We start from the raw sequence: 55,005 nt of genomic DNA on the forward strand, positions 1-55,005 counted from the left end.
TCCCCCCTCCACCAGCTTCGCYGGTCCCCCTCCCCCGCCCCGCGGGGGAGGAACAGGAGCTGCCAAGTGATCGGAGAGGGCGCGCATATCGAATTCATCGCCTGGGCCTATGTCGGGGTGGCAGTGCTGACAGTGGCGCTGGTCGCCTATGTGGTCTGGGACTCGGTCAGGGTCGATGCCCGGCTCAAGGCGCTCGACAAGGCGGGCATCCGCCGCCGTTCGGACGAGAGCAAGCGTTGAAGCGTATTCTCCTCGCGGTCTTGCCGCTGCTGCTGCTGGTGGGATTGGTTGCGGTGTTCGCGCTGAACATGGATCGCGACCCCAGCCTGGTGCGCTCGGTGCTGATCAACAAGCCAGCGCCGTCCTTTGCCTTGCCGGCGGTGGCCGGCACCGGGGTCGAGGGGTTCGATACCGCCTCGCTCGAGGGCGAGGTGACAGTGGTCAACGTGTTCGCCAGCTGGTGTATTCCGTGCCGCGAGGAACATCCGCTGCTCGAGCGGCTCAAGGCCGAGACCGGAGTGCGCATCTTCGGCATCAACCAGAAGGATGCGCCGGAAAACGCGGTGGCGTTCCTCACCGAACTGGGCAACCCGTACCAGCGGATCGGCGGTGACGCCGACAACCGGGTGTCGATCGACTGGGGCGTCTATGGCGTGCCGGAGACCTTCGTCGTCAACGCGGCGGGCGTGATCACCTTCAAGCACGTCGGGCCGATCTCGCCGGATTCGCTGGAAAAGGAAGTGATCCCGGCGATCGAGAAGGCCAAAGCGGGCTGAACCAACGGCTAAGGTCGGGAACTTCCGCCGACCAACGCACATTCTTCCTCAAGCGGCGCAGGAGCATTTCGACGTTCTGGTGAACGACGAAATGCTCCACGTCTTTGATTCATCGCGCTTTCGAACCGGAAAAGTCTGCAACTTTTCCTGAAAGCGCTCAACTGAGGAGAGACACCATGCAAACCAGTTCCAGCCTGCGTTTCGTCGAGCAGGGCATGCGCGTGTTCGACCGCGAGCACCATGAGATCGGCAAGGTCGATTGGGTGCAGTTCGGTGACGATGATCCCGATACCCCGGAAGTCGAGGCGAGCGGGCCCTCCGGCCGGCGGACCGACGATACGCTGTTCGACGTGATCGCTCGGGCCTTCACCGACGACAATGTGCCCGAGGAGGTCCGCGACCGCCTGGTGCACCAGGGCTTCGTCAGGATCGATGCCGACGGGCTGTTCGCCGCGGATCGCTACGTCATGCCGGAGCAGATCGACTCGGTATCAGGCGAAGGCATGACGCTGAATGTCACCAAGGACCAGCTGATCAAGCATTAGCAGCGTCAACAAGGCGGGGCCGGAGCTTGCCGACCCCCACCCCTGTCCCCTCCCCGCAAGGGGGAGGGAGACCCTCACACCAGCATCTCAGTCTGCGTCTCCCTCCCCCTTGCGGGGAGGGATGGGGGGCCACAGCCACCGGCGTCTGAGAAATCAAGGCAGCGGGTCCATCGGGGGGATGACCTCGATGGGCTGCTTGGGGTCGGCGGCATACTTGGTGAGGAGCGGCAGCTGCATCATCGAAAAGACGATGGTGATCGGCATCACTGCCCAGAGCTTGAAGCCGGCATAGAACTTGTCGGCTGCATCGGGGTCGGTGAAGAACAGGCTCGAGCCGCGCCAGGCGAACTCGTTGAGCGCAGCGAGGAGGAAGAAGAACAGCCCCCAGCGCATGGTCATCACCTGCCAGCCCTTGGGTTGCAGGTGGTAGACCTCGCCGAACACGTATTTCAGCAGCGACTGGCCGAACACCAGCCCGCCGAGCAGGGTGGCGCCGAACAGCGAGTTGACGATGGTCGGCTTGATCTTGATGAACATCGAATCCTGCAGCAGCAGGGTCAGCGTGCCGAAGATCAGGACGACGATCAGCGTCACCAGCGGCATCACCGCGACGCGCTTGAACACCAGCCAGGAAATCCCCAGCGAGATCACCATGGCGACCATGAACGGCGCGGTGGCGAAGATGATCGGGCTGGCAAACATCGAGCGCAGCGCCGGGCTGGCATCGAGCCAGCTCTCACCGAACGTGGTGCAGATAAAGAAGATCAGCAGCGGGCCGATCTCCAGCCCGATGCGGATCAGCTGCGGACGCAGCTCCGCCCAGTTCACTTCGGCGTCTTTGGTCTCTTCGGTCATTCTGCGGTCCTTGCGATCGCGGCGGCGAAGTCGCGCGCTGCGAACGCCTCTAAATTATCGACGCCTTCACCGACACCGATGAAGTGCACGGGCAGGGCGAACTTGCGAGCAATGGCGACGAGGATGCCGCCGCGCGCCGTGCCATCGAGCTTGGTCATCACCAGGCCGGTGACGCCGGCACGTTTGCCGAAGATTTCGACCTGATTAAGGGCGTTCTGGCCGGTAGTAGCGTCGAGGGTGAGAAGCGTCGCATGCGGCGCCGACGGTTCGACCTTCTTGATGACGCGGATGATCTTTTCGAGCTCGCTCATCAGCTCGTCGCGGTTCTGCAGCCGGCCGGCGGTATCGATGATCAGGATGTCGGCGCCCTCGGCCTTGGCGCGCTCCACTGCCTCGTAGGCGAGGCCGGAGGCGTCGGAGCCGGCGGGCTTGGTGACGACCGGAGCGCCGGTGCGCTCGCCCCAGACCTGCAGCTGCTCGATGGCCGCGGCGCGGAAGGTATCGCCGGCGGCGAGCATCACCCTCTTGCCTTGCGCGCCATAGAGGCTCGCGAGCTTGCCGATGGTGGTGGTCTTGCCGGTGCCGTTCACTCCGACCATCAGGATGACGTAGGGTTTGGTGCCGGCATCGATGAGCAGCGGCTGGGCCACCGGCTCCAGCACCTTGACGATCTCAGTCGCCAGCACGTCGCGCACTTCGTCCGAACTGATGTCGCGATCGAAGCGGTCGCGGCGCAGCGCCTCGGTGACGTCGGTCGCCATGTCGACGCCGAAATCGGACTGGATCAGGATGTCCTCGAGGTCATCGAGCATCGCCTGATCGAGCTTCTTCTTGGTGAAGACCGCGGCGATCGAACCGGTGAGCTGATCGGAGGAACGCTTCAGCCCGGAGGCGAGGCGCTGCAGCCAATTCTGCTTTTTCGGCGGTTCGGCGGGAGCGGCGGGGACCGGGACCGGCAGAACCGGCGCCGGTTCGGGCGCCTGCTGCTCCTCGACCTCTTCGATATAAGCGGGGGTGGCCTCAGGTGGGCCGGCCGGCGGCTCGGAGCCGGTATCGGTCGGTGGACCTTCAATGGTCTGGCCGGCTTCGTGCAGCGCCTCCTCGAGGGCGATCTCCTGATCGGGCGGCAGGACGAGCGGCGCGGCCTCGACGATGTCATCGAGGATGATGTCGGCGACGAGTTCGTCTTCGACGGACGGCTCGGGCTCAGCCGGCGGCTCGGGCGGGGCCGGCGGCGCCTCGGGCGTGACCAGCTCGCCGGCCTCGTGCATCGCCTCCTCGAGAGCGATCTCCTGGTCGGGTGGCAGGACCAGCGGCGCGGCCTCGACGATGTCGTCGAGGATGATGTCGGCGACCAGCTCGTCCTCGACGGTGGGCTCGGGCTCGGCAGGCGGCTCCGGCGGCGCCGGCGGCGCGTCCGGCGTGATCAGCAGGCCGGCCTCGTGCATCGCCTCTTCGAGAGCGATCTCCTGATCGGGCGGCAGCACCAGCGGAGCGGCTTCGACCACTTCGTCGAGGACGATGTCGGCTTCAAGTTCCTCGGCGACGCTCGGCTCCGGCGCCGGCACTGGGGCCGGTTTGTCGCCGCCGCCGAACAGGCGCTGGAAGAAGCCTTTTTTCTTTTGTTCGGCCATCAGGCTGCGGACCTCAGTGCTTCGCCGACGAGGTTGCCATTGGCGAAATGGGTAATACGGGCGGGTACGATTTCTCCCGGCAGATGACCCGGCAATGAACAGGTGACGAACTGCTCCTGCCGGCCGATGCCGTCCTTTTCGATCAGCACGTTCTCGACCATGCCGATGCGGGACAGAGCCAGCTTCTCGTACTGGGTTTCACCGACGGCGCGGAGCTGCGCGGCGCGCGCCCTGGCGGTCCGTCCATCGACCTGCGGCATGCGCGCCGCAGGGGTGCCGGGACGCGGGCTATAGGGGAAGACGTGCAGGTAAGTGAGTTCGGCCTCGGTGACGAAGCTCAGCGAGTTCTCGAACATCTCGTCGGTCTCGGTGGGGAAGCCGGCGATGATGTCGGCGCCGAAGACGATATCGGGGCGGAGCGAGCGGAGCTTTGCCACCACCTCGAGCGCCTCGCTGCGCGAGTGGCGGCGCTTCATGCGCTTCAGAATCATGTCGTCGCCGGACTGCAGGCTGAGATGCAGATGCGGCATCAGCCGGCGGTCGGACGCTATGGCGTCATAGAAGGCCGGGTCGGCCTCGATCGAATCGATCGACGAAATGCGCAGCCGCGGCAGGTCGGGGACGTGGCGGAGGATCTGCTGGGTGAGCTTGCCCAGCGTCGGGGTGCCCGGCAGGTCGGGGCCGTAAGAGGTGATATCGACGCCGGTGAGCACGACCTCGCGATAACCGTTGCCGACCAGCTTCTTGATCTGCTCGACCACCAGACCCATCGGCACCGAGCGCGACGGCCCGCGGCCAAACGGGATGATGCAGAAGGTGCAGCGATGGTCGCAGCCGTTCTGCACCTGGACGAAGGCGCGGGCCCGGCCATCCATGCCCTCGATCAGGTGCGCGGCGGTTTCGCGCACGCTCATGATGTCGTTGACCTGCACCTTGTCGTTGAGCGGCACGCCGAATGCTATGGGAGCATAGCTTTCCGCCTTCAGCTTGTCGGCATTGCCGATGACCAGGTCGACCTCGGCCATATCGCCAAAGCTGCGAGCCTCGGTCTGCGCGGCGCAGCCGGTGACGATGATGCGGCGCTCGGGATTGTCGCGCTTGGCCTTGCGGATGGCTTGCTTGGCCTGCCTGACCGCTTCGGAGGTGACGGCGCAGGTGTTGATGATGATGGTGTTGTCGAGCCCGGCCTTTTCCGCCTCGGCCTTCATGACTTCGCCTTCATAGGCGTTGAGGCGGCAGCCGAAGGTCAGGGTTTCGATGGACATCAGGCCGAGACCTGACCGGTCGAAATCTGGCTGGAGTCCTGATCGCGCCGCCAGCTGCCGGTGAACGGCTCGAAGCTGCCGGAGAACTCGAACTCAGCCGGGCCGGTGAGCAGCACGTGGTCGTCGGCGCGCCATTCGATGACGAGATCGCCGCCGGGCAGGGTCACCGTGGCCTTGCGGCCGGTGCGATGGGTACGGGCGCCGTTGACCAGCGCGGCGCAGGCGGCGGTGCCGCAGGCGCGGGTCAGGCCGGCGCCGCGCTCCCAGGTCCTGAGGATAATGTGATCGGGCGCCACGACCTGGGCGATTGAGATATTGGCGCGCTCGGGGAAGATCGGATGGTTCTCGAGCAGCGGGCCGAAGCGATCGAGCGCGTAATTGCCGACATCGTCCTCGACCCAGAAGGTGGCGTGCGGGTTGCCCATCGAGGCAACCGACGGGGTGTGGAGGATCGGCGCATCGATCGGCCCGATCTGCAGCTCGATGCCGGTGGTGTCGTAGAATTCCTCGGCCAGCGGGATCTCTTCCCAGCCGAAGCGGGGCTTGCCCATATCGACGGTGATTGAGCCATCCGGATGCTCGTCGCCGGTGAGGATGCCGGCGAGGGTCTCGAAGACGAAGTGCTTTTCTCCCGTCTCGGCGCTCAGCGCCTGGACGACGCAGCGCATGCCGTTGCCGCAGGCCTGGGCCAGCGAGCCATCGGAGTTGATGATCTCGATATAGTGGGCGGTGCCGGGGGTGCGTGGATCATGGATGGCCATGATCTGATCGTACTTGGTAGCCGGGTCGGCATTGAGGGCGACGGCAGCCGCCGGGGTGATCCGATCGGCACGGCCGCGCATGTCGGCGACGATGATCTCGTTGCCGAGCCCGTTCATCTTGAGGAATGGGGCGGTGGACATGGGCCTGACCTGCTGGGTCTCAGTTGAGGCTGTATATGGCGGAACTGACACGAAATTGCCAGTGGCGGGGGTGAGTCCCGGATATATGGTGCAAGCAGCCCCACCCCACCCAGTTCCGCTAGGCCCTCGCGATTGCGAGCGCCAAGCTGCACTACCCTCCCCATCAGAGGGGAGGGAGGGGGCCGGTTCACTAAACCATCCACCGCGTCTCCCTCCCCTCGATGGGGAGGGATCAAGGGTGGGGTGGGGCCACGTGCGCCGGTGGTTGCGTCAGGCGCCTACCCGTGCCGCCAGATGCGCCAGCAGCGGTTTCAGTTCCGGGGGCGGGGCGCGTTCGATGCGGCGGTATTCGCGGCCATCGACGGTGCGTTCGAGCATTTTCGCATCGACCATGGCGCGGCGGATCAGGGCGTGGTCGCCGAAATCGTGCCAGTGGCGGATCAGTTCGCTGATCTCGCGCTCGGAAAACACCGTCTCGGGCGGGATACGCGACCAGAACACCCATTGGCTGAGGGTCTGGAGGTTGAGCCGCGCCGGCCAGCTCATCAATACGCCCTCGGCATCGAAATAGCGCGCCGCCTTTTCGACCTGGCTGAGGTCGGCCGGCGGGGTGGGCTCGGCGGCAGCGGCGAGGCGGCCGGCGGTGCCGGCATCGGCGCGCAGGTGCTGGTAGTTGGCGAACCCCGCCGCCTTGGCGATGAGGTTCAGGAGTTCGACATGGCTCGGTACGCCCTCGTGCTGGGTCAGCGCGTGGCGGAGCGTCTTGGCGAAGGGGGAGAGGTCATCCACCCGCAGGGGGACAGCAGTTCTGGTCATCACAACTCATCCTCGTCGTGCCGAACTCCCCGGAGGAAGGTTCGCGGTCGCCGGCTTGCGAGGCGGCACGGGGATAAGTGCTGATCTCGGCTATGAGGCAGGTTTAGCTCCCCGGATGGGGCGGCGACGCCTGGGTGAACTGCGGACCCGGCCAAGATGTAGCGCTGCTGGGGAAAGCCGGCAACGGCCATGTTCAGGTCACCTTCGGGCGGGCTAGTTCTGGGCGGGTACGAAGGGGGAGTCGCTTGGCGGAAATCGCGAGACGTCATCGCTGGGCGGTGGAACTGCTGGCCCCGAAGGCCGGCGAAGCCGTGCTGGAGATCGGCTGCGGGCACGGCATCGCCACCGGGCTGGTGCTGGCGGCGGGCGCCGATGTCGTGGCCGTCGACCGGTCGGGCAAGATGGTGGCGGCCTGCATCAAGCGGAACGAGGGGGTTGGGCGGCTGACCGCGTTCGAGAGCGATTTCGAGACGCTCGATCTTGGCGCGCTGGATGCGGCCTTCGCAGTGAACGTCGATTTTCCGCGCCATGCGGATCGCGGCTGGGCCAGGAAGCTCCGCGATGTGATCAAGCCGGGTGGGCGGGTAGTGCTGGTGCTGGAAGCGCCGGCGATCCGCACGGCCGATCGCTTTGCCATGGCGGCCGCTGCGGCTCTCGCGGGCGTCGGCTTCCGCGTCGACACCGAATTGGGACAGGGCATGGTGGCGGTGCGCGCCGAGCGCGTTCCTTGACTCGGCCGCATTTCCCCTCTATCGACCGCGCCAATTCATCAGGTTCAAACGCCTGACTGCCGACCGGGACCCGCAAAGGTATAAAGAGATCCCGGAGGCTAACACCCGACAGCGCGATGCGCCCTCGGGTGGGTTTGGCGTTTGCGCGGATGCTGCCATCTTCGGATGGCATGAACGGCCAAGACTACCTATCTCCGGGTCCGGGGCAGGGATGCTGCGGAACCAAAGGAACCAAAATGTTCGAAAGCCTTAGCGACCGGCTTGGGAAAATCTTCGAGGGCCTTCGGGGCCGCGGCGCACTCAACGAGAGCGACGTGGATGCGGCGCTGCGCGAAGTGCGCCGGGCGCTGCTCGAGGCCGACGTTTCGCTCGAGGTGGTGAAGGCCTTTGTCGAGCAGGTGCGCGAGCGCGCCGTCGGCGCCGAGGTCACCCGCTCGGTGACGCCGGGCCAGCAGGTGGTCAAGATCGTCCACGACGAACTGGTCAAGGTGCTCGGCGAAACGCAGGTGCCGATCGACTTCTCGACCACGCCGCCGATGACCATGCTGATGGTGGGCCTGCAGGGCGCCGGCAAGACTACGCTCTCGGCCAAGCTCGCTAAGCGCATGAAGGAGCGGCAGGGCAAGAAGGTCCTGATGGCCTCGCTCGACGATCGCCGTCCGGCGGCGAAAGAGCAGCTGCGCGTGCTCGGCGAGCAGATCGGCGTCGATACCCTGCCGATCCAGCTGAACGAAAAGCCGGTCGATATCGCCAGGCGCGCGCAGCGCGAGGGCAAGCTCGGCGGCTATGACGTGCTGATCCTCGATACGGCGGGTCGCACCCATATCGACGAAGAGCTGATGGAAGAGACGGCAGCGGTGAAGGCCGCGACCGATCCGCATGAAATCCTGCTCGTCGCCGATGCGCTGACCGGCCAGGACGCGGTGAACCTGGCACGCTCGTTCGATGCGCGCGTCGACATCACCGGCATCGTGCTCACCCGTGTCGACGGCGATGGCCGTGGCGGCGCGGCGCTGTCGATGCGGGCCGCCACCGGCAAGCCGATCAAGCTGATCGGTACCGGCGAAAAGCTGGATGCGCTCGAGGATTTCCATCCCTCGCGCATCGCCGACCGCATCCTCGGCATGGGCGACATCGTCAGCCTGGTCGAGAAGGCGGCGCAGAACGTCACGGCCGAAGATGCGGCCAAGATGGCCAAGAAGCTCAAGAAGGGCGTCTTCGACCTCGAGGACCTGCGCAATCAGCTGCTGCAGATGAAGAAGATGGGCGGCATGGGCTCGCTCATGAACATGATGCCCGGCATGAACCAGATGAAGAAGGCGATGGCAGGCGCCAATATCGACGAGAAGGTGTTCGACCGGCAGATCGCCGTCATCAATTCGATGACCAAGGCGGAGCGGGCGAACCCGGAACTGTTGAACGCCAAGCGGCGCATCCGCATCGCCAATGGCTCGGGCACCAAGGTCGAAGACGTCAACAAGCTGATGAAGCAGCACCGCCAGATGGCGGACATGATGAAGAAGGTGTCGAAGGGCGGCATGGGCTCGCTCGCCGGCATGTTCGGCGGCAAGATGGGCGGCATGATGCCGGGGCTCGGCAACATGCCCGACCCCTCGACCATGGACCCCAAGGAACTCGAGCAGCTGGCGCGGCGCATGGGGATCGACCCCGCATCGATGCCGCAGCAGGCCGAGGCGCCGAAACAGCTCACTCAGAACAAGCTGCCGACCGATGTCGGCCAGCTGCTCAAATCCGGCTCGGGACTTCCCGGGCTTGGCGGCGCGGCGCGCTTCCCTGGCCTTCCCGGCCTCGGCGGCGGCTTCGTGCCGAAAAAGAAATAACCCCACCGGAAGCGTGATCAGCAAAAGTTGCAGACTTTTGCGGTTCGAGAGCGCGACCAAACGAAACGACTGATCATACGAAGGACTGAAGAATGTCGCTGAAACTCCGCCTTGCCCGCGCCGGCACCAAGAAGCGCCCCTATTACCACGTCGTCGTCGCCGACGCCCGTTCGCCGCGTGACGGCCGCTTCATCGAGAAGATCGGCAACTACGATCCCAAGCTCGCCGACAAGGACAAGCGCGTCACCCTGGTGACTGAGCGCGTGCAGCATTGGCTGAGCGTCGGCGCCCAGCCGACCGACCGCGTGGCGCGGTTCTTCGACGCCGCGGGCCTGTTGAAGCGCGAAGCGCGCAACAACCCCGAGAAGGCCGTGCCAGGTAAGAAGGCGACCGAGCGCGCCGAAGCCAAGGCCAAGGCTGTCGCCGACAAGGCCGCTGCCGACGCCGCGCCGGCGCCGGCCGCCGCCGAAGCAGCCGCGTCCGAGTAAGCCGTGGCGCAAGCGGGCGACAACAAGCTCCTCATGGGCCGCATCGGCGCGGCCCATGGGATCAAGGGCGAAGTGCGCATCCAGTCCTTTACTGAGGACCCGCTGGCGCTGGCGTCCTATGGCCCGCTCTCGACCAATAAGCCGGGCCTCACCATCAAGATCCTCGCGGCTCGCACCACGACCAATGTGCTCGTGGCGCGGCTCGAGGGGGTCAACGACCGAAATGCGGCGGAAAAGCTGAACGGGGTCGAACTCTACGTCGACCGCGCACTGCTGCCCGACACCGACGACGACGATTTCTACCATGCCGACCTGATCGGGCTGAAAGCCCGGCTGGCCGACGGCTCGGAGATCGGCGAGGTGATGGCGGTGCCGAATTTCGGCGCCGGTGACCTGCTCGAAATCCGCGACCCCCGCTCGGGCGATACCTATCTCTATCCGTTCTCGAAGGCCGTGGTGCCGGAGGTGCGGGTCGCCGATGGGTACCTCTTGATCGATCCGCCGATCGAGGCGGAGCCGGGCGAAGAAGAACCCGATTGAGCTTTTCGGCTTCGATCATCACGCTGTTTCCGGAATTGTTCCCCGGGCCGCTCGGCGCCTCGGTGATCGGCCGTGGCATGGCGGATGGGCGGTGGAGCCTCGAGACTACGCAACTGAGGGATTTCGCCACCGACCGGCACCGGACGGTGGACGATACCCCATCGGGCGGTGGCGCCGGCATGGTGCTGAAACCGGATATCCTCGCCAAGGCGATCGATGCGGTGTCGCCGGAAGGCGATGCGCGGCCGCGGCTGCTGATGTCGCCGCGCGGCACACCGCTGACGCAGGCGCGGGTGCGCGAGCTGGCGCTGGGCCCCGGTGCGGTGATCATCTGCGGGCGGTTCGAGGGGATCGACCAGCGGGTGATCGAGGCAAGGCAACTCGAGGAAGTCTCGATCGGCGACTATGTGCTGGCCGGCGGCGAAGTCGCCGCCATGGTGCTGCTCGAAGCGGTGGTGCGGCTGCTTCCCGGCGTGCTGGGAGCGGCGGAAAGCCATGCCGACGAGAGCTTTGAGAATGGGCTGCTGGAGTACCCGCAATACACCCGGCCGCAGCTGTTCGAGGGGCGCGAGATCCCTGAGGTGCTGACCTCGGGCGATCATGGCAAGGTGGAGAAGTGGCGGCGCGCCGAGAGCGAGAGGCTCACACGGGCGCGCCGGCCGGATTTGCTCACCTGATCAGGCCGACTTGCCGAGCAGCTTCCTGATCTTGGCGAGGGCAGTGGTCGCGTCCTCCTGGTAGGCGATGGTGCCTTCGAAGCCGCCCTGGGCGTTGACGAGGAACACCGAGGCAGTGTGGTTCATGGTGTAATCCGAACCCTCCCCCGGCACCTTTTCGCCCAACACCTTCCAGGCCTTGATCATCTTGGCGATCTCCTCGGGCTTGCCGGTGACGCCAGTCACCCGGTCGGACACCCAGCTGACATAGCCATTGAGGATTTCGGGGGTGTCGCGCTCGGGATCGACCGTGACGAAGAAGGCCTTGAGGTTCTTCGCCTCGTCGCCGAGGTCGGCGAACCAGCCCGCCATCTCGCCCATGGTGGTGGGGCAGACGTCGGGGCAATGGGTATAGCCGAAGAACAGCAGTGAGGGCTGGCCGACCAGCATCGACTGGTCGACCGGGTTGCCGCGTTGATCGACGAGGGCATAGCTGCCGCCGCCGATGCCGCCGCTTTCAGGCCCGGGTCGCGTGACGAAGAACAGCAGCGTTGCCGCCACTGCCGCCAGCGCGACCAGAGCCCAGAGCGCGAGGCGGAGGCGCGAGGTCATGGCGCTCATGGTCAGCCACCGTGCATCGAGTGGTCTTCAGCCGGACCCTTGGCGGCCGGGCTCTCGACGCTGAGTTCCACCTCGACGCTGCCGGCCTTCTCGAAGTTGAGGGTCAACGGGATCTTTGTCCCCTCCACCAGCGGCTGGGCGAGCTGCATGAACATGATGTGGAGGCCGCCCGGCGCCAGGGTGACGGTTTCACCGGCCGGGATTTCGACGCCCTCGGGCAACTCGTTCATCTTCATCAGGTCGCCCTCCATCTTCATCTGATGGATCTGGACCACGCCGGCGACCGGTGAGGCGGCGCTGACCAGGCGATCGGCTTCGCCGCCCTTGTTGGTGATGGTGAGATAGCCGCCGCCAACCGGCGCATTGGGGAGGGTAGCGCGGGAGAAGCCACCGCTGATTTCGAGGTTGCCGATGGTGACCGCGGCCGGAGCCGCCATGTTCATGGCGACGTGGTCATGCTCGCCGGCAGCCGCAGTGGTGACGGCCAGGGTGGGAGCCGGATGCTCGAGGGCGTGAGCGTTCTCGCCGGGGGCAGCGATCTGGTCCCACACCACCGAGGCGGCGCCGCATTTCTGCGTCACGACGAACGGCAGGCTGGTTTCAGCGTCAAAGCCCTGCAGCGAGCCCTGGATGACGAATTCGTCGAACTGGTCGTCGGGAACCGAGCCGCCGGCCCAACTGACGGCGAGGGCGCCGGAGGTCACCGGCTGGTCATGCACCTGGTAGCTGTTCTGGTAGTCGCCCTTGGTGATCTCGACCGTCCAGCCGGCTTTCACCATGGGCTTGGCCGAAACGAAACCCTCGGGCAGCACGACGCTGACCGTGTCGGTGGGGGCGCCATCGCAGCCATGCGGGATGGCGATGGCGACCTTGACGGTCGCGCCGTTGGCGGCGGTGGCCGGGGTGAGCGTGGCATGCGCAAAGGCCGGGCTTGCGAGCATGAGGGTGGAAGCCGCGAATGCGGCGATGCGGGATGTGGTGTGCATCTGACTCTCGTCTGTTGGCTGCGGCCGTAGCGGGCGCAGCAAATCGATAATGGGGTACGATCGATCAGACGGAGGCGGGTGGTCCGCGGGCGGTGGCAGTGCCGAGCGGTTCGGTCGGCAAATGCAGGATGGGAAGCGCGCCATAGGCGACATCTGCCAGCATCGCCACCGGGATAGCGATGTCGCAGGGCGGCGGCAGGTCAGCTCCGCCGATGCGGCAGGCGTGGCAGGGGGCGTGCGCCTTGGGGTCATCCGGGGTGTCGCCGCAATAGCTCATGTCGAGCGCGGCGGCGAGGGTGTCGGGGCCGGCGGATGCGGTAGCCACCGGGGCGTGAGCGAAACTGAGGAAAACCAGGGCGAGCACGACAAGCGCGTGCAGCAGCTCTCTCCCCATGTTTCGCGCGTTGAGCACCGGCAACGACCCCGTTGGACGACAAGACCCTTTAGCGCAGCCGGAGCTGCCGCGTCATGTGGCAAATGCGCGGGCGGGCGATTGAACTCACCGGTGGAACCTGACAGAGATAGCGCGACGGTGCGCGACCCGCTTTTCGGGGCCGCGTGAAACGGGAAGCCGGTAGGCCATTGGCCGACGCCGGCGCCGCCCCCGCGACTGTAACGGGCCTGACTTTTCACTCAGCGTGCCACTGGTTTGCGACTGGGAAGGTGGAGTGAGAGGTGCCCGGAGCCAGGAGACCGGCCGTCCGGTGGTGACCCAAACCGGGACCATCGAACATGAAAAACGCTACGGGACGGCGGGTCCCGAGATGGAGATATTTATGCGCGCGCTTCTGGCCCTTCTGCTCATCGCCGTTCCGACGGCGGCTTTCGCCCATACCGGGCACGGCGACACCTCGGGGTTCCTCTTTGGCTTCATGCACCCGGTCGGCGGGATCGACCATATCCTCGCCATGGTGGCGGTGGGCGTGTTCGCCTATGTGCTGGGCGGCAAGGCGCTGTGGCTGGTGCCGCTGAGCTTCGTCGCCATGATGGCGGTCGGGTTCCTGCTGGGCGTCGGGCAGATCGACGTGCCGTTCGTCGAACTGGGGATTGCGCTCTCGAGCGTGGTGATCGGCGGCGCCGCGGCGCTGGGCCGGCCGATGCCGGTCATCGCGGCCTCGGCGCTGGTCGGGGTGTTCGCGATCTTCCACGGCCACGCGCACGGCGCCGAAATGCCGGTCGATGCCTCGGGTTTCGAATATGCGGCGGGCTTCATCGTGGCGACCGCGTTGCTGCATGCGGTCGGTATCGGCGCGGCGATGGGCGTGAGCAAGCTGGTCGGCAAGTATGGCAAGACCGCTGCGCAGGTGGCCGGTGGCGTGTTCGCGCTGGGCGGCATCGGGGTGCTGGCCGGCTGGCTGTAAGGGTTAGGTAGAACTGCGCGTGGGGCTCCCCCACCCAGCTTCGCTACGGCTTCGCCTAGCTGCGCTACTCTCCCCACAAGGGGGAGGGAGGGCGCAAGAACCGAAAGTGCAGCAAGCGTCTCCCTCCCCCGGAGCGACTACTTGTCGTCCCCTTGTGGGGAGGGATCAAGGGCGGGGGGTGGCCCCACGCTCCGGCCGGTCGGCATCGAACCGACATAGAGTGGGCCAGAAACCCTAGACTCCCGGGCATTCTTGATTTATAGCCCCGCTCGCTTGAGCTTCGGCTCGGCCAATAATGCATAAAAATCCGTGCAACCAAGACCGGGCGGTCGGCGAAAGCCGGCGAAACGCTCCTTTGAAAAAGACGAACGGAACATCAGATGTCCAAGATCATCGAACAGCTCAATCAGGAGCAGCACGATAAGCTGCTCGCCAAGGGCGCCCATCCGGAATTTACCCACGGCGATACCGTCAAGGTGTGGGTGAAGATCCGCGAAGGCGACAAGGAACGCCTGCAGGCCTATGAGGGCGTGGTTATCGCCCGCTCCGGCACCGGCATCATGGAAAGCTTCACCGTGCGCAAGATTTCGTACGGCGAAGGCGTGGAACGCGTGTTCCCCGTGCTCAGCCCCAATATCGACCGCGTCGAAGTGATCAAGCGCGGTAAGGTCCGCCGCGCCAAGCTCTATTACCTGCGCGACCGTCGCGGTAAGGCCGCCCGTATTTTCGAGAACGTCGGCGCCCGCACCAAGAAGATCGAGGCCGGCGAGCGCGTTGCAGCGCTTGACGCCAAGAACGCCCGCGAGGCCGAGAAGATCGCCGCCGCCGAGGCGCTGGCCAAGGAGCTCGCCGAGAAGGACGCCGCTGAGGCCGCCGCCGCTGCTGCCGAGGCAGCCGCCGCGACCGAGCCCAAGGCCGAGTAATCAGTTGAAGCGCTGTTAAGTGGTCGCGGGCGTCGAACGGAAAAGTCTCACAACTTTTCCTGCGCCCGCTCCGGCCGTGCCACAGTTTTGGCACGAGCGCGACTAGAGTTCAGCCCGGCTCACGAGCCGGGCTTTTGATTCCGGGGTTGGATGCCCCGTATTCCAAGAGGGTATCGGAATGGACGCAGCTCTTCAGGACGCGGAAGAGAGGCGGCACGTCGCCGCGGAACTCCGAGAGGAAGCCCGCACCGTGCTGGTGGAAACGGGCCTGCTCGAACTGCTCAATGCCCGCTTCGGCGAGGCGGTGGTGACCGGCAGCGCCGGCTACGACCTGATGGTGTGGCGCGACATCGACATCCACATGCCGTGCGAGGCAGAGCGTTGGGCCGAATGGGCCGGGCTCGCCGCCGATATCGCCATCCAGTTCGACCGGGCCGGGCTGCAGCTGCACAAGGCGAGCTTCCTCAACGATTATGTCGAGCCGCACCCGCTCGGCGCCGGGCTCTACTGGGGCATCGAGTTCAAGGATTACGCCGGCAACCCGTGGAAATGCGACATCTGGGGCTGGGAGCCGTTCGATTTCGCGGTGCGCCAGGCGCGCGACGCGAACCTTCGGGCCGATCTCTCGGCCTGCGACCGCGACCTGATCCTGAGGCTCAAGCACGAGGCGCGCGAGCGGCCGGGCTATTACGGCGTGATGGTGGGGAGCTTCGACATCTACCAGTTCGCCCTGGCCGGGGCCGGAGAGACGCTGGACGAGCTCGAGGTGTGGAAGGGGCTGGTGGCGCAGTAGCCAAGCGCTGACTGATAGAGACGGCCCCCTCCCATCCTCCCCCATGAAGGGGGAGGTGCCCCGCTGGTGCTTGTGGCACAATCGCAGACAGAGCCTCGACTCTTCGCCTCCCCCTTCATGGGGGAGGCCGGGAGGGGGGCGTCTCTATCAGTCGGGTGCCCAAGCCGCTTCGACTCCGCTATCAATCACTCCGGCAGCACCACAACGACCGGAGACTTTCGATGCAATCCTTTATCTGCGTCACCTGTGGCGTGGGCCATGCGCCGTCCGAGGCGCCGCCCGAGCGCTGCGTGATCTGTGATGACGAGCGGCAATATGTGACGGCCGCCGGGCAGCGCTGGACGACGTTGGCGGAGCTCCAGCAGAAGCATACGATCGAGTTCAAAGAGCAGGAGCCGGGGCTGGTGGGGATCGGGTCGACGCCGGCGATCGCCATCGGACAGCGCATGCTGCTGATCCAGCAGGCAGGTGGCGGGGTGCTGTGGGATTGCACGCCGCTGGTTACCGACGAGGCGGTCAGGCGGATCAAGGAACTGGGCGGAGTGCGGGCGATGGCGATCTCGCATCCGCATTTCTATTCCTCGATGGTCGACTGGTCGGAGGCGCTGGGCGGCGTGCCGATCCATATCCACGAGGCCAACCGGCAATATGTGATGCGGCCGTCGGAGCGCGTGAACTACTGGAGCGGAGAGAGGCTGGAGCTCGGGCAGGGGGTGACGCTGGTGCGTTGCGGCGGGCATTTTGTCGGCTCCACCGCGCTGCATTGGGCCGGCGAGGACAATAAGGGCGTGCTGATGACCGGCGACACCATCATGGTGGTGCCGGATACGCGCTGGGTGAGCTTCATGTACTCCTATCCCAACCTGATCCCGCTGCCGGCGCGCGAGGTGCACCGCATCGTCGGGACGGTGGCGCCGCTTGCCTATGACCGGATCTATGCCGGCTGGTGGGACCGGGTGATGACGCAGGATGCCAAGGCGCGGGTAGAGGCTTCGGCGGAGCGCTATGTGAAGGCGATCGCGGGGTAGTCTCCAGCAAGCTCTCCCTACGCTCGGTGTCATCCCAGCGAAAGCTGGGACCCAACTCGCCGCTTGCTCAGCCTGATAGATGGGTCCCAGCTTTCGCTGGGATGACATCGCGTTTGGGGCAGCGATGAGGGTCCTCATCAGCTCCGCGCGCAAAACAGGCAGTATCGCCGACTTAAGATATATCTTGAGAGCTATCTTGAAGCCTCGGCGCCCGAGGCATATCTTTCGGCTATCGTAAGATATATCTTGGAGTGAAAGATGCACGATCACGACCACAGGTGGGACCGGAACTGGCGGCGCATGGAAGCCATGGCGCGACGCGGGTTCCGCAAATTCGGCAACTTCGAAGCCAACATCAACCCTGGTGACTGGGGCGGTTTCGGGGGCAATTTCCGCATCGGGCGGATGCTGGCCTCGGGCGACCTCCGGCTCGTCGCGCTGTTCCTGATCGAACAGCAGCCGCGGCACGGCTACGACCTGATCAAGGCGATCGAGGAGCATTCGAAGGGCTTTTATTCGCCGAGCCCGGGCATCGTCTATCCGGCGCTGACCTATCTCGAGGAGGCGGGCTACGTGACCTCGGCCGCCGAGGGCAACAAGAAGCTCTACACCATTACCGAGGAAGGCCGGACGCACCTCAACGATAATCGCGAGGCGATCCAGTCGACGCTCGATTTCCTCGCCAAGGCGGGCTCGGGCATGGAGCACCTGCGGGAGCGCATGGCGAGCCAGGATTTCCCCTTCACGCCGGGGGAGGCGGAGCAGTTCCGCGAGCGATTTCGCGGCATGGGGCGGGAATTTGGCCGGCATGGCTGGTTCGGTGATCGGGGCGGTGCTCCGCCGCACCCGGATCATCCCGAACACCCCGAGCGACCGGAGCGGCCCGAACGGCCCCAGGAACGCTACGCGGGCCGGCCCGACCGTGATCTCGACGACGTGGCGCCGGAAGTGAACGACGCGCGCAAGGCGCTGAAGAAGGCGATCAAGGAAGCGATCCGGCGCGACCCCGAAGAGGATCGCCGGGTGGCGGAAATCCTGCGCCGCGCGGCACAGGAGATCCGCGAGGGGTATGACGAAGACACGACCGAAGTCGATCTCGGCTAATTGTCCCGCCCGATTGACAAGCGCTCCCGTCTGGCCGGCTGCTTTCCGGCAGGCGGGAGTTTTCATTATGGCAAACTGGTCTCGGCGGGACCGGCGGCCCGGCGATCAGTCGAGCGATTGCCCACGACCAATGCCTCACTACCGCCCAGCTGCGAATGTCTCTAACATGCCGGCCAAACATCTTGCCCGGCTGCGAGATTTCTCGTTCCGGGCCTAAAGGGCGGATAGTGACGTGAACGAGATGGCCCCGATCGGGGTGGACCGGGCTGCGGCGACGCAAGGGATTGTGGCGCGGCTCAAGGATCTGATCCGCAAGGACCGGATCATGACCGACCCGGTGATGACCTACGCGTATTCGGGCGATGCCAGCTCCTACCGGCTGATCCCGGCAGTGGTGGTGATCGTCAATACCGAGGACGAAGTCCGGGCGGTGATCGAAGCCGCCCGCGCCGAAAAGCTGCCGCTGACCTTCCGCGCGGCGGGGACGTCGCTGTCGGGACAAGCGATCACCGACGGGGTGCTCGCCGTGCTCGGCGACGGCTGGAAGAAGCTCGAGATCCACGAGGCCGGGCAGCGGGTGACGCTGGGGCCGGCGGTGATCGTCGCCAATGCCAACAAGGCGCTGAAGCCGTTCGGGGCCAAGCTCGGTCCCGATCCGGCGAGCCAGGCCACCTGCAAGATCGGCGGGGTGGTGAACAACAACTCGTCGGGCATGTGCTGTGGCGTCGCCTACAACACCTACCACACCATGCACCGGCTGCGGGTCATGCTGGTCGACGGCACGGTGCTCGATTCCGGCGATCCGGCGTCGGTCGCGGCGTTCCGGGCGTCGCATGCGCCTCTGCTCGATGAGCTCAAGGCGCTGCACCACAAGGTCAAGGCCGATCCGGCTCTGGTCGAGTTGATCCGCAAGAAATACCGGATCAAGAACACCGTCGGCTACTCGATCAATGCGCTCCTGGATTTCCACGATCCGATCGACATCCTGATCCACCTGATCGTCGGCTCGGAGGGGACGCTCGGCTTCGTCTCCGAGGTGACCTACAACACCATTCCCGAGCACCCCTACAAGGTGACCGGGCTGATCCCGTTCCCCGATCCCTATTCCTGCGCCCGCGCCATCTCGAAGCTGGCCAATGGCGGGGTGCAGGTGACGACCGGCGTCACCGCCGCCGAATATATCGAGCGGCGAGCACTGGCGACGGTCGAGCACCTGCCGGCCATCCAGCCTTATGTGAAGTTCTTCACCGAGACCTCGCCGGTGATCCTGATCGACGTGACGGCGCCCGACCAGGCGACGCTCGAGGCGGAGACCGCGAAGGCCTCGGCGATCCTTGCCTCCGAGGGGGCGACGGACATCACCTTCTCGGCCGACGAGGCGATTTCGCACGGGCTCTGGGACGTGCGGAAAGGCTTTTTTGCCACTGGCGGCGCGGCGCGGCCGAAGGGCACCTCGATGCTGACCGAGGACGTGGCGGCGCCGATCGACCGGCTGGCCGACTTCGTCATCGATATGCGCAAGCTGCTCGACGATTGCGGCTATGAGGACGCGATCATTTTCGGGCATGCGCTCGCCGGCAACCTGCATTTCCAGATGAGCGACAACTTCATGGACCCGGATGCGGCGGTGAAGTTCGATCACTTTTCGAAGGAGTTGTCGGAGCTGGTGTCGGTCCGCTATGGCGGCTCGCTGAAGGCCGAGCACGGCACCGGGCGCGCCATCGCGCCGTTCGTCGAGGCCGAGTGGGGCACCAAGGCCTATCTCATCATGCATGAGATCAAGCACCTGTTCGACCCGGAGGGGCTGCTCAATCCGGGCGTGCTGCTCAACCCCGATCCCGACATCCACATCAAGAACCTGAAACTGATGCCGCTGGCCGACGAGATCGTCGACCTCTGCATCGAGTGCGGCTTCTGCGAGCCGGCCTGCCCGAGCCATCACATGACGCTCAGCCCGCGCCAGCGCATCGCGGTGACGCGCGAACGGGCGCGGCTCAGGCAAACCGGTGAGGACCCGGAGCGGCTCAAGGCCATGGACGAAGGCTTCCAGTATGTGGGGCTCGATACCTGTGCAGCGTGCAACCTCTGTTCGCTGCGCTGCCCGGTGGGGATCGAAACCGGCACCATGGTGATCGGCGAGCGCGGCCGGCGGCGGTCGGATGGCGATCGCAACGTGGCGCATTGGGTCGGCGGGCATACCGCGGCGCTCGAGACCGGCATGAAGCTCGGCGTCGGGGCGCAGGCGCTGGGCCGCAAAATTGTCGGCAATGGCGTGGTCGATGCGGTGGCGGGGGCCATGCATGCGCTGGCGCCCAAGGCGGTGCCGCGGGTCTCGCCGGCGCTGCGGCCGGGGCCGGGGGCGCCGAAGCCGGTGGCGCCGAGCAATGCACCGAACGGCCAGGTGGTCTACTTCCCATCCTGCGCGACGCGGATGTTCGGGGCGCCGACGCGCGAGAACGGGCTCTTGCCGACCACCGATGCGATGATCGAACTGATGCGGCGCGCCGGGTTCGATCCCGTAGTGCCGGAAAAACTCGACGGGCAATGCTGCGGCCAGCCGTTCCTGTCGAAGGGTTTTCCGGAAGAGGCCGAGCGGGTCGGCGGGTCAACGCGGCGCGAGCTCGACGGGCTCAGCAAAGCCGGGGCGCTGCCGGTGGTGACCGATGCCTCGACCTGCGCCAAGCATATGCGCGAGCATCCGGGCGAGGCGGCGGTGATGGATTCGGCGGAGTTCCTGCTCAAGGAAATCCTGCCGCGGTTGACCATCACACGGCCGTTGCCGGCAGTGGCGGTGCATCACAACTGCTCGGCGCAGCGGCTGAAGGAGCAGGGCGCCATCGAAGCGCTGGCGGCGGTGATTGCTGAGAAGGTGGTGGTGCTCGATGCCATTACCTGCTGTGGCTATGCCGGCGACAAGGGACTCTACGTGCCCGAGCTCAACGCCCATGCGACGCGCTTTGCCAAGGCGCAGATCCCCGAGGGATGCGAGATCGGGCTGTCGACGGTCTCGACCTGCGCCACCGGGCTCAGCGAGCGGATGGGAATCCCGTTCGTGTCGATTGCGAGCTTGTTGGAAATGGTGAGCCAGCCCTGAGGCTTAAGAAAAAGGCCCCCTCCCCCGCCGCTGCGCGGCGACCTCTCCCCCAGGGAGAGGTGGTGATAGGGCGAGATCGTGCCCACCCACCACCTCTCCCTTTGGGGGAGAGGTCGGTCCGAAGGACCGGGTGAGGGGGCCTTACCGCTGCCGGCAAAGCCTGCTACGTCCGGTCCATGACAGAAGTTCTCATCGATAGCATCGGACAACACGGCGACGGCATTGCGGAGATCGGCGGCGAGCGGGTGTTCGTGCCGTTCACGCTGCCGGGCGAACGGGTGGAGATCGCGCGCGACGGCGAGCGCGGCACGCTCATCAGCATCATCGCGCCGAGCGCCGAGCGGGCCGAGCCGATCAGCCCGTATTTCGGCACCTGCGGCGGCTGTTCGCTGCAGCACCTCAACCGTGAGACCTACGCGAGCTTCAAGCGGGGCCTGGTCGAGATTGCGTTGCAGCATGCCGAGGTCGAGACCGTGGTGCAGCCGCTGATCGATGCGACCGGCGCCGGGCGACGGCGGGCCACCCTGCATGTGCGCAAGACCGGCGCGGGCTACATGCGGGCGAAAAGCCACGAAGTGCTCGATATCGACGCCTGCCCGATCCTGGTGCCGACGCTGTCGAAGCACGCGCCGCGGATCGCCCGGGCGCTGCAGCCGCTGGCCGGCGATTGCGACGTCTCCTTTACCCTCACCGATACCGGCATCGACCTCAGCATCAAGTCGGAACGAAAGCTGAAGTCGGTGGCGTTGGCGGAGTTCGCGCGGGCGCAAAAACTGGCGCGGCTGACCTTCAACGGCGATGCGGTCTACATGGCGCGCGCGCCGGCGGTGAAGATGGGTAAGGCCTTGGTGGAGATTCCACCGGCGAGCTTCCTGCAGGCGACGGCGGCGGCGGAAGAGACGCTGGCCCGGCTGGTCAGCGAAGGTGCTGGCAAGGTGAAGTCGGTGGCCGACCTGTTCTCGGGCGTCGGGCCGTTCGCGCTGCGGCTGGCCGAGGGCGCGCGAGTGTTTGCGGCCGACAGCGACCGGGCGGGCATCGCGGCGCTGGTGAAGGCGGTCAACCACGTGCAGGGGCTGAAGCCGGTGGAGGCGAAGGTGCGCGACTTGTTCCGCGACCCGCTGGCGCCGATCGAATTGAACCCCTTCGATGCGGTGGTATTCGACCCGCCGCGCGCCGGTGCCGAAGCACAGGCGAAGGAGCTGGCGCGCAGCACCGTGAAGACTGTGGTGGCGGTATCGTGCGAGCCCAAGACCTTTGCACGGGATGCGGCGATCCTGATCGCCGGCGGGTATCGGCTCGCGAGCGTGGTGCCGGTGGATCAGTTCGCATGGTCGACGCATGTCGAGGTGGTTGGGGTGTTTCGGCGGTGAGGTCTGTGGCTCTTCTCATGCCGCCAGCGCTGGTGCGGGAAGATGCCCCCACCCCTGTCCCCTCCCCGCAAGGGGGAGGGAGACGTTCTCAGCAGCTCAGGTGCCTGTGGGACGATGACCCGCGAGCGCAGGTCTCCTCCCCCCTTGCGGGGGAGGGACAGGGTGGGGGGTGCTCTTTCTTCACCGGCGTCAGCACCATGGGTGGCTGGCTGTGACCCATCCCTTCAAACCCCGCACCACCCATGCCGAGCTTGGCGAGGGCTATTTCGACAAGGTTCGGGCGGCACAGTTTCCTGAGCATACCCTGCGCTATCGCAACCAGCGGGCGGCGGCGTCGGTGGGGCTCGATGGGCTCAGCGACGACGACTGGGTGAATTACTTCGGCAAGTTCGAGCCGCTGCCGGGGTCGTTCCCGGAGCCTTTGGCGCTGCGCTATCACGGGCATCAGTTCCAGACCTACAACCCCGATCTCGGCGACGGGCGCGGCTTTCTCTATGCGCAACTCGAGGATCTCAATGACGGCCGGCTGATGGACCTGGGCACCAAGGGATCGGGGCGGACGCCGTGGTCGCGGGCCGGGGATGGACGGCTGACGCTGAAGGGTGGAGTGCGCGAGGTGCTGGCGACGGCCATGCTCGAGGCGCTTCAGGTGAACACCTCCAAATCGCTGTCGCTGATCGAAACCGGCGAGGAGCTGCAGCGCGGCGACGAGCCGTCGCCGACGCGCTCGTCGGTGCTGGTGCGGCTGAGCCACGGGCACACACGGATCGGCACGTTCCAGCGGCTGAGCTACTTGAAGGAAGGCGAACGGCTGCGGGCGCTGCTCGATCATTCGGTGCGCGCCTATTACCCCGAGCTGTGGGTCGAGGGCGATAACGGCCGGGCAGCAAAGTTCCTTAGCGCGGTGAGCGAACATGTCGCCGAAACCGGGGCGCGGTGGATCGCGGCGGGGTTCGTGCACGGGGTGCTCAACACCGACAATATCAACATCACCGGCGAGAGCTTTGATTACGGGCCGTGGCGGTTCCTGCCGACCTATGATCCGAGTTTCACCGCGGCCTATTTCGACGAGTGGGGGCTTTATGCCTTCGGCAAGCAACCGGACACGCTGGCCTGGAACCTGACGCGGCTCGCCGAAGTGCTGCTGCCGCTGGGTGAGCATGCCGAGATGGAAGCGGCGCTGAACCAGTTCTGGCCGGCGTTCCAGCGTTCGGTGTGGTCGGCGGTGCTGGAGCGTCTGGGGCTCGCGTCGCTCGGGGTGGAAGCGGATGCGCTGCTGGTGCAGGAGGTGTTCAACTTCCTGCGCGAAACGCAGATGCCGTTCGAGCAGTTCTTCTTCGATTGGCGCGGTGGCGATGGAGCGCGGGCGATGCGGAGCCCGGCGGCCGACCACTATCGCGGTACGGCTTTCGAGACGCTGGCCGGCCTGTTGACTGCGCACCCGGCGTCGCCGGATGCCAATCTCGACCACCCGTATTTCAAGCGCGATGTGCCGCGGACCATGCTGATCGACGAGATGGAGGCGCTGTGGGCGCCGATTGCCGAGCGCGACGACTGGCGCCCGCTCTACGAGGCAATGGGCGAGATCGAGGAAATGCGCGAGGCCTATGCGGGGGAGTGATGGGCGTTCATTTGAGCCGAAGGCGCCCAAGGGGATAGTTGGGTCCCTGCTTTCGCAGGGATGACGGCCGGTGGGTATGGAGGGTGTGTGCCCTTCGCACCAATCACGCCGCCGGGGTGATCGGCACGACGGTCTCGGTCGACACAAAATCCATGCGGCGGCCGGGGAGCAGTTCGTAGAATTTCTTGAGGCCGGGCTCGAGCTTGGCCGATAGGGCGATACACTCGGCGATGGCGCCGCGGGTGTCGCGGCCGGTGCGGAGCGCTTCGAGCGCTTCGGCGTGGGTAACGCGCAGCAGGTGGAACGCGCCGGATTTGGCGAGCTCGGCATCGCCGACCAGGAGGTAGATGACGACGCGCTCGGCCTTGCCCTTCAGCGCCAGCGCGCCGGCTTCGAGGAAGGCGAAATCGGAGACGATGACGCGGACCGGATCGGCGACGAGGATATCGTAGCCGACCTCCTTGCAGGCGCTTTCGACCCGGCTCGCGACGTTCACGGTGTCGCCGAGGGCGGAATAATCGAAGCGGGTTTCGAGACCCATATTGCCCACCAGCGCTTCGCCGGTGGAGATGCCGATGCCGATACCGAGTTCCCCTACCGCGGCCTTGTCCGCCCTGAGGTGGAAGGCATCGGTATGGTTCAGTTCGGCGAGCTTCTGGCGCATGCCCAGTGCCGAGCGCAGGGCTTTGCGTTCATGGTCGGGGACGTCGACGGGCGCGTTCCAGAACGCCATGATGGCGTCGCCGATGAACTTGTCGATGGTGCCCATGCGGCCGATGATCTCGTGGCCCAGGGCGCCGAACAGGGTGTTGAGAATGGCGAGAATACGCCTGGGCTCGAGCTTCTCGCTCAGCGAGGTGAAGCCGCGCATGTCGGAGAACAGCACGGTGATGCGGCGCACTTCGCCACCGAGCTTCAGCCGGTCGCCGTTCTTTTCGATCTCGCTCAGCAATGAGGGGGCGACGTAGTAGCCGAAGGCACGGCGGATCTGCTTTTTGGCGCGCTCGGTGGTAACGAAGCGGAAGAACACCAGCGCCAGGTAGAGCAGGGTCAGACCGATCAGCGGGTAGCTCGGATCGAGCATGATGCCGCTGGTGGTGAACATCCACCACGAAAAGCCGATGGCGGCGGTGAGCGAGAGCGCACCGGCAGCAATACCGACAAGGGGGCCGAGCAGCAGCACCACCACCACCATGAAAGCGCCGAGCGCCAGGAAGCCGACGATCTCGAGCCCCGCCACCCAGTCGGGGCGGCTGAGATAGGTGCCCGAGAGGATCTGCTCGATGGCCTGGGCGTGGATGGTGACGCCGGCGACATTGTCGCCCAGCGTGGTGTTGTGGAGGTCGAGCAGGCCCGACGCAGACGTGCCGACCAGCACGATATTGCCGGCGATCCGATCGCTCAGCTGCTGGTAATTCGGCCCGAGCAGGTCCGCGGCCGAGACCAGCAGATCCGGGCTGGGGCGGCTGTAATAGAGCCAGAGGTCGCCCTCGGAGGTCAGCGGCACGGTGAAATCGCCGAGCCGGATGCTGTCGACATAGCCCTCGGCGGCGGTATCGCCGAACACCACCACGGTGCTGATGCCCATGGCGAGGCGCAGCGCCTCAACCGAGAGGGTGGGGAACAGCTGGCTGCCATTGGTCCACAGCATGGGGATGCGGCGGACGGCGCCGGCCGAGAGCTCGGAATTGAGGCTGAGGGCGGCGAGGCCGGGTGCTGCATCGCGCAGGATCGGGATCGGCGCGGCGGTGCCGGTGAGGAACGGGATGCGCTCGGTGGGGTCGGGCCCGGAGATAGCGAAGCCGCCCTTGGGGTTGCCGGTCAGCGGCTTGCCGGAGGGGGTGCGCGAGAAGCCGAGGATCGAGGGTGCACGCGACAGCGCGGCGGCAAAGATGGCGTCGTAGTCGGGCAGCGTCGCGGCATCGACGCCGGGCAGGCCTGCGGCGATGCGGCTTGGCGACATGCGGTCGGCCTCGGGGAACAGCACGTCGAAGCCGATGGCGGCGGCGCCAAGCTCGGTCAGCCGATCGGTGACAGCAGCGAGGCGATCGCGCGGCCACGGCCATTGGCCGAATTCGGCAAGCGCGGCTTCGTCGATATCGATGACGCGGACCGGGAACTCCCCCTGCGGGCGGGGATGCAGGCGCTGGTAGAAATCGAAGGCGATCTCACGCAGCACCTGCACCGGGAAGGGGTCGGCGATGCGCAGGAACGCCAACAGGATCACGATGACGAGGCCAGCGAGGATCGGCAGCAGGCGTCGGAGCATCGGCGGGATCGAGTCCTGGTGTGGTTAGCCGTGCGTCAGGTTATTGGAGCCGGGCCGTTCCGTACGCGGCGGCGGTTCGCTGTCCGGGCTGGCACCGCCGGCGTCGGGGCTGTTCGGTACCACGGAGCGATTGAGGCATTCGCGGGCCTGCGCCACCCAGAATGGCGTGAGCAGATCGCTCTCCGACACGGCCCAGGGGAACATGCCGCGCATCGAGGTGCGCTCGGCGCCGACGAAATCCTCGGTGTTGCCGAGCAGCTTAGCGTCGGTCAGGTCGGCCATGCCGACATCGCAGAAATCATCGACGGTGATGCACTTATTGGCCTTGTTACACATCACCACGGCGCCGTGGAACAGCAGCAGGGAATAGTGATCGGAATGGACGTTGAGGTCGAAGGCGGTGCCGCGCACCCCGACGGTGCCGGTGGGCGTGGTGATCAAGTAGCGGTCCTTGGGGGCGCCGCCGGTGACGAAGCGGAACGTTCCCGACAGTGCGTTGATGGCGAACTTGCCGCCCGAACCATCCTCACGCAGCAGGTAATCCTCGATCACCAGCGCCGATCGCGGGCCGACCACCAGCTTGGTCCTGTCGGAAAACAGGATCTGGACGAGGCCCTTGGCATCGGTGACGACGCGATCACCGATGAAGACGTCGGTGCCGACCACCAGTGTTTTGGTCCCGGATTTGTCCTCGAGCCGGGCAGCTGGATCGACGCCCATCGCCTTGCCGGAGGCGGCGAGGGCGGGTTGCGCTACCAACAGCAGCAGAATGAACGAGGTAAGCAGCCGCAGCATCGGAACCTCCAGGACAGACGTCCGGCGCGGACCACCTGCCACGCCGCCCATGAACGCCGGCTGAACGGCGCTGACGGGAACCTAACACAGGAGTAAACTCTGCGCTTGCCTCAGACAACGGGAGCTTGCAAGCATCAGCTCCCGGGGATGGGCCGTGGGGGCGTCACCCCCGCAAGGACAAGACCGAATGGTCGGACTATTCTTTCTGCTGTTCATCGGACTGGAGCTCAAGCACTACATCGCGGATTACTTTCTGCAGCCGGGATGGATGCTGGGCGGTAAGGGCGATTTCCGCCAGCCAGGCGGTTATGCGCATGCCGGCGTGCATGCCGGGCTGACGGCGCTGCTGCTGCTGCTGGCGGGCACGTCGCTCCCATGGCTCGCGGGTATCGTGGTGGCCGAGTTCGTGGTGCACTACCTGCTGGACTATTCGAAGATCCACTATTCGCGCGGCGTGCATGTCGACACACAGCCGCGGCGGTTCTGGAGCCTGCACGGGCTCGACCAGATCACCCACCAGCTGACCTATGCCGCGATCATCTACGCCGTGCTGCTGAGCAAGGGGCTGGTGTGACGGCGCGTCCAATGACGCTGAACTTGAGGCGAGTCGAGCAGGCGCTCTGGAAGGACTGGGATCCGATCGGCGTTCACGCCATGGGAGGCCCTCGCGACGAGTACGATAGCTATGCGCCAACCGTCCTTCGCATGCTCCTCGCTGGCACGACGGAGGAGGAATTGGTGACGCATCTCCATGCCATCGAGACGGAGCAGATGGGGTTGGATGGCGCGCGCCCTTACCGGGCGGCGCGTGCGCTGTTGAGGCTGGCTCTTGAGCGCGGGGATGGCCCCACACGCTCGAGGGTTTGAACTACTTCCGCGTGCGCTTGGCGTGTTTGGCTTCGTCGGGCTTTTCGATCAGCTGGGCGAGGATCTTGTCGACGAGGTCGAGGTCCTCGCGCTTGCCTTCGGATTGCTGCTGCAGATCGACCAGGTACGAGGTGGTGTAGTAGAGGCGACGGGCCAGCAGGGTCGCGACGTAGAGGGCGATCTCGGGGTTGCCGCCCAGAAAGCTGATGGCATCGGCGATGGCGTAGGCCTTGACCGTCGAGAGCGCCTTGACCGTGGCGCTCGAGGGCATGTCGAGCAGCACCGCCATCTCGCCGAATATCGAGCCGGGCTCGTCGATGTAGCTGACCTGTGTGTCCTTGCGGAGCACTTCGACCTGGCCGTCGATCAGGACGAACAACTGGCCTTCCTGGCCGCCCTCACGGATCAGCACCTGGCCGGGCTTGAAGGTCTGCGCCTCCCGCCCTTTGCAATAGTCCAGAATATCAGACATCGAGCCCTCACCCGCCTTAAGCGCCCTCGATAGTGCGCTGAGCCTAACTTGTTCGTCAAACATTGCGGCGGCTTGTTGGCCCATCGGCGCGACCGGCGCAAGAAGAAAGGGGCCAGTGAACACCGGCCCCTTTGGATTTGATCAATGGTTGTCGCGTGGCAGACCGGCTGTCTGTGCCAGGCGCTGGTAGTTGACGGCGTTCTTCAACACGCCACCGGCGCCGAGCTGGTCGACGATACCGCGCTGGATTTCCTGCCATGGCGTCTGATGCGCCGGATACTTGTAGCCGCCGGCGGCATGCAGTTCGGCGCGACGCTGCTCGATCTCCTCGGCGGAGATGAGGATGTCGGCCTCGCCCTTGTTGAGGTCGATGCGGACGCGGTCGCCGGTCTTCAGGATGGCGAGGTTGCCGCCCGCCGCTGCTTCCGGCGAGGCATTGAGGATGGACGGCGAGCCGGATGTGCCGGACTGGCGGCCATCGCCGATGCAGGCGAGCGAGGTGATGCCCTTCTTGATCAGGTAATCAGGCGGCCGCATGTTCACCACTTCCGCCGCGCCCGGATAGCCGATCGGGCCGGCGCCGCGCATGAACAGCAGCGTGTGCTCGTCGATATTGAGCGACGGGTCGTCGATGCGGTGGTGGTAATCCTCCGGGCCGTCGAACACCACGGCCTTGCCCTCGAAGGCGCCCAGGTCGTTGGGGTTGTTCAGGTAGCGCAGGCGGAACTCCTCGGAGATCACCGAGGTCTTCATGATGGCGTTGTCGAACAGGTTGCCGCGCAGCACCAGGAAGCCGGCCTCGGCCTTCATCGGGTTGGTGAACGGCCGGATGACCTTGTCGTCCTGGATGGTGGTGGTGCGGCAGTTCTCGCCGATGGTCTTGCCGTTGACGGTGGGGGCGTTCTCGCGGATGAGGCCCTGCTTCATCAGCTCGTTGACCACCGCCGGCACGCCGCCGGCATGGTAATAATCCTCACCCAGGTATTCGCCGGCCGGCTGCATGTTGACCAGCAGCGGCACCTTGTGGCCGTGCGTCTGCCAATCGTCGATGTTCAGCTCGACGCCGATGTGGCGGGCGATGGCGTTGATGTGGATGGGGGCGTTGGTCGAGCCGCCGATCGCCGAGTTCACGACGATGGTGTTGATGAAATTGTCCTTGGTCAGGATGTCGGAGGGCTTCAGATCCTCGTGCACCATCTCGACGATGCGCATGCCGGTGCGCCAGGCCATTTCCTGCCGATCGCGATAGGGCGCCGGGATGGCGGCCGAACCGGGCAGTTGCATGCCGAGCGACTCGGCCAGCGAGTTCATGGTCGAGGCGGTGCCCATGGTGTTGCAGTAACCGGTCGAGGGGGCAGAGGACGCCACCAGCTCGATGAACTGCTCGTAGCCGATTTCGCCGGCGGCCATCATCTGGCGCGCCTTCCACACGATGGTGCCCGAACCGGTGCGCTCGCCACGGAACCAGCCGTTGAGCATCGGGCCGACCGACAGGGCGATCGCCGGGATATTGACGGTGGCGGCGCCCATCAGCATGGCCGGGGTGGTCTTGTCGCAGCCGATGGTCAGCACCACGCCATCGAGCGGGTAGCCGTACAGCACTTCGACGAGGCTGAGATAGGCGAGGTTGCGGTCGAGGCCGGCAGTCGGACGCTTGCCGGTTTCCTGGATCGGGTGGACCGGGAACTCCATGGCGATGCCGCCGGCATCGCGGATGCCGTCGCGCACGCGCTTGGCGAGCTCGAGGTGGTGGCGGTTGCAGGGCGAGATATCGGAGCCGGTCTGGGCGATGCCGATGATCGGCTTACCGGACTGCAGCTCTTCACGCGAAATGCCGTAGTTCAAATAGCGCTCGAGGTAGAGCGCAGTCATGTCCGGGTTCTCCGGATTATCGAACCAGGCGCGCGACCGGAGCTTCTTGCCCTGCGCGGTCTCGCCTTTACCCGAACTCATAGTGATCTCCTCAAATCAACAGGCTGTCCCGACGATCCATAGCCCAATCCCGACGGACTGGGCAGGCATTCCTTCGATTGAGGGAGGATCGTACCGGAGGCGATGATAGAGATCGGGATGTCGGGTTGCAATGGGCGGGATGGGTAGGTCACCGACGGAGTCACTCCGCCGCCGGCGTGGGGAGAGTACCTCCCACCCTGTCCCTCCCCCGCAAGGGGGGAGGAGACCAAAACGCTGGCGCTGGTGAGAGCGTCTCCCTCCCCCTTGCGGGGAGGGGACAGGGGAGGGGTATCTTCCTGCACCGGCCTGTCAGCGGCGTTGCCACGATATCCAACCAGCGGCCCGGGGGCTTCAGCCCAGAGTGCTGGAGCGGGCTTCGAGGCTGATCGGCTGCAGTACGATGGGGTTGGCGATGGCTTCGCCACTGAGCCGCTTGATCAGCATGCGGCCGGCCTCGCGGCCCATCTCGTAGCTCGAAACCTGCAGCGAAGTGAGCGAGGGGCGGACGTGCTGGGTGAACTCGAGGTCGCCGTAGCCGGCGATGGCGACCTGGCCGGGCACCGCGATGCCGCGGTCGAGCGCCCGGGTCATGGCGCCGGCGGCGAGCACGTCGGTGCCGAAGAAAATGGCGTCGCAGCCGGGCAGTTGTTCGAGGATATCGTCGAAGGCCCGCATGCCGTCGGCGAAGGTGCGGGTGCCATCCATCGGGTGGATCAGCTCCAGCGTCAGGCGGTGCTTGGCGAGGCCGTGGCGGAAGCCCTCGATGCGCTGCGCGGTGCGCTCGATGGTGTGGCCGCTATAGGCGACCTTGCGGAAGCCCCGCTCGCCGAAATGCTCGCCCATCAGGCGGCCGGCATCGTAGCTCGACGAGCCGACCAGCATGTCGATCGGATCGGGGCGGTTGCCCCACATTTCCATCACCGGGATGCCGAGCTTCTGCAGCGCCTGGCGGGTCTTGTCAGCGCGAACCACGCCGGTGAAGACGACGCCGGCGGGACGGAACGGCAGCACTGATTCGACGACGTCGATCTCCAGCATCTCGGAATAGCCGGTCTGGGCGAACATCAGATGGTATCCGCTGCCCTCGACCGAATCGACGATGCCCTGCACCGAGGTGGCAAAGTGCGGATTGAGCAGGCTCGAGACGAAGACGGTGATGACGTTGGAGCGGCCGGAACGCAGCGAGGAGGCGAAGCGGTTGACGACGTAGCCGGTCTGGGCGACGGCCTCGAGAATGCGGGCCCGGGTCTCATCCTTGACCTTGTCGGGGTAGGACAGGGCGCGCGAGACGGTAATCGGCGAGACACCGGCGACGCGTGCTACATCTTCAACGCGAACCGGCCGGCCCGCGCCACTGCGTCTGTCTGCGTCCCCCAAACTGAATCCCCCAAACTGCCCTTCATTCGACTACGGCCGCGGAATGGTAAAACGCCAGTAGCGCGGCGCTACGTAGTAACCCTCTATGCGGATCACTTCATTCCACTTCGCAGTCCGTTCTGAGCGCGTCATCGAACCGACTTTGATCTGGTCTGACATCAAACCGACCGCCAGATGACTGAGCGTCACATCTTCACTTTCGCCGGAGCGGCCGGACTGGATGGTATTCCAGCCGACGGCGCGGGCGCGCGTGCTTGCTGCAATCAGTTCGGTCAGGGTGCCGCACTGGTTCGATTTGAGCAACACCGAATTGCAGCATCCCTGTGCTGCGGCGAGGGCAACACGGGACTCTGAGCTGGTCAGATAATCGTCACCAACGATCTGAATGGACTTGCCGAGCCGCCGAGTGATCTCGGCAAAGCCTTCGTCATCGTCCTCCGCAAGGGGGTCCTCGAGCGAGACGATCGGGTAGGCGCTGACCCAGGATTGCAGCTGCTCGATCATCTCGAGCGTCGAGAGCGCCCTGCCTTCGAGCGCCAGGCGATAGGCACCATCGGCGTAGAACGAGGTGGCCGCGACGTCGAGCGCGATACCGATATCGGCGCCGGGGCGAAGCCCGGCCGCCTCGATGGCGCGGGTGAGCAGTTCGAGCCCGTCCTCATTGGCGGTGAAATCGGGCCAGACGCCGCCCTCGTCGGCGACGCCGTTGAGCTTACCCTTTTGGACCATGGCCTTGCTGGCGGCCATGTAGATTTCGGCGATCTGCTCGGTGGCCTCGGCGAAGCTCTGGGCGCCAACGGCGAGAATGAGGAAATCCTGGATGTCGATGCGGTTGCCGGCATGGCGGCCGCCGCCGAAAATCTGGATCATCGGGGCGGGGATGTGCTGGGCCTCGGGATCGAGGTTGCTGAGGCGCCGCAAATGTTGCCAGAGCGGGATCCGCTGCTCTGTCGCAGCCGCCCAGGCGATGGCGGAGGACGTGGCGACGATGGCGTTGCCGCCCAGCCGGGTCTTCTGCGGGGTGCCGTCGAGTTCGATCATGGCGCGATCGGCGGCGACCTGGTCGAGGGCATCGAGGCCAACGAGCCGGTTCTGGATTTCGCCGTTCACCGCGGCCAGCGCGGCGTTGACGCCGAAACCCCCCAGCCGCTTGCCGCCATCGCGCTTATCGAGCGCCTCGCGGCTGCCGGTGGAGGCGCCGGACGGGGCGATGGCGCGACCGCTGGCGCCGCTCTCCAGCGTGACCTCGACTTCGACGGTGGGGCGGCCGCGCGAGTCCCACACCTGGCGGCCGAGAATGGTCTTGATGGCTGACATAACGCGTTATCGATCCTGAGGTGAACTAAGGCTGTCGAGCAGCTCGGCGATGGCTACTGGCGGGTGTTGGATATGTGGAATGGCCCGATCGCGCACCAGCTGGCGACTGGCCTCGCTGAGATACTCGACCGGCGATTTGCCATCGACCCGCGCCAGCATCAGGCAGGGCAGGAGGGCGGCGGCGCGTGCCTCGGTGCTGGGACGCAGTTGCGCGGGGAAATGTCCGAGCCAGGTGGCGGCGAAGGCAGACGCCTGAGCCAGCAGGGCATCGCGCAGCGCCGGCAGGTGGATGGACTTCAGCACCAGGTGGTTGAGGCAGAAGGCGGCGTCGAAGGCCGGATCGCCGTACCAGGCGCACTCGGCATCGAGCAGCACCGGGTGGCCGTCGCGCTTCGCAATGAGGATGTTCTTGGGGCTGACATCGCCGTGCACCAGCGCCAGTTTGGTGTTCGCGGTGGTCGTCAGCACGGTGAGGATCCGATCGGCAAGCTCCGGGTGGCGTCCGGCGGTGAAGCGCAGATAGGGGTCGAGCCGCAGGGCATCGATCAGGTGGTCGGTGGGGAACTCGGCGGCGGCCGAGGGATCGTTGAGCGTCGCGGCGTGGATGCGCCCGAGCGCCTCGGCGACGGCGGTGGCAACCGACGGATCGGCGCGGCCGGCCAGCAGCTCGGCCTTCCACAGCACATAATCTTCGGCCGGCAGGTATTCGAGCAGCGCGATGCCGTGCGCGCGGTCCTCGCCGATCACTTCGGGCGCGGCGCCGGGGACGATGGCGTTGGCGCGGCGCAGCCAGGCCACCTCATACTGGTTGCGCTCGAGCGGCGCCTGCCAGTCGGTGGCGACCTTGAGCTTACCGAGGGCGCGCTTGGCGCAGTATTGGCGGCCATCGGGCAGGCGGATGCGCACAATATCGGATGAAACGCCGCCGGTGAGCGGAGCGATTTCCAGCGCTCCACTGGCGTCGATGCCGGCAGTCGCAAAGATCGGGGGAAGCAGCGCTTCCCAGGTCAATTCATCCATAGTGCTGGTCCCCCTTGCAAGGCTGGTATGGTACCACACAGGCGAAATGGGACAACGACCAGAGGGTTGGCCTTTGGTCAAACACCGAACTGGACGGAAAGGGAGAAAATGGGACGGCTCGAGGGGAAAACCATCTTCATGACCGCGGCAGCGGCGGGGATCGGCGGGGCGGCAGCCACGGCATTCGCACGCGAGGGAGCACGGGTGATCGCCACCGACCGCGATGCCCAGGGGATTGCGCGCAAGGGCGAGGAGCTCAGGGCGATCTCGCCCGGGCACGAGACCTATGCGCTCGATGTCACCGACCATCTAGCGCTGCGCGAGGCGGCGGCGCGGCATCACGGGGTGAACGTGCTCTACAATGGCGCCGGCTGGGTGCATCAGGGCATGCTGGGCACCACCACGCTCGAAGAATGGCAGCTCAGCTTCGATATCAACGTGACGCCGATGTTCGTGCTGACGCAGGCCTTCCTGCCGGCCTTCATTGCGCAAGGCGGCGCCAATATCATCAACGTGGCGTCGGTCGCTTCGTCGATGAAAGGCGTGCCGAACCGGGTCGGCTACATGTCGTCGAAGGCGGCGGTGATCGGCTTCACCAAGTCGGTGGCGTTCGACTACATGAAGAACGGCATCCGGGCTAACACCATCTGCCCCGGCAGCGTCGACTCGCCATCGCTGCACGAACGGGCGCATGCGCTGGGTGACCACGACGAGGTGTGGAAGACCTTCGTCGCCCGCCAGCCGATGGGCCGCATGGCGCAGCCGGAAGAAATGGCGCACCTCCTGGTCTACCTCGCGAGCGATGAGAGCGCCTATGCGACCGGGTCGAACTTCGTGGTGGATGGCGGCATCACCATGTAGCGGCGTCTGGCTAGGCCGGCGGCCAACCCTCGGGCGCGTTGGGCTCCCAGGGGCCGGCAATGATCGTCGCCTCGTGGCTGCCGGGCCAGGGCGGCATGGAGATGCAGATGAACTCGAGCGGCGCGGCGCCATTGCAGCGATACTGGAAGGCGGTGCCGACCGGGATGTCGATGGAGACGCCTGTTGTCAGCACTGTGGTTTCCTCGCCGCCATCGTCGCGGCGCCAGATCTGCCCCTCGCCCGAGAGCACGAACCAGAACTCGCTCACCGTGGCGTGGACAGTGGCCCGGTTCACCTGACCGGGCGGAACGGTGGAATGGATCATGCCGCCCGTCATCCCGTCGACCAGCAGGCGGACCTCGGCGCCGGCGGGAGAGCGGCCATGCGGAGCGGGCGGAAACGGGCGGGTCTGCATGGCGATCCTCCTCGCAACGGCCAGCGGCCGGACCTCGGGAGCTTACTCCCGCGGCGCGTAGGTGGCGAGCAGCCACGCCACCAGCTCGGCCCGATCGGCCGGCGCCGCGGGCAGTTCGGCGGCAGCCGGGTCGAAGCCGTGGCGGCGGAGCGTCGCGGCCAGCGCCACGGCGCGGTTGGCGGGGTTGATGACTTCGAGGGTGCGCGTGGCGATCTCAGCGGCGAGGGTTTTCGACAGGCGTTTGGTCATGCCGTCGCCCTGACCCCGGCAATGAAGGCGGCGATGTGCTCGCGGATTTCGCCGGGCGGGTTGCCGTAGCGGGCCTGGGCGTCGGGGAGGCCGAGATTGCCGCTGATGACGAAGGCACGGAGCCCCGTCTTGGCGAGCGCGACGGCCTGCTCGAGATAGAGGCCGCCGACCACCTGCACCGAGGCGAGTGCACCGACGCGGTGGTGCACGGCGCCTACCACGTCGGCGAGGTAGCTCGAGTGGAAGAGGCTGGGGTCGGCGCGGCGAGCATCGAGCTGCAGGTGGGCGCCGATGCCGTCGACGCCGGCGTCGAGCATGCGCAGCGCCACCTCGATGGCGGTGTCGGCCGGGCCCTGATGCGGCAGCAGGATATCGGCGAACACCAGGCGCGGCAGTTCCGGGTTGGCGCGGCGGTATTCGTCGCGCACGCCGCAGATGCCCTTGGCGCTCGGCACGCCGGCAATGGCGAGGAAATCGATGATGTTGCCGCCGCCTTCGAACACCGAGCGGGCTTCGAAGCTGCCGCCATCCATGGTCTTCATGTCGGCGAGCAGCAGGGCATCGGGGAAGCGGGCGCGGAAGGCGGGAACGACGTGCTTCACCCCCTCGGTCTTTAGCAGCGGGGTGCCCATTTCGACGAGATCGACGCCGGCGGCGAGGGCGGCCTCGGCGACCGTGAGCCCGAGCGGCAGGCTGTCGGTATCGACCGAGATCTGGAAACTGAACTCAGTCTTCAGGCGGTCGATGACGCGAGTGGAGGCGGGCGTGGACATGACGCTGTCGGTTCCTGTGGTGGGGACGCCGGGCTACTGGGCCGGCGCGGGTTCGGGTTGGCCCTCGCTGGGGCGGGCATAGGCGGCGGAAAGCTGGCGATAGTACTTTGAGCGGAAGGCGATGATGGTGATCGCCACGCCGAACAGGCCGGCCAGGGTAAAGACCAGGGCGATGCCGCGGGCCGGACCAGTGCCGAACCAGCTGCCGATCAGCTCGGCGCCCAGCCCGGCGGTCATGAACGGGATGAAGACGAACTCGGCGAGCGGGCCGATGAGGAAGGCGGTAAGCGGCGAGGCGGACTGCTCGACCGACTGGGCGAAGCCGAAGACGCGGCCCTGCCGCTCCGGCGGCACCACCTTCTGCAGCGTGGTGTGTTCGGCGGCCTCGGCATAGGGGCCGAGCAGCATCCAGACGAACATGCCAGCAGCCAGCAGCCAGATCGAGGACTGGATGGTGAAGATGCAGCACACCGCCCAGGTGATCAGGTTGACCAGCAAGAGGGTGCGGAGCGGCTTCTTGCCCAGCCCGGTCTTGGCGATAACGAGACCCGAGATGATGAAGGCGGTGGAGAGCACGCCGAACAACAGGCCCCAGACTTCCACCGAGACCAGCGACAGGCCGTAGGCATCGAGCAGCGCCATGAAGATGCCGCCGAGGAAGTTGTTGAGCGCCGCAAACAGGATCAACGCGAACAGGCCCGGGACGGCGCCGACCACCTTGATGGTGCCCTTAAGATCGACGCGCTTAGGCTCGGCCGGGGTTTCCGGGTCAGGCGCGGCCCGGCCCTCGTCGATCTGCACGAAACTGAGGTGGGCAAAGGCCAGGGCGGTTGTCACCAGCGCCAGTACCATCACCGCCAGCATGCCGCCCCAGGCGACGAGGAAGCCTGAGATCACCGAGGTGGTGAGAAAGCCGATGCCGCTGACCATGCCGACGAGGCCGTTGGCCTTGTCGCGGCGATCCTCGGGGATCAGCACGGTGACGAGGGTGGGCAGCGCGATCGAGCGGATATTGCCGGCGATGACGCCGAGCATGACGAGGAAGACGAAGATCCAGAGGAAGGCATTGTAGGGGTTGGTGAAACTCTCCGGTGGCGAGAGCAGCAGCACCGCCAGCGCCAGGGCATAGAAGACGGCGGAGACGACGCTCGAGCCGAGCATCGCCAGCTTCTTTGAGTTGTGATCGACGATCGAGCCGAACCAGATGCCGAAGGCGGCGGTGAACACCAGATAGACGCCGGCGATCATGCCCGTCGCGAACACCGAATGGGTCTCGAGATAGACCCAGAAGGTCAGCGCGAACCAGACGGTGAAGTTGGTGACGTTGGCAACGAGGGTGTTGCCGAGGATCTGGTGGAAGGGACTCATTGGGGAATCCGAGGTTGGGGGCGAATGGGTAACGCATATCGGCGCCGAACGGAAACCGCCGTCGGATGGAGGTGGTTGCTTGGACGGGCGTGCGCAAGTTTGCTAGCAGAAGAACTGGGTGCAGCGATGAGGGTGGGCGGCCGGTGGGGATCGTAACCGACATAGCGTTCGGGCTGCTTTTCGTGATCGCTACGGTCACGCTGTCGCTGGGCAGCTACATGCTGGCCCGCTGGTTCGCCGGGCGCGGGCCGTATGAGCGGCACAAGGAAATGGCCGGGGCGATGGTGACGCGCATCGCCGCGCTGCACGGGCTGATCATCGCGCTGGTGTTCGCCCAGGAAATGACCTCGTACCAGCGGCTCGAAACCCAGACCGCGGCCGAGGCGAGCGCCATCGCCGACGTGTTCAACGATGCGGCGCGCTACGACGCCACGCTGCTCGGGCCGTTGCAGCAGGACATGCGCGGGTACCTGCGGGCAGTGATCGACACCGAGTGGGAGCAGCTCGGGGCCGGGAACGGGCTCAGCGACGCGGCCTGGGCGATCTGGTCGACGGCCTACGACCGGGTGCTCGACCTGATACCGCAGACGCCGCGGCAGGTCAGCCTGCGCGACCACATGCTGGCGAGTCTGCACGCGATCTCCGCCTCGCGCGACATGCGGCAGAGCGAGGCGATCACCTCGGTGGCGCATTTCTTCTGGATCGCGGCGCTGTCCGGCGTCGTGCTGATCGCCTTCGGGCACTACATCTACACCCCGGAGCGGCACAACCTGGTGCTGCTGGGGCTGTTCAGCGCCTATACCGGCGCCATCCTGTTCCTGATCTTCGGCTTCTCCAACCCCTACAGCCCGCCGGCCGAGCTGCAACCGGGGCCGTTGCAGACGCTGGCGGCAAAGCTCCTGGCGGAGAGCTAGGCGTCGCCCCAGCTGGTGGCGGCCTGGCGCAACAGGTCGATGGCCAGCGAGACGCGCGGGTGCCGGCCCGATTTGCCGGTCGCGAGCCAGACGGTATTGGTGACCGGGACGGCGGGACGCCACAGCTCGACGAGTTCGCCCATGGCGACGGCGCGGGCGCACAGATAATCGGGCAGCACGCTGATGCCGGCACCTGCCGCGACCATGGCGCGGACGGCGCGGAGGTCGGGGGCGATCGAGGTTTCCGGCGGCGCGAGGTCGCGCTCGAGGCCAGCCCGGAAGAAGCGGCGGATCATCGGCAGGTCGGCCGCGTAGGCGACCCAGGGCGCGACTTCCAGGGTGGCAGCAATGGTTTCGGCCGATGCAGTGGCCGGGATCAGGTCGCCGAAGGATGGCGCGCCGACCAGCAGGAAACGTTCGGTGAAGAGCTGCTGGTAGGCGATGGCGGGGCGGGGGATGCGCTGTGCCGCCACCACCAGCTCGAAATCACCGCGCTCGAGCTGGCCGATAAGGTCGCGGGCGAGGCCGAAGCGGGCGTGCACGGCGATGTGCCGGCTGGCGAGCGGGGCGAGGGCGGGGAGGCCGCGCTCGGTCATGAACTCGGCCGGGCCGCCGATGGTGACGGTGCCGGTGAGCTCGCTGCCGCGGGTGGCGACGCCATCAAGCACTGTCTCCAGCGCATCGATGTGGTTGCCGATGCGGGCGGCCAGCGCATCGGCACTGGCGGTCGGCACGATGCCGCGGCCGGCGCGCTCGAACAGCGGACGGCCGAGCCGGGCTTCAAGTGCCTTGAGATGGCCGCTGACCGCCGGCTGGGTCAGCCCGAGGCTGCGGGCGGCTGCCGTGACCGAGGCCAGCCGGTGGACAGCCACGAAGCTGCGCAGGTGATCGAGGTAACTCATAAAAAATCTTATCACTCAGGCAAGAACATGCAATTTCCCAATGCACGGATGGAGCCCCAGATAGCTGGCAGTTGAAACAGCGGAGGCTCAGATGCCCAATCGTTCCATCCTGATCGTCACCACCTCGCACGACCGTATCGGCAGCACCGGCAAGCCGACCGGCGTGTGGCTCGAAGAACTGGCGACGCCCTATTATGCGTTCCGCGATGCGGGGGCCGAGGTGACCATTGCCTCGATCAAAGGCGGCAAGGTGCCGGTCGATCCGTCGAGCCTAGGCGGCGAGTTGCCTCAGAGTGTGCAGCGCTTCCTCGCCGATCCCGAGGCGCAGCGCGCGGTGGCAGTGACCCCGGCGATCGATGCGGTCGATGTCGCGAGCTACGACGCGGTGTTCCTGCCGGGCGGGCACGGTACGGTGTGGGACCTGCCGGGCAGCGCGGCGCTGGCAACGGGGCTGAGCGCCGCCTATGCCGCGGGCAAGGTGGTGTCGGCGGTGTGCCACGGGCCGGCGGGGCTGGTGGCGGTCACCGATCCCTCAGGTGCGCCGCTGGTTCAAGGCAAGCGCGTCGCGGGGTTCACTGACAGCGAGGAAGTGGCGGCCGGGCTCGACAAGACGGTGCCGTTCCTGCTCGAGAGCCGGCTCAAGCAACTTGGCGGGCGCTACGAGAAGGGCGCCGATTTCCAGCCCTTCGCAGTGGCCGACGGGCGGCTGGTGACCGGGCAGAACCCGGCCTCGTCGGCGCTGGTGGCCAGGCTGGTGCTGGAAGCGCTGGGATGAGCATGCCCTGTTGACTCGGCCCATGGGGCCGCCCCGATAAGGGATGCGGTCAAGCAATGACGGGGTGATTCATGGGTTCCTCGACTGAGTTTCTGAACGCATCCGATGCCGCGAGCCGGCTCGGCGTTTCCGCCAAGGCGCTGCGGCTCTATGAGCAGCGCGGGCTGATCGTGCCGGTGCGCACGGCGGCGGGATGGCGAACATACGGGCCCGAGCAAATGGCTCGGGCCGGCGAGATCGTGGCGATGCGGGCGCTGGGACTGAGCCTCGCGCAGGTGCAGCGGGTGCTGGCGGGCGATCCGCGCGGGCTCGAGGCGTCGCTCGCGGCGCATCAGGGCGTGCTGGAGGGGCGGCTGCAGCAGTTGGCGGGAATGCTCGACCGGGTGCGGCAACTGCGCGAGAGTCTGTCGCGTGGCGAGGTGCCGGGGACGGGCGCGCTGGCGGAGTTGCTCGGGGCCGAGGCGCCGATCAGCCTGTCGTTCGAACTGCCGTGGCCGTGGGGCGGCGAGACGTTCGAACTGCGGCAGATCAAGCCGCTCAGCTACATCATCGGACCGCTGGGCAGCGGCAAGACGCGGCTGGCGCAGAAGCTCACCGAAGCACTGCCGGGTGCGCTGTTCCTGGGTCTCGACCGGCTGGTGGATGGCGTGGCGGCGGAGGCGCGGATGGACGCCGATGCAGCGCTGCGCGAGCGGGTCGAGCGGACGCTCGGCTGGCTGATCGAGGATGGCGCATCGGCGTCCGACGCGCTGACGGCGCTGGTCGCCGGGCTCGAGGCCGCGTGGCCGACGGTGCTGGTGATCGACATGCTCGAGCAGGGGCTCGAACAGTCGTCGCAGGAGGCGGTGGTCGCGCATTTGAGACATCGCGGGCCGGGGGCGCGACCGGTGTTTGCGATGACGCGGTCAAACGCCGTCCTCGATCTCGCGGCGGTGGGACCGGACGAGGCGATCATCCTCTGCCCGGCGAACCACAGCCCGCCGACGCTGGTGGCGCCCTATCCCGGGGCGACCGGCTATGAGGCGGTGGCGACATGCCTTGCGACGCCCGAAGTGCGGGCGCGCACCGAAGGCATCATCGCCACGCGGCCGCAGGTGGCGTGAGATGCGGCAGGATGGGACGGTCACGCCGTTATCTCCGGGGGCCTCATCGGGGGGGCGGGACATTCCCGGTCCTAGAGACGAGCCTGGTCGGAGACCCGGGCCGCGCGCCGGCCGCCGATCCTGGTGAGGAGAAAGGCGGGCTCCTCAGCGTGTTGCGCTGGTTCATCGCGCGGCGTCGCGCCGACGCGCTGCTTCGGCGCACGCTCCGACCGTACCGCCGCGGCGGAGTCGCCCCGCTGTCGTCCCGGGTGCTAAGCGATATCGGGCTGCCGCCGGATTTCCGGATGTAGGGCACAACAGCAAACGGCGAAGTGGGGCCGGGCGCAACGATCATCACGGGCCAGATACAGCCTGGCCTGGGCGCCAGCCTGTATGCGCTAAGTTATGGTCGTGCCCCATCCACCGGCTGTCATCCCAGCGAAAGCTCAGGGACCCATCTACCCACTTGCGCTGCGATGTCGGACGAGGGCAGAGCCCTCGCCGGGGGTTTGGGTCCCTGCTTTCGCAGGGATGACACCGAGTTTGGGGCGCCGTCTGTAGGACTGCCGAGTGGCGCGGTTCAGGCAGCCGGCTTCACCGGCTCGGCCACCTGGCCAGTGGCGACGTGGAGCCGGTTCCAGAGGTTGACGAGGCCGAGTGACAGCACCATGGCGGCCAGCACCGGCTCGTCATAGTGGCGGCGGGCTTCGTTCCAGACCTCGTCGGGCACCGGATCGGCGCGGTCGTCGAGGCGGGTGACGGCCTCGGTCAGCGCCAGGGCGGCCCGCTCGGGTTCGCTGAACCACGGCGTGTTGCGCCATGAGGCAACCGAGATGATGCGATCCTCCGAGGTCTCGCCGGCGGCACGGGCGAGGCGCGGGTGGAGGTTGACGTTGTTGCCGTCGCCGTTGATCTGGCTGGCGCGCAGATGCATCAGCTCGAGCAGGGCCAGCGGCAGGCCGGGGACGGCTTTGCTGGCCTTGCTGAGGGCGACGAGGCTGTCCATGGCGCCGGGAACGGCGAAGGCGGGGTGGGCGATGCGGGGCATTTCGGGTTTCCTTGGGTGATGACTGAAGCGGACGGCCCCTCCCTCGCCATTCGAGCGTAGCTCTCATGGCCTTCTCACCTCAAATCGCTCCACCGGAGCGATTTGCCCTACGGGACGGCTCGAAGTCCCCCACAATGGGGGAGGTGAAGAAAGAGGGCTGCCTGGCTAGGCAGCGGCTTTCCAGGCGCCGGCGATCTGGCGGGTGGCGGCGTTGAGGCGGTTCCAGATGTTGATCATGCCGATCGAGAGGACGAGCGAGGCCAAAGCCGCGTCGTCGAAATGGGCGCGGGCTTCGTCCCAGATGGCGTCGGGCACCGGATCGGCGCGGTCGCTGAGCCGGGTGACGGCTTCGGTCAGGGCCAGTGCGGCGCGCTCAGGGGCGGTGAACCACGAGGTTTCACGCCAGGCCGAGACGGCGATGATGCGGCGGTCGGTATCGCCGAGCTTTTTCAGGTCGGCCGCGTGCATATCGACGCAGACGCTGCAGCCGTTGATCTGGCTGGCGCGCAGGTGAACGAGGGCGTGCAACTGGTGCGAGACGGCAGGGTTGGCCTGGGCGGCCTGGCTGATGGCCTGCAGCGCCGACATGGCGCCGGGGACGGCGAAGGCGGGGTTGGTCATACGCGATTGCATTTTGTTGTGCTCCGGTTTTCGTGCTGACGGAGGATTTCCGGCCCGGGCTGTCACACCGGGCCGACGTCGTTCGTCAGTGCTATGACGGAGCGCGATCAGGGAATGTGACGATGGACGACGAGAAAATTCTGGCCAGCCGATTCGAGACGGATCGCGGGCACCTGAAGCGAGTGGCCTACCGGATGCTCGGCTCGATGACGGAAGCCGAGGATGCGGTGCAGGAAGCCTGGCTGCGGCTCAGCCGGTCGGATACCGGCACAGTCGGCAATCTCTCGGGCTGGTTGACCACGGTGGTGGCGCGGGGTGTGCCTCGACATGCTGCGGGCGCGCAAAGCGCGGCGCGAGGAGCCGCTGGAGCAGCCGGCGGCTGAGGCGCTGGCCGATGCGGACGACCCGGAGCGTACGCTTGAGATGGCCGACTCGCTGGGGGTGGCGCTGCTGGTGGTGCTGGAGACGCTGCCGCCGCCGGAGCGGGTGGCGTTCATGCTGCATGACATGTTCGACCTGCCGTTCGAGGAGATTGCGCCGATCGTCGGGCGCTCCACCGATGCGGCGCGGCAGCTGGCCAGCCGGGCGCGGCGACGGGTGAAGGGCGGCAGCGACACTATCGAGCCGAGCCGGGAGCGGCATCGCACGGTAGTGGAGGCGTATCTGAGGGCCTCGCGGAGCGGCGATCTCGCGGCCCTGCTGGCGGTGCTCGACCCCGAGGTGGTGCTGCGCGCCGATGCCAGTGCGGTACCGGCAGGGGTGGCGCTGGTGGCGCGGGGCGCCGAGGTGGTGGCGCGCCGCGCGCTCACCGGCTTCATGCCGGAGGCGCAGCTGGCGCTGGTCAATGGCGCGATGGCCGTGGTGGTGCTGCGCGATGGCGCGCCGTTCCGCGTGCTGCGCTTCACCGTCAGCGGCGAGCGGGTGACCGAGATCGAGGTGCTGGCCGATACCGACCGGCTGGCCGGGCTCGCGGTCGTGCCGGCTTAGGCAGCCCGCTTCAGGCCATCGAGGGCGATGCCGAGGATGCGGTCGCGCTGCTCTTCGGTGGTGGAGCCGATGCCGGCAATGCCGGCAACCAGCCGGACGACATCGTCGATGGCGACATCGGGGCGAACCAGCCCGGCGGCCTGGGCGCGGCTGAGCAGCGGCGCGCCGGCCTCGTAGAGCCCGAGGCGGCAGGCCTTAAAAGTGTTGCTGTCGCGGTTGAGCCCCTCGACCAGCACGCGCTTGGTGCCGACATAGGTGACGAAGCGGCGGAGCCAGGCGAGCAGCGCCTCCCAGGGCTCGAGGTGATCGACTTCGCCGGCGGCATTGCACACCGCCTGTACTTCCTCGAGGTAGACGCTTTCGACCAGCGCCTCGCGGGTGGGGAAGTTGCGGTAGAGCGTGGCGATGCCGACATCGGCGCGACGCGCGATCTCCTCGAGCGGCGCCTCGGTGCCCATTTCGGCAAAGCTCTGACGCGCCGCGGCGATCAGGCTGTCATAGTTGCGCCGGGCATCGGCGCGGCTCGGACGCCGCTGCACCAGTTCCGCGAGGGTTGTCGTCATAGCACTTTCTTTCGGCGGGCTATTGCCAGCACAAACTGATTCCGCTAAACGGAGGAACCCTCCACTTATATGGAGGCTTCCTCCAGTACATAGCCAATCGCAACGGACAATCCAAGCCGGAACTGCCGTTTTGCGAGACAGGATCATTATGTCCAACGTCCAATCCACAAGCAGATCTGCCACAAGCAGATCTGCGTCACCCAAATCCGCGTCGCCGAGCCTCACCTTCCTGGTGCTGGCGGTCGGCGCCGCATCGTTCGCAATGCTGCAATCGCTGCTGGCGCCGGTGCTGCCGACGCTGCAGAGCGAACTCAATACCAGCCAGAGCGCCGTTTCCTGGGTGCTGATCGCCTGGCTGCTGTCGGCGGCGGTGGCGACGCCGATCCTCGGCAAGGTCGGCGACATGATCGGCAAGGCAAAGACGCTGGTGCTGGCGCTGGCCGCCATCGGGCTCGGCAGCCTGATCGCGGCGCTGGCGCCCAGCATCGAGTTGGTGATCGCCGGACGCATCGTGCAGGGGCTGGGTGGCGCCATCGTGCCGCTGTCGTTCGGCATTATCCGCGACGAGTTTCCACCGGCGCGGGTGCCTTCGGCAGTGGGGATCCTCTCGGCGGTGATCGCGGTGGGGAGCGGCGTGGGCACCATTCTCGCCGGGCCGATCGTCGACCTGTTCGGCTGGCACGGGCTGTTCTGGGTGCCGCTTGCCGTGGTGGCGATAACGGCGACGCTGGCGCAGTTCTTCGTGCCCGAATCGCCGGTCAAGGCCGGCGGCACGATCAACTGGTTGGCGGCCGCGCTGCTCGCCGCCTGGCTGATCGCACTGCTGCTGCCTTTGAGCCTTGGGACACGCTGGGGATGGGGTTCGCCGGCGGTGATCGGGTTGTTCGCACTGGCAGTGGTGCTGGCGGCGGCCTGGGTGACGGTCGAGGTACGCTCGTCCAACCCGGTGATCGACATGAAGATGATGCGGTTGCCGGCAGTGTGGACCAGCAACCTCGTGGCGCTCTTATTCGGCGCGGCGATGTTCGCGGTATGGGTGTTCCTGCCGCAGCTGATCCAGGTGCCGAGTTCGGCCGGCTACGGCTTTGGTGCGACGGTGAGCGAGGCCGGCTGGGTGATGCTGCCGATGCTGGTTTCGATGGCGGTCGCCGGCGTGTTCAGCGGCCGGCTGGCCCGGGTGGTGCCGTTCAAGCTGCAGCTCGCCGGCGCCTCGGCGGTGATCGCGCTCTCCTGCGTGGCGCTGGCAATGCTGCATGCCAGCATCTGGGAGGTGGCGGTGATCAGTGGCGTCTACGGCATCGGGCTGGGGCTCGCCTATGCGGCGCTGACCAGCGTGATCGTGCAGAACGTGCCGGCCAGCCAGACCGGTACGGCGATCGGCATGAACGCCAATATCCGCACTATTGGCGGGGCGATCGGCACGGCGGTGATGACGGCCGTGGTGACGGCGCACCATACGGCCGATGGCGTGCCGGAGGAGGCAGGGTTCGTTACCGGCTTCCTGCTGTTCGCCGGCGTCGCGGCGCTCGCCATGGTGGTGTCGCTGCTGATCCCCGGGGCGCAGCGGCAGCAGGCGACTGCCGTGCTGGCGCCGGCGGAATAAGGCGGCGAGGCCCCGGCGCTACTTGATGACGGTGAAGCCGAGCTTCAGCTTGTCGTTCATTTCGAGGGTGATCGGGGCCATCTCGTCGCTGGCGGTCGAGACCCAGAGTTTGGCGATCGGCAGTGGATAGCCCATGTGGCCGATGAACCAGGCGACGGTACCGTTGGCGAGGTGATCCTCGACGACCCAGTCGGCGAGCTGCTTATAGGCGCTGTGCACGGTGAGACGCGCATCGACGGTGAGGTAGCGCTCGCTGCCGGCGAGGAAAATGATGGCGCAGACCGAGTGGCAGGCGTCGGTGATCATGGTGTCGAGGCGGTGCTCATAGACGTGCTTGGCGATGGCGAGGCCATCGTCGGCCGAGCCGCCGGCGGAGCGCAGCCACACGCCCGTCGTCGACGGGTGCTGCTTGAGCAGTTTGACGAACTTCCACCAGTCGCCGACCGCGATGTCGCCGGAGAGCTCCAGGTAGGACTGCCGGCCCTCGGGCCTGTCGACATCGATGATCGAGAGTTGCGCGGGGAGCGCGGCTCCCATGGGGATCGACAGCGCCGTAAGAAGGGAGAGAACGAGGGCCGGCAGGGGTTGCATGGTTTCGTCGTGCCCGAAGTGGACCGCGCCATAGCAGCAGAAGGGGCGGCGGTCCGCATGACGCAGATGCGCTACTTCAGTGGCGCGGGGCGAGGCTTGCCACTAAGGCGACCAGCGCCGATTGCCGCTGTACGCCGGCCTTCTCGAGCACGCCGCGCATCTGGTTGCGGGCAGTGTGAAAGCTGACACCGCGCCGCTCGGAGAAGCTGCGCACCGAGCCGCCCTCGAGCAGGTGCCGGCAGAGCGCCGTCTCCGCTGGAGACCAGCCATAGCGCTCCGCGGCGCTTTCCAGTGCGTCCCCCAGCGGCGAGGTGGAGCGGCGCAGCATCAGGATCGCCGTCGGCAGGCCTTCGAGCAGAACAAGCAAAGGCGGCTTGACCGGCGCCTCGCCGGAAACGAACGGGAAGAGTTCGGCGACGAGCGGCGCGGTATCGGTTCGGATGGTGATCGGCGCGCCGGGGCTGGTTGTTCCGTGGGTGATGGCGGCCAGCGCGGCCTCGAGTGCTTGTTGCGCCGACTGGTCGGGCAGGGTGATGCGACCATCGGCGGTTGCGATGGCCCTGGTGCCCTCCAGCAGCCGCTCTGCCGCGGCGTTGGCAAAGGTGATGCGACCGGTGGGATCGAGGAGCAGGGCCGCCTCCGGCACCAGTTGCAGGGCATCCTGATAATGCTGGCCGACGCGGGCGCCGGCGAGGCGGCGCGACAGCTGGAATGAGGCCTGGACGTGCGGGCCGATGGCTTCGAGCAGGCCGAGCAACCGGGCCTCCATGCTCTCGAGATCGCGGAAGCGGACATTGCATGAGAGGCGCAGGAAGCGTTCGCGATCGCGGAACAGCGTAACGCCGGCGCCGGTGCCGATGTCGTCCTGCGGCCGGATCCAGTCATTGTAGAACTCGGTGCGCTTCAGCACGCCCGGCTCCAGGAGGATCTGCGAATGGATCACCGCCCCGACCGGGACGCGTGCCGCCTGTGCGTTCCATGGGTTGCGAGCGGCGAAATGCTGCAGATACGACGAGTGATGATCGGGGCTGTAATTGTGGGTCAGGAAGCCAAGATTGACGTTGCGGGCCGTGTCGTGCCCATGCAAGGCGATCCATGATCGACCGATCAGGGTCGAAAGATCGGCGAGAAACTCCGACCATCTGGCGCGATCGAGGCCGGCGGAATAGACACGGCGAACCAGAACGCCATAACTTTCTTCGGCAATGTCGAGCAACGGGATATCCTGTCCCTCTGGTGACTGTCTTTGCTGACAATCGACCATTTGATTTGGCGGTCAAGTGCAGTATTCAAATCCAGCTGCTGCGAGCGAACAGATTCTGCGGAGTTGATGCATGAATGTTGCACGGGTCAAGACACGGGCCGGCGTCGTGGAGACTATCGATGCGGGTTCGGGTGCGCCCGCGGTGCTGTTGCTGCACGGAAATTCGGGGCACAAGGAGGTGTTCTCGCGACAGGTCGAGGCGCTGTCACCACACTATCGCGTAGTGGTGCCGGATCTGATCGGACACGGTGGATCGGAAGACGCCAGCGAGCCGGGACGCGACTACACGCTTGGCGGGCATGCCCAGTACCTGGCCGAACTGGTGGCGGCCATGGGGATCGGACCGGTCGTGGTGGTCGGCACCTCGCTGGGTGGTCACATTGCGCTGGAGCTGGCGGCGCAACTCCCTGATGCTCGCGGCCTGATGCTGGTTGGCGCTCCACCCTTTGCCAAGGACACGGCAAGCCTGACCGGGGCGTGGCTACCCGGCCCCGCCATCGAACTGTCGGGCAAGGCGGAGTTTGGTGAGGCTGACGTCGAGAGGTTCATTGCGGCCCATGCGATCGACAGCCCCGAACTCGCCGAAGGGTTGCGCGGGGCGATCCGGCGCGCCGATGGGCGCAGCCGCACCACCGTGGTGGGGGCGCTGCTGGGGGAGCAGGCGGCCGATCAGCGCGAGCTGGTGCGGAGCGCTGCCGTGCCGATTGCGGTGGTGAACGGCGGCGATGACAGCGCCGTCAACCTGGAGTTCGTCGAGGCGGCGCCCTATCGCCGGCTGTGGCGCGGCCGGGCGTTCCGCATCGCCGGCGCAGGACACATGCCGCAGGCCAGCCACCCCGGCGCGTTCAACGATCTGTTGGCGGCATTCGTTCGCGACTGCGCCGGTTGAGGCGGGCGCAATAGGGCGGAAGTTCTGCTTTCTCCCTGATGGCGGAGCCGCTACAGAGGCTCCGTATTTCATTTGAGGAGCATCCGATGAGCATCACCCGTTACCAGCCCGGCAAGCGCATGAGCCAGGCCGTGGTCCACGGCAACACCGTCTATCTCGCCGGGCAGGTGGCGACCGACTATAACGGTTCGATCGAGAAGCAGACCGGCGAAGTGCTGGCGGCGATCGATAAGCTCCTGGCCGAAGCCGGCAGCAGCAAGTCCAAGGTGCTGTTCTGCCAGGTGATCCTCAACAATATCGGCGACTTCGCCGCGATGAACACCGTCTATGACGCCTGGATCGACCCGGCCAACCCGCCGGCCCGCGCCGCCATCGAAGCGCGCCTGGCGCACCCGTCGCTGAAGGTCGAGATCATCGCCGTGGCGGCGAAGGACTGAGTGCTGCGGCCTTGTCCCTCCCCCTTGTGGGGAGCCGGACGAGGGCGGGCCGCCCTCGCCGCGGGGTAGCGAAGCAGGACTTGGCGCGGCCAAGTCCGTTGCGTAGCTGGTGGGGGAATTCCACGCGCGGAGCGTGCGGCCACCCCCACCCTTGATCCCTCCCCACAAGGGGGAGGGAGACGACTGAAACTACTTCGCCTTCTTGGCAGGCACCGCGGCGCGCGGCTTGGTGGCAGCCTTCTTGGCGGGTTTGGCCTCGGCGGCTTTCGCCGCTTTCACCTTCACCGGCTTGGCCTCTTTCGGCGGTTTCGATTTCACCGCGGCCGGGATGGCGCCGGGGCTTTTGCCCTTGCCGGCCTTGGCGACACCGTTGGCGGTCGCTTCGGCGAAGGCCTTGGTGGCCTCCTGGTGGGCCAGCGTCCAGTAGTGGTCGTGCTTGCCGTCGGGGCGCCCGTCGGCTTCCCACAGGTAATAGGCGCGCTGGCGGACGGCGTCTTCGCTGACCATCGCGGCGGAGTCGGCTGGTTTCGATTTGGCGGGCATTGTCATTCCCCGAGCCAGGGGCGCGACCGGGATGGCGCGCCAACCCTAATGCAGACCAGATGAGCCTAGCAGCGACACATGACGAGGCGAAGGGGCCTCGATGCAAGTGAGCTATGAACGACATTGGCGCCGCACTTGCCAATACGTGGCCCAGCTGGGCCGCTTCCGAGATCGCGAGCGGGCGGCTAAGGTCCGGCCTGAAATTTGCGGAGTTCAGCCATGAGCCGATCGTTCGACGCCATCGTCATTGGGGGTGGGCAGGCGGGGCCGTTCCTTGCGGCGCGACTGGCCGGCGCCGGGCAGCAGGTGGCGCTGATCGAGCGGCGGCATATGGGCGGCACCTGCGTCAATGACGGCTGCCAGCCGACCAAGACGCTGGTGGCGAGCGCGCGGGTGGCGTGGCTGGCCCGGCGGGCGAGGGATTTCGGCGTGGTGACCGGGCCGGTGAGCGTCGATATGGCGGCGGTGAAAGCGCGCAAGGACAAGGTGGTGCTCGCCTCGCGCCAGGGGCTCGACGACTGGATGGGCGCGACCGAGGGGCTGGAAGTGTTTCGCGGTTCTGCGGCGTTCGTTTCGCCTGACGCGGTCGAGGTGAACGGCGAAGTGCTCACGGGCAAGCAGTTCTTCCTCAATACCGGGGCGCGGCCGGTCGTGCCTGATTGGGCGGCTGATGTGCCCTATCTCACCAACAGCTCGATCCTCGAGCTCGACACGCTGCCAAAGCACCTGCTGGTTGCCGGCGGCTCCTATATCGCGCTGGAGTTCGCCCAGATGTATCGGCGGTTCGGGGCCGAGGTGACGGTGCTGGCCCGCAGTTCGCGGCTCACCGCCAAAGAGGACGAGGACGTCTCGGCGACCATCCGCGATATTCTCGAAGCCGAGGGGATCCGGGTGATCACCGGTGCCAGCTGCATGGCGGCGGAGCGGCGCGGCGACGGGGTGGCGGTCAGCTACCGCCGCGGCAGCGAGGCGGTGGAAGGCAGCCACCTGCTGCTGGCGCTGGGCCGAGTACCCAATGTCGAGGATCTCCAACTGGAAAAGGCGGGTGTGGCGCTTGACGATGACGGCTATATCGCGGTCGACGACAAGCTCCGCACCAACCAGCCGCATATTTATGCGCTGGGCGATGTGAACGGGCGCGGCGCCTTCACCCATACCTCGTACAACGACTTCGAGATCGTCTCGCAGAACCTGCTCGATGGCGCCGACCGCAAGGTGAGCGAGCGGGTGCCGGCTTACGCACTCTATATCGATCCGCCGCTCGGACGGGCCGGGATGAGCGAGGCCGAGGTCCGGGCCTCGGGCAAGAAGGCGCTGGTGGCGGTGCGGCCGATGACCCGGGTGAGCCGGGCCAATGAACGGGCGGAGAACCTGGGGTTCATGAAGGTGTTCGCCGATGCCGAGACGCGGCAGATCCTCGGCGTGGCGCTGCTCGGGATCGAGGGCGACGAGGTAATGCAGTCGCTGCTCGAGGCGATGGCGGCCGGCGTCGATGTCGACACCATCATCCGCACCATGCACGTGCATCCGACGGTGAGCGAGCTGGTGCCGACGCTGCTGGCGGACCTCAAGCCACTGCTTTAGTGACGGCTGCCATCTGGCGATCAAAATCGGCGCGCCAAATTGACTCTTCAACGACCCGAATCAATGGTGGGGGCATGGGAGAGGCAGCACTCAGCGATACGGTGATCTCGTTCCGCCTCAAGCGGGCGGAAGAGTTCGCGCGGCAGTGGAAAATCAACGCCAAGCGGCTGCAGAGCCTCGCCAACAACCCGCAGACGCCGGACTCGGTGCGGGCCGACGCGCTGGGCGAAGCGCGAACGGCGGCGGGGATCGTCGGGCAGCGGGCCACCGATCTCACCGAACTCGCCAAGCAGCGCGGGTTTTCAGCGTGGGAGTCGGACCCCAAAGTGGCGCCGCTGGTGGTGGAAATCCGGGCGGTCGAGCACGCGCTGAGCTATGCGGCGGATGCGCTGAGCAAGTAGGCCACGCTGCGGCTCCACTGCCCAGCCAGCAAGTCCGGGTCGGCGCTTAGGCCCGACTGATAGAGACGGCCCCCTCCCGGCCTCCCCCATGAAGGGGGAGGAGAAGAGTCGAGGCTCTGTCTTCGATCATGCAAAACACACCGGCGGGGCACCTCCCCCTTCATGGGGGAGGATGGGAGGGGGCCGTCTGCCGGCGGTCAGTCGCCTCCCGCCACGCGGGTGGGGGAGCAGTCTCATTGCCCCATCTGAATTACAGCGGCCTTGTCTGGGAGGTCGACCGGGGGCATTTCGGAGAAGCTGAGGGCGCCGGGGTCGCCGATGGTTTCGGCGCCTTCGCCGCCGCCGCTGGCCTGGCGGTTGGCGTTGCCGTCGGTGTTGATGGCGCCCTGGCCCTGCTGCTGGGCGGTCTGGGCCGCATTGGCCTCGGCATTACCCGTGGCGGCGAACTGGCCGAGCACCTTGCCACCGCCTTCGATCTGCTGCTGGGCGGAGGCGACCTCGGTGGCGATTTCCACCTTGTAGGGCACCTCAAAAGCGCGGGGCGGGCCGATGACGATCTGGCGGTCGTCGACTTCCTCGACCCAGAGGTAGATGGCTCCGGGCAGGTTGCCGAGCTTGTCCGGCTCGACGATGCGGGTGGCGAGGAGGCCGAAGCGCTTGGGCAGGTCGCCCGAGCTGGCCCAGCCGACGAGCCCGGTCATGGTGAAGTAGAGCACGATCACCCCCGCGAGCGTCACGACGATGGCGCCGGCCTTGATCCACCATTTCCACAGCGAGGTGAGGTTGAGGCTCAGGAGCAGCAGTGCCAGGACGAGGAACAGCGCGACTGCACCGGCAATGACCAGCGGGTTCATTTGCGGACCGCCTGGATCAGTGAGACCGGCACGGTGTTGATGCCGCTGACGGTGCCGTCCTTGTCGAGGCTGAAGCGCACCACGGTCTTCTCGTCGCCTTTGTGATCGAGGACCAGCGTGTCGTAGTAGACCACCGACAGCTTGGGATTGATCTTTTCGACCTTCACCGTCACCGGCACCGCGGCAGCGCTGGGGTTGGTGAAGTGGTAGACGTTGATGGTGTAATCGCCCGGCAGGATGCCGCGGATGGTCACCGTCTCCTGGTTCAGCGCGATGTGGTGGGTGACGCCATTGACGGTGACTTCGTCGAGATAATTGCCGCGATCGTCGCGATCGAGGGTGACGAAGCCCTTCTGCATCGAGTGGTACCAGACGACGTTGCCGGTCGGGTCTTCGACATAGGTGTCGATGTCGTCGTCGTTATCATCGGGCCAGGTGGTGGTGATGATGAACTCGGCATTGGTGTCGATAATGCCCGATTTGGCATCCGGCCGGATCAGCGCGAAGGCGACGAACACCATCATGGTGAAGCCGAGCAGCACGTTGAACAGGATGTCGGTGAACGGGACGAAGGTGCCGTCGTCGCCCTCGGCGCCGGTGAAGAGGCTAGGCCCGTCCATCGTGGCTCCGCTCGATCGCCGGGACGACGTAGATCTCGGAGACTTCGGCGATCCCGGAGAACAGCTCGCCGATGGCGGCATCGAGCTGGAAATACTGGAACTTCAGGATCAGCGCGGTGGCGATGCCGGCGACGGTGACGTTGAGCGCCACGGCCATGCCGCCGGTCATCCCACTGAGTGCGCCGCGCAGCGTGTCGGCCTCGAACGAGGTTAGGCCGGCGATCGGGATCAGCATCAGGATGAAGCCGATAGCGGTGCCGAGCAGCGCCAGCCGCAGCAACCCTTCGGAGACGAACAGCCCGAGCTTTTCGCGGGCCCGCAGTTTATCGGCGACCGAGCGCAGCAGCAGCGTCTGGTCGAGCTGGCCCTTGCCGCGGATCTCGGCCTTTTTCACCAGGTTGCCGACATGGGTGGTGAGGACGCCCGGCTCGAGCAGGGTGCCGGCGCCGGTGAGGACGTTGTTTCCGGCGAGGCGGAAGCCCGAGGCGCCCTCGGCTTCGATCACGGCGCGGGCCCGGCGGGCGGCGATCAGCTCGCGGCTGATGTCGATCGCCTGCACCAGGCAATGGAGGCTGGTGATGACGAAGATGGCGAAGATCAGCAGCGAAATGCGGGTGTGGTCGGAGGCGAGCACCGAGCCGAGGAAGCCGAGCTGCCACAGCGTCACGAGGCCAATCGCCACCAGCACGTTGACGATCAGCCAGCGCAGCACCGGGTTGTAGTCACGCCTCTCGATGGGCGGTCCGATGACCGCCGCCTTTACGTCGTCCAAGACCCGTTCCTCCACACCCGGTCGGCTCGCCTCGTTCGGGACGGGGAGCGCGATGCTTCAGGTTGCTGCCACCGCTAGCATGGCCGGCCAATCGCCTCTGCCTATGCATCGCATTGGAAATGCCAACGACGCTGGAGCCGCGACAAAGTGACGATTGCTGCGCGACGCGGCTGCGTTCAGGCTGTGGCCGAAAGCTATGAGGTGGCGGGCAGTGACGGAGTGGCGTGAGCATAGCTATCGGCGGCTGATCGATGCGGAGACGCATGCGCGGCCGGTGCTGGGGATGACCCCGCCGATCCGCATCCGGCGGCTGGCGTTTATGAGCGCCGATGGCGGCAGCGACCTGAGGGCGCTGCATGCGCAGATGGCGGTGGTGGCCGGGGTGGCGCCGGAAGGGCCGGCCTGGGCGCGGCAGCTGGCCTTCAGCCGCGATGGGCGGCAGGTGACGTGGGAACTGCACAACGAGTTCGCCACCATGACCTGGAGCGGCGCGGCGGACGACTGGGACGCCAAGCCCCAGGGAATCGGGCTCGAGCTGCACGAGAAGCTGCTGCTGGTGTTCGCCACCCGCATCGACGTGATGCCGACCGACACGATCGAAGCGGCAGCGCTCGCCGGGTTCAATCCGCTCAGTCTCTGCTACTCGTCGATCTTCGATGATGGGGCGCAGGCGGCGACCGACTTCCATCTCGACGCGGACGGCTTCACCCGGTTCGAGGTGGCGGCGGGGCGCAGCGGCGAGTTGCGGATCGGGGTGATCGTCAGGCGGCTTTTGGAGATCGAAACCTATCGGACGATGGCGCTGATCGGGTTGCCGCTGGCGCGCGAAATGGGCGGTCGGGTTGCGACTTACGAGAACCAGCTGGCGG

At 66.5% G+C, this 55,005-nt stretch carries 55 protein-coding genes, 2 pseudogenes and 1 riboswitch (1 of these 58 only partly in view); of the genes and pseudogenes, 28 read left to right on the forward strand and 29 right to left on the reverse strand.

Going from position 1 to position 55,005, the window contains the following annotated elements; translation table 11 throughout:
* The first annotated feature begins 66 nt into the window (after positions 1-66).
* The 3 genes from ASC68_RS28555 to ASC68_RS03660 all read left to right on the forward strand — a co-directional run bounded on the left by ASC68_RS28555 (position 67) and on the right by ASC68_RS03660 (position 1,321).
* On the forward strand, positions 67-240 hold the full coding sequence (locus tag ASC68_RS28555) for a heme exporter protein CcmD (RefSeq protein WP_156387223.1): 174 nt from the start codon (positions 67-69) through the stop codon (positions 238-240).
* A complete protein-coding gene (locus ASC68_RS03655) occupies positions 237-776 on the forward strand; it encodes a DsbE family thiol:disulfide interchange protein (protein WP_055874865.1) in 540 nt (179 codons plus the stop codon). Before ASC68_RS28555 ends, ASC68_RS03655 begins: the two co-directional genes overlap by 4 nt.
* A gap of 176 nt (positions 777-952) precedes the next feature.
* Positions 953-1,321, forward strand: coding sequence for a hypothetical protein (locus tag ASC68_RS03660; protein WP_055874867.1), 369 nt, complete (start codon positions 953-955; stop codon positions 1,319-1,321).
* Positions 1,322-1,474: 153 nt separating this feature from the next.
* Here the strand turns inward: ASC68_RS03660 and ASC68_RS03665 are convergent, their stop codons facing one another.
* From ASC68_RS03665 to ASC68_RS03685, 5 genes are all read right to left on the reverse strand, one after another.
* On the reverse strand, positions 1,475-2,176 hold the full coding sequence (locus ASC68_RS03665) for a septation protein A (RefSeq protein WP_055874870.1): 702 nt from the start codon (positions 2,174-2,176) through the stop codon (positions 1,475-1,477).
* Complete coding sequence (ftsY, locus tag ASC68_RS03670; RefSeq protein WP_082527859.1) at positions 2,173-3,810, reverse strand: signal recognition particle-docking protein FtsY; 1,638 nt, start codon at positions 3,808-3,810, stop codon at positions 2,173-2,175. Before ftsY ends, ASC68_RS03665 begins: the two co-directional genes overlap by 4 nt.
* Positions 3,810-5,075: a tRNA (N(6)-L-threonylcarbamoyladenosine(37)-C(2))-methylthiotransferase MtaB gene (mtaB, locus tag ASC68_RS03675; protein ID WP_055874873.1), complete on the reverse strand. Its 1,266-nt coding sequence runs from the start codon at positions 5,073-5,075 to the stop codon at positions 3,810-3,812. The genes ftsY and mtaB overlap by 1 nt, the downstream gene beginning before the upstream one ends.
* A complete protein-coding gene (gene dapF, locus ASC68_RS03680) occupies positions 5,075-5,977 on the reverse strand; it encodes a diaminopimelate epimerase (protein ID WP_055874875.1) in 903 nt (300 codons plus the stop codon). The genes mtaB and dapF overlap by 1 nt, the downstream gene beginning before the upstream one ends.
* Positions 5,978-6,247: 270 nt before the next feature.
* A complete protein-coding gene (locus ASC68_RS03685) occupies positions 6,248-6,793 on the reverse strand; it encodes a DUF2087 domain-containing protein (protein WP_055874879.1) in 546 nt (181 codons plus the stop codon).
* Positions 6,794-7,038: 245 nt separating this feature from the next.
* On the opposite strand from ASC68_RS03685, the gene ASC68_RS03690 reads away from it, so the two are divergent.
* The 5 genes from ASC68_RS03690 (at position 7,039) to trmD (ending at position 11,070) form a co-directional block, all read left to right on the forward strand.
* Positions 7,039-7,524: a methyltransferase domain-containing protein gene (locus ASC68_RS03690; RefSeq protein ID WP_082527860.1), complete on the forward strand. Its 486-nt coding sequence runs from the start codon at positions 7,039-7,041 to the stop codon at positions 7,522-7,524.
* Positions 7,525-7,760: 236 nt separating this feature from the next.
* Positions 7,761-9,365, forward strand: coding sequence for a signal recognition particle protein (gene ffh, locus ASC68_RS03695; RefSeq protein WP_055874886.1), 1,605 nt, complete (start codon positions 7,761-7,763; stop codon positions 9,363-9,365).
* 92 nt (positions 9,366-9,457) lie between these two features.
* Complete coding sequence (gene rpsP / locus ASC68_RS03700; protein ID WP_055874891.1) at positions 9,458-9,853, forward strand: 30S ribosomal protein S16; 396 nt, start codon at positions 9,458-9,460, stop codon at positions 9,851-9,853.
* A gap of 3 nt (positions 9,854-9,856) precedes the next feature.
* On the forward strand, positions 9,857-10,393 hold the full coding sequence (gene rimM / locus ASC68_RS03705; RefSeq protein ID WP_244488372.1) for a ribosome maturation factor RimM: 537 nt from the start codon (positions 9,857-9,859) through the stop codon (positions 10,391-10,393).
* A complete protein-coding gene (trmD, locus tag ASC68_RS03710; RefSeq protein WP_055874894.1) occupies positions 10,390-11,070 on the forward strand; it encodes a tRNA (guanosine(37)-N1)-methyltransferase TrmD in 681 nt (226 codons plus the stop codon). Before rimM ends, trmD begins: the two co-directional genes overlap by 4 nt.
* Here trmD and ASC68_RS03715 read toward each other — a convergent pair whose 3' ends face one another.
* The 3 genes from ASC68_RS03715 to ASC68_RS03725 all read right to left on the reverse strand — a co-directional run bounded on the left by ASC68_RS03715 (position 11,071) and on the right by ASC68_RS03725 (position 13,068).
* Positions 11,071-11,670 carry an SCO family protein gene (locus ASC68_RS03715; protein ID WP_055874895.1) on the reverse strand — a complete coding sequence of 200 codons (600 nt, stop codon included), beginning with the start codon at positions 11,668-11,670 and terminating at the stop codon, positions 11,071-11,073.
* Positions 11,671-11,672: 2 nt separating this feature from the next.
* Positions 11,673-12,656 (reverse strand): copper chaperone PCu(A)C, encoded by a 984-nt coding sequence (locus ASC68_RS03720; RefSeq protein WP_055874898.1) that lies wholly within the window; start codon positions 12,654-12,656, stop codon positions 11,673-11,675.
* Positions 12,657-12,720: 64 nt separating this feature from the next.
* On the reverse strand, positions 12,721-13,068 hold the full coding sequence (locus ASC68_RS03725) for a hypothetical protein (RefSeq protein ID WP_156387225.1): 348 nt from the start codon (positions 13,066-13,068) through the stop codon (positions 12,721-12,723).
* A gap of 101 nt (positions 13,069-13,169) precedes the next feature.
* Positions 13,170-13,373, forward strand: a riboswitch (cobalamin riboswitch).
* 59 nt (positions 13,374-13,432) lie between these two features.
* On the opposite strand from ASC68_RS03725, the gene ASC68_RS03730 reads away from it, so the two are divergent.
* The 8 genes and pseudogenes from ASC68_RS03730 (at position 13,433) to ASC68_RS03765 (ending at position 23,950) form a co-directional block, all read left to right on the forward strand.
* On the forward strand, positions 13,433-14,017 hold the full coding sequence (locus ASC68_RS03730) for a HupE/UreJ family protein (protein WP_248310486.1): 585 nt from the start codon (positions 13,433-13,435) through the stop codon (positions 14,015-14,017).
* Positions 14,018-14,397: 380 nt separating this feature from the next.
* A complete protein-coding gene (rplS, locus tag ASC68_RS03735; protein WP_055874904.1) occupies positions 14,398-14,940 on the forward strand; it encodes a 50S ribosomal protein L19 in 543 nt (180 codons plus the stop codon).
* Positions 14,941-15,118: 178 nt separating this feature from the next.
* A complete protein-coding gene (locus ASC68_RS03740; RefSeq protein WP_055994028.1) occupies positions 15,119-15,733 on the forward strand; it encodes a hypothetical protein in 615 nt (204 codons plus the stop codon).
* Between the two features lie 221 nt (positions 15,734-15,954).
* Positions 15,955-16,761 (forward strand): hypothetical protein, encoded by an 807-nt coding sequence (locus ASC68_RS03745; protein ID WP_055874909.1) that lies wholly within the window; start codon positions 15,955-15,957, stop codon positions 16,759-16,761.
* 405 nt (positions 16,762-17,166) lie between these two features.
* Positions 17,167-17,412 (forward strand): annotated as a pseudogene (locus tag ASC68_RS29105) (PadR family transcriptional regulator); the annotation flags it as partial.
* Between the two features lie 694 nt (positions 17,413-18,106).
* Positions 18,107-20,959 carry an FAD-binding and (Fe-S)-binding domain-containing protein gene (locus ASC68_RS03755; protein WP_055875991.1) on the forward strand — a complete coding sequence of 951 codons (2,853 nt, stop codon included), beginning with the start codon at positions 18,107-18,109 and terminating at the stop codon, positions 20,957-20,959.
* A gap of 176 nt (positions 20,960-21,135) precedes the next feature.
* Positions 21,136-22,329, forward strand: coding sequence for a TRAM domain-containing protein (locus ASC68_RS03760; RefSeq protein ID WP_055874914.1), 1,194 nt, complete (start codon positions 21,136-21,138; stop codon positions 22,327-22,329).
* A gap of 205 nt (positions 22,330-22,534) precedes the next feature.
* A complete protein-coding gene (locus ASC68_RS03765; protein WP_055875995.1) occupies positions 22,535-23,950 on the forward strand; it encodes a protein adenylyltransferase SelO family protein in 1,416 nt (471 codons plus the stop codon).
* A 103-nt stretch (positions 23,951-24,053) separates the two neighbouring features.
* Here ASC68_RS03765 and ASC68_RS03770 read toward each other — a convergent pair whose 3' ends face one another.
* A complete protein-coding gene (locus tag ASC68_RS03770; protein WP_055874917.1) occupies positions 24,054-26,219 on the reverse strand; it encodes an adenylate/guanylate cyclase domain-containing protein in 2,166 nt (721 codons plus the stop codon).
* A 24-nt stretch (positions 26,220-26,243) separates the two neighbouring features.
* Positions 26,244-27,014 (reverse strand): FecR family protein, encoded by a 771-nt coding sequence (locus tag ASC68_RS03775; RefSeq protein ID WP_055874919.1) that lies wholly within the window; start codon positions 27,012-27,014, stop codon positions 26,244-26,246.
* A 187-nt stretch (positions 27,015-27,201) separates the two neighbouring features.
* Between ASC68_RS03775 and ASC68_RS03780 the strand changes: the two genes are divergently transcribed.
* Positions 27,202-27,588 (forward strand): DUF3307 domain-containing protein, encoded by a 387-nt coding sequence (locus ASC68_RS03780; RefSeq protein WP_055874922.1) that lies wholly within the window; start codon positions 27,202-27,204, stop codon positions 27,586-27,588.
* Between the two features lie 294 nt (positions 27,589-27,882).
* On the opposite strand, the gene ASC68_RS03790 is transcribed toward ASC68_RS03780, so the two are convergent.
* From ASC68_RS03790 to ASC68_RS03810, 5 genes are all read right to left on the reverse strand, one after another.
* The gene (locus ASC68_RS03790) at positions 27,883-28,353 is read right to left on the reverse strand and encodes a cyclic nucleotide-binding domain-containing protein (protein WP_055874928.1); all 471 of its coding nucleotides are present in this window, start codon (positions 28,351-28,353) and stop codon (positions 27,883-27,885) included.
* Positions 28,354-28,494: 141 nt separating this feature from the next.
* The gene (locus ASC68_RS03795) at positions 28,495-30,306 is read right to left on the reverse strand and encodes an IlvD/Edd family dehydratase (protein ID WP_055874931.1); all 1,812 of its coding nucleotides are present in this window, start codon (positions 30,304-30,306) and stop codon (positions 28,495-28,497) included.
* A 351-nt stretch (positions 30,307-30,657) separates the two neighbouring features.
* On the reverse strand, positions 30,658-31,683 hold the full coding sequence (locus ASC68_RS03800; RefSeq protein ID WP_055874934.1) for a LacI family DNA-binding transcriptional regulator: 1,026 nt from the start codon (positions 31,681-31,683) through the stop codon (positions 30,658-30,660).
* Between the two features lie 30 nt (positions 31,684-31,713).
* Positions 31,714-33,000: a phosphopyruvate hydratase gene (eno, locus tag ASC68_RS03805; RefSeq protein WP_055874937.1), complete on the reverse strand. Its 1,287-nt coding sequence runs from the start codon at positions 32,998-33,000 to the stop codon at positions 31,714-31,716.
* 6 nt (positions 33,001-33,006) lie between these two features.
* Positions 33,007-34,020, reverse strand: coding sequence for an aminoglycoside phosphotransferase family protein (locus tag ASC68_RS03810; RefSeq protein ID WP_055874940.1), 1,014 nt, complete (start codon positions 34,018-34,020; stop codon positions 33,007-33,009).
* Between the two features lie 108 nt (positions 34,021-34,128).
* On the opposite strand from ASC68_RS03810, the gene ASC68_RS03815 reads away from it, so the two are divergent.
* Entirely contained in the window at positions 34,129-34,881 is a 753-nt protein-coding gene (locus ASC68_RS03815; protein WP_055874942.1) for an SDR family oxidoreductase, read from the forward strand.
* A 10-nt stretch (positions 34,882-34,891) separates the two neighbouring features.
* Here ASC68_RS03815 and ASC68_RS03820 read toward each other — a convergent pair whose 3' ends face one another.
* From ASC68_RS03820 to ASC68_RS03835, 4 genes are read right to left on the reverse strand one after another with little or no spacing between them, the layout of a single operon-like run.
* Positions 34,892-35,296, reverse strand: a complete 405-nt coding sequence (locus tag ASC68_RS03820) for a cupin domain-containing protein (protein ID WP_055874945.1) — start codon at positions 35,294-35,296, stop codon at positions 34,892-34,894.
* A 42-nt stretch (positions 35,297-35,338) separates the two neighbouring features.
* Positions 35,339-35,545, reverse strand: coding sequence for a hypothetical protein (locus ASC68_RS03825; RefSeq protein WP_055874948.1), 207 nt, complete (start codon positions 35,543-35,545; stop codon positions 35,339-35,341).
* Entirely contained in the window at positions 35,542-36,318 is a 777-nt protein-coding gene (locus ASC68_RS03830; protein WP_055874951.1) for an orotidine 5'-phosphate decarboxylase / HUMPS family protein, read from the reverse strand. The genes ASC68_RS03825 and ASC68_RS03830 overlap by 4 nt, the downstream gene beginning before the upstream one ends.
* Before the next feature lie 33 nt (positions 36,319-36,351).
* Positions 36,352-37,686: an MFS transporter gene (locus ASC68_RS03835; RefSeq protein WP_055874953.1), complete on the reverse strand. Its 1,335-nt coding sequence runs from the start codon at positions 37,684-37,686 to the stop codon at positions 36,352-36,354.
* Positions 37,687-37,829: 143 nt separating this feature from the next.
* On the opposite strand from ASC68_RS03835, the gene ASC68_RS03840 reads away from it, so the two are divergent.
* Positions 37,830-38,600 (forward strand): DUF4239 domain-containing protein, encoded by a 771-nt coding sequence (locus ASC68_RS03840; protein WP_055874956.1) that lies wholly within the window; start codon positions 37,830-37,832, stop codon positions 38,598-38,600.
* On the opposite strand, the gene ASC68_RS03845 is transcribed toward ASC68_RS03840, so the two are convergent.
* Complete coding sequence (locus tag ASC68_RS03845) at positions 38,597-39,502, reverse strand: LysR family transcriptional regulator (RefSeq protein WP_055874959.1); 906 nt, start codon at positions 39,500-39,502, stop codon at positions 38,597-38,599. The two genes, ASC68_RS03840 and ASC68_RS03845, sit on opposite strands and share 4 nt — an antisense overlap.
* A 91-nt stretch (positions 39,503-39,593) precedes the next feature.
* Between ASC68_RS03845 and ASC68_RS03850 the strand changes: the two genes are divergently transcribed.
* Positions 39,594-40,277, forward strand: coding sequence for a type 1 glutamine amidotransferase domain-containing protein (locus ASC68_RS03850; RefSeq protein ID WP_055874962.1), 684 nt, complete (start codon positions 39,594-39,596; stop codon positions 40,275-40,277).
* A gap of 71 nt (positions 40,278-40,348) precedes the next feature.
* Positions 40,349-41,380, forward strand: coding sequence for a MerR family transcriptional regulator (locus ASC68_RS03855; RefSeq protein ID WP_055874965.1), 1,032 nt, complete (start codon positions 40,349-40,351; stop codon positions 41,378-41,380).
* Between the two features lie 559 nt (positions 41,381-41,939).
* Here the strand turns inward: ASC68_RS03855 and ASC68_RS03860 are convergent.
* A complete protein-coding gene (locus tag ASC68_RS03860) occupies positions 41,940-42,407 on the reverse strand; it encodes a carboxymuconolactone decarboxylase family protein (protein WP_055874967.1) in 468 nt (155 codons plus the stop codon).
* A 165-nt stretch (positions 42,408-42,572) separates the two neighbouring features.
* On the reverse strand, positions 42,573-43,040 hold the full coding sequence (locus ASC68_RS03865) for a carboxymuconolactone decarboxylase family protein (protein ID WP_055874970.1): 468 nt from the start codon (positions 43,038-43,040) through the stop codon (positions 42,573-42,575).
* A gap of 110 nt (positions 43,041-43,150) precedes the next feature.
* Between ASC68_RS03865 and ASC68_RS03870 the strand changes: the two are divergent.
* Positions 43,151-44,015: pseudogene (locus tag ASC68_RS03870) on the forward strand (sigma-70 family RNA polymerase sigma factor).
* On the opposite strand, the gene ASC68_RS03875 reads toward ASC68_RS03870, so the two are convergent.
* Positions 44,012-44,578, reverse strand: coding sequence for a TetR/AcrR family transcriptional regulator (locus ASC68_RS03875; protein ID WP_055874973.1), 567 nt, complete (start codon positions 44,576-44,578; stop codon positions 44,012-44,014). The pseudogene ASC68_RS03870 and the gene ASC68_RS03875 overlap by 4 nt on opposite strands.
* A 148-nt stretch (positions 44,579-44,726) precedes the next feature.
* Between ASC68_RS03875 and ASC68_RS03880 the strand changes: the two genes are divergently transcribed.
* Positions 44,727-46,181, forward strand: a complete 1,455-nt coding sequence (locus ASC68_RS03880; protein ID WP_055874976.1) for an MFS transporter — start codon at positions 44,727-44,729, stop codon at positions 46,179-46,181.
* Between the two features lie 18 nt (positions 46,182-46,199).
* Here the strand turns inward: ASC68_RS03880 and ASC68_RS03885 are convergent, their stop codons facing one another.
* Positions 46,200-46,772 carry a hypothetical protein gene (locus ASC68_RS03885; RefSeq protein WP_156387226.1) on the reverse strand — a complete coding sequence of 191 codons (573 nt, stop codon included), beginning with the start codon at positions 46,770-46,772 and terminating at the stop codon, positions 46,200-46,202.
* Positions 46,773-46,848: 76 nt separating this feature from the next.
* Complete coding sequence (locus tag ASC68_RS03890; protein ID WP_055874983.1) at positions 46,849-47,988, reverse strand: PAS domain-containing protein; 1,140 nt, start codon at positions 47,986-47,988, stop codon at positions 46,849-46,851.
* A gap of 118 nt (positions 47,989-48,106) precedes the next feature.
* Here ASC68_RS03890 and ASC68_RS03895 point away from each other — a divergent pair, with 118 nt between their 5' ends.
* Positions 48,107-48,925 carry an alpha/beta hydrolase gene (locus tag ASC68_RS03895; RefSeq protein ID WP_055874986.1) on the forward strand — a complete coding sequence of 273 codons (819 nt, stop codon included), beginning with the start codon at positions 48,107-48,109 and terminating at the stop codon, positions 48,923-48,925.
* An 86-nt stretch (positions 48,926-49,011) separates the two neighbouring features.
* The gene (locus ASC68_RS03900) at positions 49,012-49,362 is read left to right on the forward strand and encodes a RidA family protein (protein ID WP_055874989.1); all 351 of its coding nucleotides are present in this window, start codon (positions 49,012-49,014) and stop codon (positions 49,360-49,362) included.
* Between the two features lie 189 nt (positions 49,363-49,551).
* On the opposite strand, the gene ASC68_RS03905 is transcribed toward ASC68_RS03900, so the two are convergent.
* On the reverse strand, positions 49,552-49,905 hold the full coding sequence (locus ASC68_RS03905) for a DUF2934 domain-containing protein (RefSeq protein WP_055874992.1): 354 nt from the start codon (positions 49,903-49,905) through the stop codon (positions 49,552-49,554).
* Positions 49,906-50,124: 219 nt separating this feature from the next.
* On the opposite strand from ASC68_RS03905, the gene ASC68_RS03910 reads away from it, so the two are divergent.
* Together ASC68_RS03910 and ASC68_RS03915 are read left to right on the forward strand one after the other, a co-directional pair.
* Complete coding sequence (locus ASC68_RS03910; RefSeq protein WP_055874995.1) at positions 50,125-51,489, forward strand: FAD-containing oxidoreductase; 1,365 nt, start codon at positions 50,125-50,127, stop codon at positions 51,487-51,489.
* A gap of 74 nt (positions 51,490-51,563) precedes the next feature.
* Positions 51,564-51,890 carry a hypothetical protein gene (locus ASC68_RS03915; protein WP_055874998.1) on the forward strand — a complete coding sequence of 109 codons (327 nt, stop codon included), beginning with the start codon at positions 51,564-51,566 and terminating at the stop codon, positions 51,888-51,890.
* 233 nt (positions 51,891-52,123) lie between these two features.
* Here ASC68_RS03915 and ASC68_RS03920 read toward each other — a convergent pair whose 3' ends face one another.
* The 3 genes from ASC68_RS03920 to ASC68_RS03930 are packed head-to-tail and all read right to left on the reverse strand — an operon-like array spanning position 52,124 to position 54,136.
* Positions 52,124-52,744 carry a hypothetical protein gene (locus tag ASC68_RS03920; RefSeq protein ID WP_055875001.1) on the reverse strand — a complete coding sequence of 207 codons (621 nt, stop codon included), beginning with the start codon at positions 52,742-52,744 and terminating at the stop codon, positions 52,124-52,126.
* Positions 52,741-53,364 carry a hypothetical protein gene (locus tag ASC68_RS03925; protein WP_055875004.1) on the reverse strand — a complete coding sequence of 208 codons (624 nt, stop codon included), beginning with the start codon at positions 53,362-53,364 and terminating at the stop codon, positions 52,741-52,743. The genes ASC68_RS03920 and ASC68_RS03925 overlap by 4 nt, the downstream gene beginning before the upstream one ends.
* Positions 53,351-54,136, reverse strand: a complete 786-nt coding sequence (locus ASC68_RS03930) for a hypothetical protein (protein ID WP_055875008.1) — start codon at positions 54,134-54,136, stop codon at positions 53,351-53,353. The genes ASC68_RS03925 and ASC68_RS03930 overlap by 14 nt, the downstream gene beginning before the upstream one ends.
* Before the next feature lie 211 nt (positions 54,137-54,347).
* Between ASC68_RS03930 and ASC68_RS03935 the strand changes: the two genes are divergently transcribed.
* Positions 54,348-55,005, forward strand: the 5' portion of a protein-coding gene (locus tag ASC68_RS03935) for a DUF3422 domain-containing protein (protein ID WP_055875011.1). 590 nt of this gene lie beyond the right edge of the window; only the first 658 of its 1,248 coding nucleotides appear in the window; the start codon lies at positions 54,348-54,350; the stop codon falls past the right edge of the window.

The organism is Devosia sp. Root105 (assembly GCF_001424865.1).
GTDB lineage: Bacteria > Pseudomonadota > Alphaproteobacteria > Rhizobiales > Devosiaceae > Devosia_A.

What these genes read in the sequence shown, in the direction of transcription:
- ftsY (WP_082527859.1), bottom strand. Translation starts at nt 3,810, where the DNA reads ATGGCCGAACAAAAGAAAAAAGGCTTCTTCCAGCGCCTGTTCGGCGGC.
- ASC68_RS03850 (WP_055874962.1), top strand. Translation starts at nt 39,594, where the DNA reads ATGCCCAATCGTTCCATCCTGATCGTCACCACCTCGCACGACCGTATC.
- rplS (WP_055874904.1), top strand. Translation starts at nt 14,398, where the DNA reads ATGTCCAAGATCATCGAACAGCTCAATCAGGAGCAGCACGATAAGCTG.
- ASC68_RS03790 (WP_055874928.1), bottom strand. Translation starts at nt 28,353, where the DNA reads ATGTCTGATATTCTGGACTATTGCAAAGGGCGGGAGGCGCAGACCTTC.
- ASC68_RS03895 (WP_055874986.1), top strand. Translation starts at nt 48,107, where the DNA reads ATGAATGTTGCACGGGTCAAGACACGGGCCGGCGTCGTGGAGACTATC.
- ASC68_RS03860 (WP_055874967.1), bottom strand. Translation starts at nt 42,407, where the DNA reads ATGCCCCGCATCGCCCACCCCGCCTTCGCCGTTCCCGGCGCCATGGAC.
- ASC68_RS03875 (WP_055874973.1), bottom strand. Translation starts at nt 44,578, where the DNA reads ATGACGACAACCCTCGCGGAACTGGTGCAGCGGCGTCCGAGCCGCGCC.
- mtaB (WP_055874873.1), bottom strand. Translation starts at nt 5,075, where the DNA reads ATGTCCATCGAAACCCTGACCTTCGGCTGCCGCCTCAACGCCTATGAA.
- ASC68_RS03795 (WP_055874931.1), bottom strand. Translation starts at nt 30,306, where the DNA reads ATGAGTTCGGGTAAAGGCGAGACCGCGCAGGGCAAGAAGCTCCGGTCG.
- ASC68_RS03825 (WP_055874948.1), bottom strand. Translation starts at nt 35,545, where the DNA reads ATGACCAAACGCCTGTCGAAAACCCTCGCCGCTGAGATCGCCACGCGC.
- ASC68_RS03740 (WP_055994028.1), top strand. Translation starts at nt 15,119, where the DNA reads ATGGACGCAGCTCTTCAGGACGCGGAAGAGAGGCGGCACGTCGCCGCG.
- ASC68_RS03865 (WP_055874970.1), bottom strand. Translation starts at nt 43,040, where the DNA reads ATGCAATCGCGTATGACCAACCCCGCCTTCGCCGTCCCCGGCGCCATG.
- ASC68_RS03925 (WP_055875004.1), bottom strand. Translation starts at nt 53,364, where the DNA reads ATGGACGGGCCTAGCCTCTTCACCGGCGCCGAGGGCGACGACGGCACC.
- ASC68_RS03660 (WP_055874867.1), top strand. Translation starts at nt 953, where the DNA reads ATGCAAACCAGTTCCAGCCTGCGTTTCGTCGAGCAGGGCATGCGCGTG.
- ASC68_RS03835 (WP_055874953.1), bottom strand. Translation starts at nt 37,686, where the DNA reads ATGAGTCCCTTCCACCAGATCCTCGGCAACACCCTCGTTGCCAACGTC.
- ASC68_RS03815 (WP_055874942.1), top strand. Translation starts at nt 34,129, where the DNA reads ATGGGACGGCTCGAGGGGAAAACCATCTTCATGACCGCGGCAGCGGCG.
- rpsP (WP_055874891.1), top strand. Translation starts at nt 9,458, where the DNA reads ATGTCGCTGAAACTCCGCCTTGCCCGCGCCGGCACCAAGAAGCGCCCC.
- ASC68_RS03775 (WP_055874919.1), bottom strand. Translation starts at nt 27,014, where the DNA reads ATGCTGCGGCTGCTTACCTCGTTCATTCTGCTGCTGTTGGTAGCGCAA.
- ASC68_RS03920 (WP_055875001.1), bottom strand. Translation starts at nt 52,744, where the DNA reads ATGAACCCGCTGGTCATTGCCGGTGCAGTCGCGCTGTTCCTCGTCCTG.
- ASC68_RS03915 (WP_055874998.1), top strand. Translation starts at nt 51,564, where the DNA reads ATGGGAGAGGCAGCACTCAGCGATACGGTGATCTCGTTCCGCCTCAAG.
- ASC68_RS03665 (WP_055874870.1), bottom strand. Translation starts at nt 2,176, where the DNA reads ATGACCGAAGAGACCAAAGACGCCGAAGTGAACTGGGCGGAGCTGCGT.
- ASC68_RS03715 (WP_055874895.1), bottom strand. Translation starts at nt 11,670, where the DNA reads ATGAGCGCCATGACCTCGCGCCTCCGCCTCGCGCTCTGGGCTCTGGTC.
- ASC68_RS03685 (WP_055874879.1), bottom strand. Translation starts at nt 6,793, where the DNA reads ATGACCAGAACTGCTGTCCCCCTGCGGGTGGATGACCTCTCCCCCTTC.
- ASC68_RS03900 (WP_055874989.1), top strand. Translation starts at nt 49,012, where the DNA reads ATGAGCATCACCCGTTACCAGCCCGGCAAGCGCATGAGCCAGGCCGTG.
- ASC68_RS03780 (WP_055874922.1), top strand. Translation starts at nt 27,202, where the DNA reads ATGGTCGGACTATTCTTTCTGCTGTTCATCGGACTGGAGCTCAAGCAC.
- ASC68_RS03880 (WP_055874976.1), top strand. Translation starts at nt 44,727, where the DNA reads ATGTCCAACGTCCAATCCACAAGCAGATCTGCCACAAGCAGATCTGCG.
- ASC68_RS03720 (WP_055874898.1), bottom strand. Translation starts at nt 12,656, where the DNA reads ATGCACACCACATCCCGCATCGCCGCATTCGCGGCTTCCACCCTCATG.
- ASC68_RS03770 (WP_055874917.1), bottom strand. Translation starts at nt 26,219, where the DNA reads ATGCTCCGACGCCTGCTGCCGATCCTCGCTGGCCTCGTCATCGTGATC.
- ASC68_RS03905 (WP_055874992.1), bottom strand. Translation starts at nt 49,905, where the DNA reads ATGCCCGCCAAATCGAAACCAGCCGACTCCGCCGCGATGGTCAGCGAA.
- ASC68_RS03745 (WP_055874909.1), top strand. Translation starts at nt 15,955, where the DNA reads ATGCAATCCTTTATCTGCGTCACCTGTGGCGTGGGCCATGCGCCGTCC.
- ASC68_RS03885 (WP_156387226.1), bottom strand. Translation starts at nt 46,772, where the DNA reads ATGCAACCCCTGCCGGCCCTCGTTCTCTCCCTTCTTACGGCGCTGTCG.
- eno (WP_055874937.1), bottom strand. Translation starts at nt 33,000, where the DNA reads ATGTCAGCCATCAAGACCATTCTCGGCCGCCAGGTGTGGGACTCGCGC.
- ASC68_RS03845 (WP_055874959.1), bottom strand. Translation starts at nt 39,502, where the DNA reads ATGAGTTACCTCGATCACCTGCGCAGCTTCGTGGCTGTCCACCGGCTG.
- ffh (WP_055874886.1), top strand. Translation starts at nt 7,761, where the DNA reads ATGTTCGAAAGCCTTAGCGACCGGCTTGGGAAAATCTTCGAGGGCCTT.
- ASC68_RS03760 (WP_055874914.1), top strand. Translation starts at nt 21,136, where the DNA reads ATGACAGAAGTTCTCATCGATAGCATCGGACAACACGGCGACGGCATT.
- ASC68_RS03730 (WP_248310486.1), top strand. Translation starts at nt 13,433, where the DNA reads ATGCGCGCGCTTCTGGCCCTTCTGCTCATCGCCGTTCCGACGGCGGCT.
- ASC68_RS03755 (WP_055875991.1), top strand. Translation starts at nt 18,107, where the DNA reads ATGGCCCCGATCGGGGTGGACCGGGCTGCGGCGACGCAAGGGATTGTG.
- ASC68_RS03855 (WP_055874965.1), top strand. Translation starts at nt 40,349, where the DNA reads ATGGGTTCCTCGACTGAGTTTCTGAACGCATCCGATGCCGCGAGCCGG.
- ASC68_RS03820 (WP_055874945.1), bottom strand. Translation starts at nt 35,296, where the DNA reads ATGCAGACCCGCCCGTTTCCGCCCGCTCCGCATGGCCGCTCTCCCGCC.
- dapF (WP_055874875.1), bottom strand. Translation starts at nt 5,977, where the DNA reads ATGTCCACCGCCCCATTCCTCAAGATGAACGGGCTCGGCAACGAGATC.
- ASC68_RS03810 (WP_055874940.1), bottom strand. Translation starts at nt 34,020, where the DNA reads ATGGATGAATTGACCTGGGAAGCGCTGCTTCCCCCGATCTTTGCGACT.
- ASC68_RS03830 (WP_055874951.1), bottom strand. Translation starts at nt 36,318, where the DNA reads ATGTCCACGCCCGCCTCCACTCGCGTCATCGACCGCCTGAAGACTGAG.
- ASC68_RS03910 (WP_055874995.1), top strand. Translation starts at nt 50,125, where the DNA reads ATGAGCCGATCGTTCGACGCCATCGTCATTGGGGGTGGGCAGGCGGGG.